Here is a 56,392-nt window from a genome sequence, read left to right on the forward strand (position 1 = left end):
AGCTTCGCGACATCGCCAAGGACCTGCCGATGGACCGGCTGCTGGTGGAAACCGACGCGCCTTATCTTGCGCCGAAGCGCTGGCGTGGAAAACGCAACGAGCCGTCCTATGTCGTCAATACGGCCGAGGTGCTGGCCGATGTGAAGGGCGTGAGCTACGCCGAGATCGCCAAGACCACCACCGACAATGCGCTGCGCCTGTTTTCAAAAATGCCGAGACTGTAAGCGGCAAAGGTTGGAGTGAGAGATGACCTATCGCCGTCGCTTCACCATTCTTGGCTGCTCGTCCTCACCGGGCGTGCCGCGGATTGATGGTGACTGGGGCGCTTGCGATCCGACCAATCCGAAAAACCGCCGCAGCCGCGCTTCGTTCCTGATCGAACAGATCGCCCCTGATGGTAATAAGACCGTAGTCCTCGTCGATACCGGCCCTGATTTTCGTGAGCAGATGATCCGGGCCAAGGTCGAGAGGCTCGATGCCGTCGTCTATAGCCATGCCCATGCCGACCACCTGCACGGTATCGACGATCTCAGGGGCTATTTCCTCACCCAGCGCCACCGCATTCCCATCTATGCGGATGCCGAGACCATGGCCCGCATCGAGGCCGGTTTTGGCTATTGCCTTAAATCGCCCGAGGGCAGCAACTATCCGCCGATTGCGCGGCCCGTGATCATTGAGGACGTGACCAAGCCGATCGTGATCGACGGCCCCGGCGGGCAGATCGAGCTTTTGCCGCTGCTTCAGCATCACGGCGATATCATGTCGCTTGGCTTTCGCATCGGCAATGTCGCCTATTGCAGCGATGTCAGCGACTTTCCGTCCGACACTGTGCCCCGCATGGCAGGTCTTGATATCCTCATCATCGATGCCTTGCAGTATCGAGAACATCCGAGCCATTTGTCACTGGCGCAATCTTTGGCCTGGATCGAGAAATTCGCCGCAAAGCGAGCGATTTTAACCCATATGCATATTCCGCTGGATTATGACATGGTCATGCGGGAAACGCCTGATCACGTCGAACCGGCCTATGACCAGATGCAGTTCGAGGTCGCCTATCCCGGCTGATTTCCGATCTAAACCGTTGGCGCGAGCCGGAAACCCATGTTGAATAAGCCCTTCCAATCCCCGAGCACGGCCAGCTTCTTCAATAATCTGACGGTTTCACGCCTGCAGGGCCTGCTGCGGCGCGGCGAACTCGGGCTGGTGGCGCTGGCTGTGATGATCGGCATTGCCGCCGGCTTGCTGGTGTCGCTCGTCAGCTTTCTGAGCGAGGCACTGCATTATCTGGTCTTCGGCGTGGAAGGGACATTGAGCGGCAGCGGCATAACCGGACCTATCGTGCTGGCCGGGCCGATCATCGGTGGCATTGCCCTTGGCATCATCGTCTTCATTCTGTCGCGCACCCGCAAGAAACCGATGGTCGACCCCATCGAGGCCAACGCTCTGCACGGCGGTCGGCTATCCCTGACAGACAGTATCATCGTCTGCGTGCAGAATATTGTCTCCAACGGTTTTGGCGCCTCGGTGGGGCTGGAAGCCGGCTATACGCAGATCGCTTCCGGTTTCGCTTCCAAGCTCGGCGTCAAGCTGAAGATGCGGCGCGGCGACCTGCGCCTGCTGGTCGGCTGCGGCGCCTCGGGCGCCATTGCTGCCGCCTTCGATGCACCCCTGACCGGCGCCTTTTATGCCGTCGAGTTGATTATTGGCTCCTATACGGTGGTGACGCTCGCCCCGGTGATCGTCTCGGCCTTGGTCGCTAAGATCGTCACCAGCCAGATCGGCGGCCATGGTCTCTCCATCGATATCGGCGCGGTCGGCGATATCACGCCGGTCGACTACCTGCCGGCGATCATGCTGGGGGTGCTCTGCGCCGGCGTCGGCATCGTCCTCATGCAGGCCGTGTCCTTCGTGGAGGAAACCGCCCGCAAAAGCGCTGTATCGCAGCCGATCCGTCCAATGATTGGCGGCATCGTCATCGGTCTCCTGGCGCTGGTATCGCCGCAGATCCTGGCGGGCGGTCACGGCGCGCTGCATATCAACCTCAACAGCGAGACGACGATTTACAGCCTCGTCCTGTTGTTCGTGCTGAAATCGGCGGCAAGCGCCGTATCGATCGGGTCCGGCTTTCGTGGCGGCTTGTTTTTCGCCTCGCTGTTCATGGGTGCGCTGCTTGGCAAAATCTTCGCTTTTGCCGCCATGCTGGTGCCGGGGCTGACGCTGACGCCTGTGATCTACGCCGTGGTCGGCATGAGCGCCTTCGCGGCCGCCGTCATCGGCGGGCCGCTGACCATGACCTTTCTGGCGCTGGAGCTCACCGGCGACTTTCCGATCACCGCCCTCGTCCTGGCATCCGTCATCACCACCTCGCTCGTCGTGCGCGTGTTCTTCGGCTACTCCTTCGCCACCTGGCGCTTCCATCTGCGCGGCGAAACCATCCGCAGTGCGCAGGATGTCGGCTGGATCCGCGATTTGACGGTGGCCAAGATGATGCGCGCCGATGTGCGCACTGCCAAACTGTCGATGGGGCTCGAGGAATTCTGCAAGCAGTTTCCGCTCGGATCTACCCAGCGGGTCATCATGGTCAATGATGACGGTCGCTATGCTGGTATCGTGCTGCTTGCGGAAATCTACGCCGACCCGATGGATCGCAACAGCGAAGGTCGCAACCTCGAAAGCTACCTGCACTATACCAAGGACGTGCTGCTCCCGACCATGAACGTCAAGCAGGCCGCAGCCCTGTTCGACGCTACCCAGAGTGAAGCGCTGGCGGTGATGAACGACCGCATCCAGAACCGTCCGATTGGCCTCCTCACCGAAAGTCACACCCTGCGCCGCTACAGCGAAGAGCTCGATCTCAGACGCCGCGAGGCTTCGGGAGAGTTTTAGGACGAGGCGGGCGGCAGCTTCTTGAAGAGGAAAGGGCGGTATTCACCGTCTATTCGTCTTCCGATGTGGCAATGGATATGTCGAGCGGTTCGACATGCTCGATGACAACAGCAAAAAAATGTCTCGGGATGAACTTCAGAAAGTGGTGAGCGCGCAGGGATTCGAACCCTGGACCTACTGATTAAAAGTCAGTTGCTCTACCGGCTGAGCTACGCGCTCCCGAAGCGGAGCAGATGCCCCTTTGGAAGTGCGCGGACCATATTCAGGGCGCTGTTTTCGGTCAACCCAAAAAACAGCGGTTTTCGTATTTTCCGCTGCTTTCCGTTGGATGATGCCGTACACGGGCGCCGTTCCCACGCGCCTGCGGCAAAAAGGTGATTGGCACGTGAGGCCTATCGGGGCTACCACACCGCCAGACAGGACTGCGCTGGAGGAGCGACTCGTGAGCATTGCCGAAATCCCGTTTCTGACCGCGATGGTAGCGGGAACGCTGTCTTTCCTGTCTCCCTGTGTGCTGCCGCTGGTGCCACCTTATCTCTGCTACATGGCAGGCGTCAGCGTCGAACAGTTCCGTGGCGATGCCGTGGCCGTCGACCAGCGGGCGCGTACGGCGGTTATTCTGTCGGCACTTTGCTTCACGCTCGGCTTTGCCACCGTCTTCGTGGCACTTGGAGCCGGGGCGTCATCCATCGGCATGGCGCTGCGCCAGCATCTCGATCTCCTCTCGAAGCTCGGCGGCCTTGTCATCATCGTCATGGGCTTGAATTTTCTCGGCCTGTTTCGCATAGGGCTGTTGGCGCGCGAGATGCGGTTTTCAGGTGGTGGCAAGCCCGCGACCCTGACGGGCGCCTATGTCATGGGCCTTGCCTTTGCCTTCGGCTGGACGCCCTGCATCGGGCCTGTGCTTGGCGCCATTCTGGCCGTCGCGGCAGCGCGCGACACTGTCGGGCAGGGCGCAATCTTGCTAGCGATCTATTCGTTAGGCCTTGCCATTCCGTTCTGGATCGCCGCCGGGTTTTCCGGAGCCTTCATGCGGTTTCTCACCCGCTTCCGCCGCCACCTCGGTCTGGTGGAAAAGCTGATGGGCCTGCTGCTGGTCGCCACCGGCCTCGCCTTCATGTTCGGCGTCGTCTCGGATCTGGCGATCTGGTTTCAGCAGACATTTCCGATCCTGTCACGGATCGGCTAAATCCCGCTGGGGCTATCAGAAACGCGACTTGATCTTGTCGCGGATCATCTGCGGGAAGGCGCCAAAGCCACGGCCGGGCGCCACGCCCTCGCGCATCGCGAAATGGCGCAGCGGCGTCAACGTCGACAGAAGATGAATGCCAGCAGCACGCAGCATCTGCACCGGCAGGAAGGATGAGAGAAGCGAGCGGTTGAGCAGGTCGACGCTCGCCGTGCGGCTCAACACATCGAGCTTGCGGCGCCGATCGAAGCGGTCGCCCAGCGTTGGGCCTAGCGGCTTCTGCGGCTCGAAACCGACGAGATCTTCCAGGGACATGATGTCGCGCAGGCTGAGATTGAGCCCCTGTGCACCGATTGGCGGAAAGGCATGGGCGGCCTCGCCGATGAACACGGCACGGCCTTTGCCGTAGCGGTGGGCGGTCATGCCGGACAGCGGCCACGCCTGCGCTGGTTCCTCGATCGTTACGCGTCCCAGCAGCGATTGCAGCCGCGCCTCGACCAGGACAGCCAGCTCTTCGAGCGGCAGCGCCACAAGTCTTTCCGCTTCCTGCGGCTCGACCACCCAGACAAGGCTGGAGCGATTGCCCTTCAATGGCACCTGGGTAAACGGACCGGTTTCGGTATGGAATTCCGTTGAGACATTGTTATGGGGCAGGGCGTGGCCGAAATTCAGCACCACGGCACTTTGAGGGTAGGACCAGGTTTTCACCGAGACGTTCGCGGCGGCGCGCGTCATCGATTGGCGGCCATCCGCGCCGACCACGAGATCAGACGTAACGGTCTCACCACTGGACAGCGTCACCAGCGCAAGATCGCCGGAAAGATCGACGGCGGTTGCCTGCTCTCGGCAAACCGTGACATTTGGCTCGCGGGCAAGAGCTGCATCGAATACGCCGAGAAGATCGATATTCTGGAAATTGTAGCCAAAAGCAGCAAGACCGACTTCCGAGCTTCGGAAGGCCACCGGCGGGGCGCGCAGCAGCCGCGTGGTGCCGTCGATGATCTGCATGGTCGCCAAAGGTTCTGCGGAGGGCTTCAGATCTTCCCAGAGCCCGAGCCGGTCGAGAAATCGTATCGACTGATCCATTAGCGCGGTGGTGCGCCGGTCGTGCGGGCGGCTGTCGCCTGAGATCAGCATGACCTTGCGCCCCTGCCGCGCCAGAGAGAGCGCCGCAACCGATCCTGCCAGACCCGCGCCAATGACTGTGATGTCGACCGATTCCATCGCGTGCTCCTGTGTCTATAATAGGGAAAATAGTGTGCGATGCTGCGGAAATCCATGGGGCAATGCGATCTCCGCCTATGCTATTCTGTCGCGGTAGCCTTTGTCGTTTTCCGGTAAAACCGGTCTGGGCGGTTGCATTTGAAGCGGATTTAGCGATTATCCCCCCACCGATCAAAGGGGCTTTGACCAGCGCATTATGAAGATTTTTAACTACAAGCGCGTGCCTTACGCAGAGATGCGCGCCTTCTCCGTGCATATTCTGACGGCGTCAGGCTCTTTCCTGGCATTTCTAGGGGTCGTCGCGGCGGCCGAGCATCGCTTTGTCGATATGTTCTGGTGGCTGGGCCTGGCGCTTGCTGTCGATGGCATCGACGGGCCGATTGCCCGTAAGGTCAAGGTCAAGGAAGTGCTGCCCAACTGGTCGGGCGACACGCTCGACAATATCATTGATTACGTGACCTATGTGCTGCTGCCGGCCTTTGCGCTTTACCAAAGCGGCATGATCGGCCAACCCTGGTCCTTCGTCGCAGCGGGCATGATCGTGGTGTCCAGCGCGATTTACTATGCCGATATGGGCATGAAGACCGACGAATATTTCTTCTCCGGCTTCCCCGTTGTCTGGAACATGATCGTCTTCACTCTTTTCGTGATCCATGCGTCTGCCACGACGGCGATGATCGTGGTTGGCGTCTCTGTTTTGCTCACCTTCCTGCCGATCAATTTTCTGCATCCCGTGCGGGTCAAGAGACTGCGGCCGCTCAATCTGGCGATATTCTTTCTCTGGTGCGGCCTTGGCGGCGCGGCGCTGCTGATGCACTTTTCCACACCTGCCTTCGTCACCATTCCCTTCATCGTGACCGGCATCTACCTCTATGGTATCGGTGCAATTCTTCAGGTATTTCCATCACTTGGACGACAGTAACGGGTAGGGTGTGCCTGAAAAACGGGCAAGACCCAAAAAATAATCGTTACGACGGTTGTATGCGGCAATAAAACCGGTATCAATACCATCAGCATGTGGCATTGCGACCGATATGGGACGTGAAGCCGTTGAAATGGTTTGAATATCCGCTTCGTCTTGTGCTGCCGGTTTCGGATCGGGTCGAAGCAAGGGGGTCTGTTGTCGCATAGCATAGAAACAGCGCCATCGCCGCTGCTTTCCGTCCGCAGCCTGACGAAGCGATTCGGCACATTCACCGCCTGCGATGGCATCGACCTCGACATCCTCCCCGGTGAAATTCATGCGCTGCTCGGCGAAAACGGCGCCGGCAAGTCCACGCTCGTAAAAATGCTGTTCGGCGTTCTCGCCCCGAGCGCCGGCGAGATCCGCTGGGATGGGCAGGGCGCCGTCGAGATTGCGACTCCTGCCGCAGCCCGTCGGCTTGGCATCGGCATGGTGTTCCAGCATTTCTCCCTGTTCGAATCTTTGACTGTTGCCGAAAATATCGCGCTCTCGCTGGATGAAGCGGTATCGATCGGTGAGATCGCAGAACGGGCGCGCGCGCTATCGCAGTCCTACGGCCTGCCGCTTGATCCCTCCGCCCATGTGGCCGATCTCTCCGTTGGCGAGCGCCAGCGCATTGAGATCGTTCGGGCGCTGCTGCAAAATCCGAAGCTGATCATCCTTGACGAGCCGACCTCGGTGCTAACGCCGCAGGAAGCCGACAAGCTGTTCGAGACCCTGGAAAAGCTGCGCGCTGAGGGCCGGTCGGTGCTTTACATCAGCCATCGGCTGGAAGAGGTGCAGCGCATCTGCGACCGCGCTACCGTGCTGCGCCACGGCAAGGTTACCGGCGCTTGCGACCCGCGCCAGGAAACCCCGGCTTCACTGGCCCGCATGATGGTTGGCGCCGAGGTCAACAGCGTCGCACCCGATGTGGCCGCCGCGCCTGGAGCTGAACTGCTTGTTGTGCGCAATTTGAGCGTTGCTGCCCGCACGCCATTTTCTATGGCGCTGAAGGACATTTCGCTAACGGTGCGCGCTGGTGAGATTCTCGGGCTTGCCGGGGTCGCCGGCAATGGCCAGAGTGAATTGTTCGATAGTCTCTCCGGCGAATATGCGGTGCGCGATCACGACGCCGTCCTGCTTGCCGGCCGGCCGGTTGGCCGCTTCGGCATCAATCGTCGTCGGTTGATGGGAGCCGGTTTCGTGCCAGAGGAACGCCATGGCCATGCTGCCGTCACCGGCCTGTCGCTTTCGGATAATTTGTTGCTGGCGCGCCATCGTTCGGACCGTGGTCGTTTCGTCTCCGGCCTGTTCGGGCTTGTCAAACATCGCGCAGTGAAGGTTGCTGCGGCCGAGATCTGTACGGCCATGGATGTGCGCAAGAGCGGCGACGATCCGGTCGCCGGCGCTCTGTCTGGCGGCAATCTGCAGAAATTCATCGTTGGCCGCGAGCTCGATCGCAAGCCCGCGGTGCTGATCGTCAATCAACCGACCTGGGGCGTCGACGCGGGCGCCGCAAGCCGGATCCGTCAGGCCATGATCGATCTGGCTGCGCAAGGTTCTGCGGTCGTCATCATCAGCCAGGATCTGGACGAAATCTTTGAAGTGTCCACAGCGATTGCGGCGATTTCCGAGGGCCGGCTGTCGAAAATCTATCCGAGCGCTGTGATGAACCGCGAGAAAATCGGCCTGCTGATGGGCGGGTTGCATGGCCTGGAGAGCGCCGATGCGCATTGAACTGGAAAAGCGCGCTCAGGCTTCCGGGCTGTTTACCCTGGTGTCGCCGATTTTGGCGCTGGTGCTGACGCTGGTGTTCGGCGGGCTGATGTTCTGGGCGCTCGGCAAGGATCCGCTGTTTGCGCTCTACTGCTTTTTCATCGCGCCGCTGACGGAGGTCTGGTCGCTGCATGAACTGGCGATCAAGGCCGCGCCGCTGATCCTGATCGCGGTCGGCCTGTCCGTTTGTTATCGCTCGAACAACTGGAATATCGGCGCTGAAGGCCAGTTCACGGTCGGCGCGATTTGCGGCTCGATCATTCCTGTTACCTTTTACGAATGGCAATCGCCGCTGTTGTTGCCGCTGATGATGATCACCGGCATGATCGGCGGCGCGCTCTATGCGGCTATCCCGGCCCTGCTGAAAACCCGGTTCAACACCAATGAGATCCTGACCAGTCTGATGTTGGTCTATATCGCCCAGTTCACCTTGGATTACTTGGTGCGCGGTCCCTGGCGCGATCCGCAGGGCTTCAACTTTCCCCAGACCCGCGAATTCGTGACCGAGGGCATCCTGCCGGCAATATGGGAAGACTCCGGCCGAGCCCATTGGGGCTTTGTCTTCGCCCTTGTCGCGGCCGTCGGTGTCTGGTTCATGATGCGTTTTACGCTCAAGGGCTTTGAAGTGACTGTGCTTGGCCAGTCGGAACGGGCAGGGCGGTTTGCCGGCTTTTCCTCGCGCGGCATGGTCTGGTTTTCCATGTTGTTTTCAGGTGCGCTGGCAGGGCTTGCCGGTATTGCCGAAGTGTCCGGTTCGATCAACCATCTGCAGCCGTCGATTTCGCCGGGTTATGGCTTTACCGCGATTATCGTCGCCTTCCTTGGTCGGCTCAATCCGCTCGGCATCATCGTCGCCGGTCTGGTTCTGGCGCTGACCTATCTCGGCGGGGAAGGCGCGCAATTGGCCATCGGCGTATCGGATAAAGTGGCACGGGTGTTTCAGGGACTGTTGCTGTTCTTCGTGCTCTCTTGCGACACGCTGATCTATTACAAGGTGCGGATCGTGCTGGCGAAAGCGCGCGGTTCGGCTGCCGGAGGCGTCCAATGATTGTCGAAGCCATTCTGCTGACGGTCATCACCGCCTCGACACCTCTGGTAATCTCTGCCCTGGGTGAGCTCGTCACCGAGCGTGCCGGCGTGCTCAATCTCGGCGTCGAGGGCATGATGATCATGGGCGCGGTCGCCGCTTTTGCCGCAGCCCAAATGACAGGCTCGCCGCTCATGGGTATGATCGCCGGCATTGCCGCAGGTGCTATCTTTTCTCTGCTCTTTGCCTTCCTGACGCTGACATTGGTTACCAATCAAGTGGCAACGGGTCTGGCGCTGACCATTCTCGGCCTCGGACTGTCGGGCCAGATCGGCGAGAGCTTCGTCGGTCAGCCTGGCGTCCGCCTGCCGGCGCTGAACATTCCCGGTCTCTCCGACCTTCCCTTCGTCGGGCCGGTCCTGTTTCACCAGGATATTTTGTTCTACCTGTCGATCGTGCTTGTCATCGGCGTCCACTGGTTCCTGTTCAAGAGCCGCACCGGCCTGATGCTGCGCGCCATCGGCGATAGCCCGTCCTCGGCCCATACGCTCGGCCTCAAGGTTATTCGCGCGCGCTATCTCGCGGTTATGTTCGGCGGCGCCTGTTCGGGTCTGGCGGGCGCGCAACTGTCGCTGGTCTATACGCCGCAATGGGTGGAAAACATGTCCTCCGGGCGTGGCTGGATCGCGCTCGCGCTCGTCGTGTTCGGGTCCTGGCGTCCCTGGCGGGTGCTGGCGGGCGGTTACCTGTTCGGCGCCGTCACAGTTGGACAATTGCATGCGCAGGCTTTCGGCATCGGCTTGCCGGCCCAGTTTTTATCAGCGCTTCCTTATGCTGCAACCATTGTCGTTTTGATCGCGATTTCGCATAATCGGCGCACGACGCTGATCAACACGCCCGCTTCGCTTGGAAAGCCGTTCGTCCCGGACCGCTGACCAACGTTTACGTTTATCCGCACTCTCATACAAACAGGGGAAATCATGAAAAAACTAGCACTCGCCTTTGCGGCTTCCGTCGCTACGATGCTTTCAGTATCGGGCGCTGCCAATGCGGCCGACAAGACCAAGATCTGCTTCGTCTATGTCGGCAGCAAGACCGATGGCGGTTACAGCCAGGCCCACGATCTCGGACGCCAGGAACTGCAGAAGCATTTCGGCGACAAGATCGAAACGCCGTTCCTTGAAAATGTGCCTGAGGGCCCGGATGCCGAACGCGCCATCGAGCGTCTTGCCCGCGAAGACTGCAAGCTGATCTTCACCACCTCTTTCGGCTTCATGGACGCCACGATCAAGGTCGCCAAGAAGTTCCCGAAGGTGAAGTTCGAGCACGCCACCGGCTTCAAGACCGCTGACAACGTCGGCACTTACAACTCACGCTTTTACGAAGGTCGTTACATCGCTGGCGTCATCGCCGCCAAGATGTCAAAGACCGGCACAGCCGGCTACATCGCATCCTTCCCGATTCCGGAAGTGGTCATGGGCATCAACGCCTTTGAGCAGGGCGCGAAGTCGGTCAACCCGAACTTCAAGATGAAGGTCATCTGGGTCAACACCTGGTTCGACCCCGGCAAGGAAGCCGATGCCGCCAAGGCGCTGCTCGACCAGGGCGTCGACATCCTGACCCAGCACACTGACACCACTGCGCCAATGCAGATCGCCGAACAGCGAGGCATCAAGGCCTTCGGCCAGGCGTCCGACATGATCGCCGCTGGCCCGCATGCGCAGCTGACCTCGATCACCGACACCTGGGGCGTCTATTACATCAAGCGCACCCAGGCGCTTTTCGACGGCACGTGGAAGTCCGAGCAGAGCTGGGACGGCCTGAAGGACGGCATCCTCACCATGGCGCCCTACACCAACATGCCTGACGACGTAAAGAAGCTGGCTGAGGAAACGGAAGCCAAGATCAAGTCCGGCGAAATTCATCCCTTCACGGGCCCACTCAACAAGCAGGACGGCACGCCTTGGCTGAAGGCTGGTGAAAAGGCCGACGACAAGACGTTGCTCGGCATGAATTTCTACGTCGAAGGCGTGGACGACAAGCTGCCGAAGTGATCTTGGCTTGGAAACCCGATAAAGATAGATTGAGCCGCCCGGTGAACGCCGGGCGGCTTTTTGCAAGCAGGAGCAACGCGACATGCAGCTTCATGGTGCTATGAAACAATTGGACGTGAGAGGTTCCAATCTGTCGGGATCGGAATTTGTCGACAGCAATCTTTCCGGTTGCGAATTTCAGCAGGTCAATCTGTCGGGCGCCAGCTTTAACGACGGCAATCTGTCTGGCTGCGATTTCGAAAATGACAATCTGTCCGGCGCGACGTTCAAGGATGTGAACTTGTCCGGTGCGCAGATAGAAAATGCTGATCTTTCCGGCTTGGCTATTGCCGGCTGCCGCATGACCGGCGCGACGATCGACGGGATTTCCGTCGAAGAATTGTTGGCTGCCTATCGCTCTTCCCGCCGTTCTGGCCGAAGCGGGCTGGGCTGATATTTCTCGGTTTGTAGTTTTCATTCCAGCTGGTAAACAGCGCCCAGCGGCAGTGTTGCCGTGCTTGCTGGACCCTTTACTGGCTGGAGATGACCCATGAGCCGCACCTGTCTTGCCGTTATCCTTGCCGCGGGCGACAGCACGAGGATGAAATCCTCGATGTCGAAAGTGCTGCATCCGGTCGCCGGCCTGCCGATGATCGCTCATGTGATGAAGGCAGTGGCGGCGAGCGGCATTGGCGATGTGGCGCTGGTCGTTGGTCGTGATGCTGAAAAAGTTTCTGCGGCAGCCAGTATCGACGGTCTTTCAGTAGGCTCTTTCGTCCAGACAGAGCGGCTTGGCACTGGCCACGCGGTGCTGACGGCTCGCGAGGCGATTGCGCGAGGCTATGACGATATTTTGGTCGCCTATGGCGATGCGCCACTGATCACGCCAGGCCCGCTGATGGCGGCGCGCCAGGCGCTGGCGGATGGTAACGACATCGCGGTCATCGGTTTTCACACAGAGCGTCCGACTGGCTATGGCCGACTTCTGGTCGAGAATGGCGAGTTGGTTGCGATCCGCGAGGAAAAGGACGCAAGCGAGGCCGAGCGCGCCATCACCTGGTGCAATAGCGGTTTGATGGCGATCAGTGGCGCCAAGGCCCTGGACCTGCTGGCGCGGATCGGCAATGCGAACGCTAAGGGTGAATATTACCTGACGGACCTCGTGGAGATCGTTCGTTCACTCGGTGGTCGGGCGGTGGCCGTCGATGCACCCGAGGCCGAGCTTGCCGGCTGCAACAATCGCGCCGAATTGGCCGTCATCGAAAAGCTCTGGCAGGAGCGGCGTCGCCATGAGGTGATGCTGTCGGGCGTATCGATGATTGCACCGGAAACGGTGTTTCTGGCCCATGATACCGTGCTGCACCAGGATGTGCTGATCGAGCCGAATGTGGTGTTCGGTCCCGGCGTGGTGGTGGAAAGCGGCGCCGTGATCCATGCTTTCTCGCATCTCGAAGGCGCCCATGTCGCGTCAGGCGCCACTGTTGGGCCGTTTGCGCGGCTGCGGCCGGGTGCCAATCTCGGCGAGGGTGCCAAGGTCGGCAACTTCTGCGAGGTCAAGAAGGCCGAAATCGGACCCGGCGCCAAGATCAATCATCTCACCTATATCGGCGACGCCTTCATTGGCGCCGAGACCAATATCGGGGCAGGGACGATCACCTGCAATTACGATGGGGTAAACAAGCACGAGACGCATATCGGTGCCCATGCTTTCATCGGCTCCAACAGTGCGCTGGTGGCACCCGTCACGATTGGCGATGGCGCGCTGGTCGCCTCCGGCAGCGTGATTACCGAGGATGTGCCGGCCCACGCGCTGGCGCTTGGTCGCGCGCGTCAAGAAGTGAAGCCGGAGCGGGCAAAAGCAATCCGTGAACGGAATCTCGCAATTAAGGCCATGAAAAAATCCGGTTCCTGATCACGGATATTTTCGTAACGTCACGTTATCCAAATTGACCGAGGCCGGAATTGAGAAATCCTCTGGAATCGGTAGGAGTTTCCTCGCGCGAGGCGCGAGAAGGAGAATTGCATGTGCGGTATTGTCGGAATTGTCGGTGATCATCCGGTTGCTGAGCGGCTGGTGGATGCCCTGAAGCGGCTGGAATATCGGGGCTATGATTCGGCTGGCGTTGCGACCCTTGATGACGGCGTGATGGGCCGTCGGCGCGCCGAGGGCAAGCTGTTCAATCTGGAGACACGGCTGGCCAAGCAGCCGTTGCCAGGCACGATCGGCATTGCCCATACGCGCTGGGCAACCCATGGCGTGCCGAACGAAGCCAATGCGCATCCGCATTTCGTCGACGGCGTGGCTGTTGTCCACAACGGCATCATCGAGAATTTTTCTGAGTTGCGCGATGAGCTTGTCGCCGACGGCGCCACGTTCAGCAGCCAGACCGATACCGAAGTCGTTGCCCAGCTTCTTGCCCGCTATCGCCGCCAGGGACTTGGCCCCAAGGAGGCCATGCTGGAAATGTTGAGCCGGATCACCGGCGCCTATGCGTTGCTGGTGATGTTTGCTGACGATCCTACCGAGCTGTTTGCCGCTCGCTTCGGGCCGCCGCTCGCCATCGGTCACGGCAAGGGCGAGATGTTTCTAGGGTCCGACGCCATTGCGCTGTCGCCTTTCACCAATCAGATCACCTATCTGGTCGACGGTGATTTCGCCATTCTTGGCCAGAAGACCGTCGCAATCATGGATTTTACCGGCAAGCCGGTGAAGCGTCCGCGACAGATTTCGCAGGGCAGTGCTTATCTGGTCGATAAGGGCAATCATCGACATTTCATGGAAAAAGAAATCTATGAACAGCCTGAGGTCATGTCGCACGCGCTTTCCCATTATGTCGATCTCGCCGATCACGTGGTGAAGGCGGAGGCCATGGCCATCGACTTCAAGCCGCTGCGCGGTCTGGCGATTTCCGCTTGCGGCACCGCCTTCCTGGCGGGACTGATCGGCAAATACTGGTTCGAGCGCTATGCCCGCCTGCCAGTCGAGATCGATGTCGCCTCGGAGTTCCGCTACCGCGAAATGCCGCTGTCGCCCGATCAGGCCGCGCTGTTCATTTCCCAATCGGGCGAAACCGCCGATACGCTGGCCTCTTTGCGCTATTGCAAGGATGCTGGCCTGAAAATCGGCGCCATCGTCAACGCGCGCGAATCGACGATTGCCCGTGAGGCCGATGCGGTTTTCCCGATCCTCGCTGGTCCGGAAATCGGCGTTGCCTCTACCAAGGCCTTTACTTGCCAGCTTGCCGTTCTCGCATCGCTCGCCATTGCCGCCGGCAAGGCGCGCGGCGTGATCAATGACGAGGAGGAAAAGGAACTGGTGCGGCATCTGGCCGAGCTGCCGCGCATCATGAGCCACGTAGTCAATCTGATCCAGCCGCAGATGGAAAGCCTGTCGCGCGATCTGTCGAAATTCAAGGACGTGCTCTATCTCGGGCGCGGCACCAGCTATCCGCTGGCGCTGGAAGGCGCGCTGAAGCTCAAGGAAATTTCTTATATCCACGCCGAGGGTTACGCCGCCGGCGAGTTGAAGCATGGGCCGATTGCACTCATCGACGAAAACATGCCCGTCATCGTCATTGCTCCTTATGACCGGTTCTTCGAAAAGACGGTGTCGAACATGCAGGAAGTAGCTGCGCGCGGCGGCCGCATCATTTTCGTCACGGATGCAAAGGGTGCTGCGGCGTCCAAGCTCGAGACCATGGCAACCATCGTGCTACCCGATGTCGCCGAGATCATTGCGCCCATGGTATTTTCGCTGCCGATCCAGCTGCTTGCCTATCACACGGCAGTGTTCATGGGCACCGATGTCGACCAACCACGCAATCTCGCTAAATCCGTCACGGTTGAGTGATCGATTAGGTGAATACCAACCTTGTCTTCGCGTACAAGGTGCCCCACACTTCTGCTATGCTGCTTCGCGGCGCCAGTTAATGGCGTCCGAAGCAATTTGGGCGGCTTGAAACAATCGGATCTTATGTCGGATAAACCTGAACGCATTTCTCTTGCCGGCCGGCTAAGGACCAATTTCCTGACCGGCATGATCATTTGCGCCCCACTGGCAATCACCGTCTGGTTGACCTTTACCTTCATCGATTGGGCCGATAGCTGGGTAACGCCTTATATTCCGCAGCGTTACAATCCCGCCTATTATTTCAACATCGCCATTCCCGGCACCGGCCTGCTGATCGCAGTGGTCGGCATTACACTGATTGGTTTCCTCGGGCGCAATCTGGTCGGTCGCTCCATCGTCAACTTTGGCGAATCGATCCTCAATCGCATGCCGCTTGTGCGGACGCTCTACAAGAGCCTCAAGCAGATCTTCGAGACGGTGCTGAAGGAGCAGTCGAGCTCTTTCAAGAAGGTCGGGCTGATCGAATTTCCCGCCCCCGGCACCTGGGCCATGGTGTTTGTCGCAACTGAGGTAACCGGCGAAATTGCCGCGCGGCTGAACGAAGAAGGCGAGGAAATGATCGCCGTCTTCATGCCGCCGACCCCGGTTCCGACGGCGGGCTTCCTGATGTTCGTGCCGCGCAGCCGTCTGAAACTCCTGGATATGACGCCGGAAGAGGGCGCCAAGCTGCTAATCTCGGGCGGTCTGGTCATGCCGGATTGGAAGCCGGCTGCCGGCAATATCGCCGTCGCCCCTGTTCCGGTGGTGACCAGCGTTAAATAGCATCTGCGTTTAAGTCGTTGCTCTGCAATCCTAACCTGTCACGATCCTGTCACGGGAAGCTTTTATTGGCCGTGATGGGGGGAGCGATAGCGGGTCATATGGTGAGCCGGCGCGCGAATATGCGTCTGCGACATCACGCTTGAGCGCTGCCCCGATTTTGGCGAAGGATCGGGATGATGATGATTTCACGCAAGGCACTGTTACTCGCAGCGACATTCGTCGCGTCTTCGGCCGTTTCGGCGCTGGCCGAAGGCGCGGTTACGGCCAATGGCGTGACCATTGCCAACAAGGGCCTGGTTGCGATCGGCCGCATCCCGGCCAACCAGCGCGACAAGTTCAAGGAAACCTTCGGCTCCGGCTCCGGCATGGCCGTCGATCTGACGCGCTGGAAGAGGGATGGCGACACCTATTCCGGTTCGCTCTGGCTGCTGCCAGACCGTGGCTACAATGTCGAAGGCACGACCGATTACAACACCCGGATCAACCGGATCGACTTCACGCTCGCCCCGACCGCAGTAGGTGCGACACCGCAGGCCGACAAGCAACAGGCCGGGATGGATGCGAAGCTCGCCGATACCGTTCTGTTCACCGATGAGGAGGGCAAGAGCTTTACCGGTCTCGACCCCGAATCCGGCATCCGCGCTGCCACCAAGACCATGCCTGCTTTGCCGCAGGCACGCACAGGCAAGATCTCGCTCGATCCGGAAGCCGTCGTGCTGTTGAAGGACGGCTCTATGATGGTGAGCGACGAATACGGCCCCTACATCTATCACTTCTCCGCCGAGGGGAAGCTGATCTCCGCCACCCAGCCGCCGAAAGCCTTTCTGCCGATGCGCAAGGGTGAGCTTAACTTCTCTTCCAACAATGTCGGCGAGGGCGGCACCAAGCCGGAGCCGAAAGATCCTGACACCGGTCGCCAGAACAATCAGGGCTTCGAGGGCCTGTCGCTGACGCCTGATGGCAAGTTCCTGATTGCGCTCTTGCAGTCGGCGACCCGCCAGGACGGCGGCGATAGCAGCTCGACCCGGATGAACACCCGCGCGCTGGTCTATGACGCATCCGACGTTGATCACCTGAAACTGGTGCATGAATATGTCGTGCCGCTGCCCACCTTTGACAGTAAGGGCAAGGTGGTAGTCGCCGCCCAGAGCGAAATCCTCGCGCTGTCGGACAAGAGCTTCCTGATGATCGCCCGCGACAGCAACAATGGCCAGGGCGTGAAGGGCGATACCTCCGTCTATCGCAAGATCGATCTGGTTGATCTGTCCGCCGCAACCGACATTGCCAATAGCGAATTCGATGGTGTCAAACCGGTGGCGCCGAAGGGGGTGGTCGACGTGTCCGTCAAGGCGGCGGCCGTGACGTCGTTCATCGACATCAACGACAGCAAGGATCTAGCCCGCTTCGGCCTGCATAACGGCGCGCCAAACGACAAGAACAATCTCTCGGAAAAATGGGAAGCCATGTCGGTCGCTCCGGTTCTCGATCCGGCCACGCCTGACGACTATTTCCTGTTCGTCGCCAACGACAACGACTTCCTGACCCAGGACGGCTATCAGGTCGGCGCGGCCTATAAGGCCGAGGGCGCCGCCGATGTGGATACGATGTTCCAGGTGTTCCGCGTGACCCTGCCTGGTTTTGCCAAAAAGTAAGTAATCGCTGACATATCATTTATGGCATATACCGCCGCGCCCTAGGTATTTATCCTGTGGCGCGGCGTTTTCTTTCAAGGTTACAGCATCACATCCGGCCGTTTAACCACGCCTTGAACGCCTCGACTTCGTCGGTCTGGATCGCCCCGACACCGACTTCGGCCAGCATGGTCCAGACGCCGTGCGGGTCAGTGAGGGCGCGCGTGTCGTTGAAATCGAGGCAATGGGAGCAGTCGAGCGTGTTGATCCAGACGCGGATATTCTGACGCTCCAGTTCTGCGCGGCCAGCGGCGATATCGGCAATATCCTTGAATTTCACCTCGATCATCGGGGCTTTCAAACTTTCGATCCGCTTGAGGTCTTCTGCAAACCGACCGGGCCGTACCGGAAACATCGGCATATGCGGGATCTTACCGAACCAGTCGGCATCGAGAACGCCAAAATGGTCGGCATCGAGATCGATATCGGTCTTGACCACGACCTGATCGGCGATGCCGAGCCGCAGCACGGTCTCCATCACCTGCGGCAGATCGCGGGTGAATTTCGTGTCGATATTGATGGCGATCCGGCCGCGGGCTTCCTCGAGAATTTCTTCGAGGGTCGGCACGCATTCCTCAGTGACATCGGCATCGCTCCCACCGGCACCGGCGCGCAGCCGCGCCTGCCGGATGGTGGCGAGAGGCAATTCGCTGACGGTTCCGGAGCCCGTCGTGGTGCGGTCGAGGGTTTTGTCATGGATGACGACGAGCGTGCCATCACTGCTCGACTGGGTGTCGATCTCCACGATGTCGACGCCTTGTTCGACGGCTGCGCGGATCGAGGCGAGCGAGTTTTCGGATGTGGTCTTCCACAGGCCACGATGGGCGATGGTGAGAATGGCCGGATTGGAGCGCGTCGTCATATCAAGGATCGAGCAGGGACGCATTTGCGGGGTAGCATACGGCTGGGAAGAGATCTGTACGGGCATGTCTTGGCTTTCGGTTGCGGTTTGAAAAATGGCTTCAAATCTTGCCCATGCCTGAGGCCATCAGATCGTCGCGCATGATGCGGCCGGCGATGATGAAGACCACAAGGGCGGGCAGGAGCAGGATGAAGGAGACGATGGCGGCGAGCGGCAGCTGCATCGAATAGGGGTCGAGATACATATAGAGCTTAATCGGCAGGGTCTGGACGACAGGGGCGCCGACGATGAAGGACTTGTCGAATTCCTCGAAGCTGCCAATGAAGGACATCAACCCGCCGGCAAGCAGACCTGGAATCGACAACGGCAGGATGATGTGCAGCACGATATTGACCGTGCCGGCGCCGAGCGAGCGGGCTGCGTGGATCAACTCGTCAGGAATCGTCTCGAAGGTCGCCGACATCAGCCGGATCATTAGCGGCAGCGTGCCGACGATCTGAACGACGATCACGCCCACTGTGGAATAGGCAAGGCCGAGCACGAGGAAGAGTTTGCCGATTCCAACCGCAACCACCAAGCCGGGAATGATGACCGGCGCCAGGATGAAGACCTCCACCAGCCGCTTCAACCGGAAGGGAAATCGCGCCATGGCCCAGGCGGTTGGTAGCGCGATGAGTGCCGTCGCCGCTGTCACGGTGAACGCAATCAACAGGCTGGTGGTAAGCGCCGTGGCAAGGCCGGGATCAGAGAGTAAGCCCGCCCAGCGGCTTAAGGTGAAGCTCTGCGGCAGGATGTTGGGCGGTTGCCAGCCATCGGCAACGCTCCAGAGGAACATCAGAAACAGTGGCAGTGCGATCGCCAGCGCGAGTGACGTGTAAAGGCCTGCCGAGACCAGTAGCCGATCTTCCGGATTGAACCGGCGGCGGCGCGGCGGCATCGTGGGAGCGAGCGCTATACTGGCCATCATGCGGCTCCTTTCAGGCTGCCATTGCCGATGCGGCTGGTCAATCCGTAGTAGACGAGCAGGACTGCGACCGCGAAAAGGCTGAGCACCATGCCCATCGCATAGACTTGCTCGAACCGGCCCTGTTTGAATTCCTGCACCATCAGCACCGACAGCGGTCTCGCCGTCGCCGGGCCGACAATGTCGGGGATGGCATAGGAGCCCATCGAGCCGATGAAGGTTAGCAGGATGGCGGCGGTGATGCCGGGCATGGCGAGCGGAATGTCGACGGACAGAAAAGTCGATAGCCTGGAGGCGCCAAGCGTGCGGGCAGCGTGGCGGATGTCCTCGGGGATTGCCGCAAAAGCGCTGGTGATGATCAGCGTCATGAAGGGCACCTGTTTCCAGGCGCCGGCCATGATGACGCCAAGGCCCCACTCGTCGCGCACCAGTTTCGGCAAGGTGAAGCCGAGCGGCGCGAGCAGCCGGTCGAAAAAGCCGCCGCGCTCGAACACCACAATTACCATCAGTCCAACGATGATGCTCGGAACCGCCATGGGCAGCTTGTAGAGCCCGCTAAACAGTTTGCGGCCGAAGAAGCTTCTGCGCAGCAGCAGCGATAGCGGCACCGACAGCGTGAGCGACAACAGCACTGGGATGATGCCGTAATAGATAGAGGTCGAAAGCCCCCGTAGCATGGAGGGCCGGGTGAAGATCCGCTGATACCAGTTCAGGGTGAAACTGCCGTCCTCCATGCGGAAGCTTCCGACAAGGGCGGAGAGCAGTGGCGCGCCGAAGAAGAACAGCAGATAGCCGATGCCGGGTGCGAGCAGCAACAGCAGTTGCAGGGTGCGGCGATGAGGCAGAATACGCATCACGCAGCCTCCTCGGCCAGCCGGTTCTCGAGCAAATGCACCGGCCCCTGAAAGCGCAGAGACGCGCGCGCTCCTGTCGGCAGCGGCTCGGCGCCGCCCGACTGGCTGATCTTGACCGAGATCGAGCCGATCTCGGCAGTATAGAAGATCGTCGGACCCATAAAGGCGACGGACGTGACGATTGCGGCCCCGGCAGGATCGCTGTCGATGAAGATATTTTCCGGACGTACGGAAACCTGCACGGCACCGGCGGCCAGCCTATCGAGAGCCACCACCTGGCCCCAGGGCAGGCGCGCCTCCTTGCCAGAGGCTGTGACGGCAAGAAGATTGGTCTGGCCGAGGAAATTGGCTGTGAACACCTGCTTCGGCGCCCGGTAAAGCTCAAGTGGCGTGCCGATCTCGACGATCCGTCCGGCATTCATGACAACGATCCGGTCGGACATCGCCATGGCCTCGGCTTGATCGTGGGTCACGTAAAGGCTGGTGGCACCAATCCGGCGATGCAGAGCGACGAGATCGTGTCGCAGGCTGTCACGCAGCTTGGCATCGAGATTGGATAGCGGCTCGTCGAACAACAGCAGGCTCGGCTGCATCACGACGGCACGGGCGAGCGCCACGCGCTGCTGCTGCCCGCCGGACAGCTGTCGCGGCAAGCGATCCATCAGACCGCGTAGATTGCAGATATCGAGAACATGGTCGATGCGTCTGGCCCGCTCGTCCTTTGGCACCTTCTTCATCTTCAGGCCGAAGCCAAGATTCTTGGCAACCGACATATGCGGAAACAGCGCGTAGGACTGGAACACCATGGCGATGTCGCGCGCCTCGGGCGGAAGGTGATCGATCCGCTTGCCGGCCAGATGGATCTCGCCGCCAGAGGCTTCGCCAATACCCATGAGAATGCGCAGCAGCGTCGATTTTCCGCAGCCGGATGGGCCTAGGATCGTCACGAATTCCCCCCGTTCGACGCTGAGCGAAACCGGATGCAGGACGCGGGCTTGGCCGTAGTCCTTGGTGATGTCGATGATCTCGAGTTCGTTCATGGGAGCAATACCTGTCTGCAGCGAATTGACCGGTGAAAACGGAGTTGGACGGGCAGGAGGCCACGGTGGGGCGGCCTCTCTTTGTTCCCTCGACCGTCGGCGCCGGCGTTACTGGTTGATGACTTTTTCATCCAGCGCTTCGGCGAGCGCTTTCGACATGTCCCAGAAGGCCGGCACCGACAGGCGCGGATAGACACTGGCGGGCAGCACATGCATCTGTTTGTCGGCCGGGATCAGGCCGTTGTTGACATCGGCGCGTGGTGAGCGCGAAGCGATGGCTTCAAGCTTATAGGTTTGAAATTCCTTGCTCATGGCCATATCGATCAGCAGCAGGCCGGCAGCGACATGTTTGGCATTGGCTGGCAAGAACATCGCGTCACCAGACCCAACCTGGCCCTTTTCCAACAGTGTCAGGCGGAAGGTTTCTGGCAACTGCTTGCTGCCGAGAAAGGTCATCACCTGATCTTCCCAGACTGTGCCCATATAGAGCTCGCGGTTGTTGATCAGGTTCAGCGTGTCGGCATTGCCATTGGTCAACTCGGCGGCTTTCAGCAAGCGCCGGTAATAATCCCATACCGGGGTCAGGCATTCCGATGTCATCGCCCAGTCTTCGGCATGTTGCAGGGTTTGGCCGTAATCGGTCAGTACCTTCTTGCAGTCACCTGTTAGGTAGTTCAGCGCTACGGAATAGATAAAGCCGCCGCCGGAACCGCCTTTGGCCGGCAGGGTGACACCAAGCCGCTTTGGATGGCTTTCGGCCCAGGCCAGCAACTCATCGAAGGATTTCGGAACCTCTGACGGTTTCACCATGGCGCTGTCATAGCCAATGGCAGTCTGGTTGAGATGCACCAGTGGATAGGTGCCGCCATGCGCATGGCCGAACACGGTTTCGGCAAGAACGGGATCGTAGGTCGCCATATTGGGAAGAATTTTGGTGAGCGGGATATTGCCGATCACGCCCTTGGACGACAGCAGCGGATAGTCGCCACCACCGGAGAAATAGGCATCGACTGGCGCATCCTGACCGGCAGATTGGACCGCGATCAATTGCTGATCGGCCTGATCGCCATTCACGTCGCTATAGGCGACCTTGATGCCGTATTTGGCCTCGAACATTTCGATCAGCTTCTTCCAAGTGGGCGCGAAACTGCCAGCGAAATTATACATGGTCACCGTGCCCTCGGCTTTTGCTGCGGGAACGATGATGTCGTAGAAATTCTCCCTGGTGACTTTGAAGAGATCGAAGTCCAGGTTCTTAATATTGGTATCGGCGGCGTGGCTTGGCGCGGCCAGCGTGGCGACGGAGGCGGCAAGCGCTAGCGCTGCTGCGGCAAGGAATTTCATCGGCATCTGGCTCTCCTGGAAGGGATATTACTCTTGATGTGTATTTTCAATAATACACCTTTGGTGTAATATTTATGACAGTCCCAGAATTCGCGGCAGGCATCCGCGGGCGGCAATTGCGCGGGCGCGCTGCGGCGGCTAAAGATTTCGGCCATGACGCAGCTTTCCCGCCAAACCTCTCGTTTCGACCGTCAACCGCTTGCGAGCGAAAACGAGCGCCTGATCCTCGACATCGTCCGCCGTCTCGGCCCAATCGCGCGCGCGGCGGTCACTGGCCACACCAACCTGACGCAGCAATCCGTGCATCGGCTGGTGGAGGGCCTGATCGAGCGGGGGCTGCTGCGCCTTGGTGCGCCGCTCAAAGGCACTCGTGGCCAGCCTAGTCCGACAATCGAACTGGCGGCTGAAGAAGTCCTGTCATTGGGGATTTCGATCAACACCGACACGGCGATCATTTGCCTGGCTGATTTTCGCGGGGAGATCATCGCCCAGACCAAGCTCGGCTTTGCGCCACAGGATCGAACGGCAACGCTTGAAGCCTTGGTTGCTGCCCGCGACGATATGTTGAAGGCGCAAGATCTGCCGGGCGAACGGCTGCTCGGCCTCGGTTTTTCCATGTCCGGCGTTTTTGTCCATGGCGAGCGGATTTTCAATGCTCCAGAGCCGTTGGTTGACTGGTCGCTGATCGACTTGAGGCCGATTCTGGAAGACATGTTTCAATTGCCGGCCTGGCTTGAAAACAATGCGACGACAGGCGCCATTGGCGAAAGCCTTGTAGGCGTCGGGCGCTGGTGCGACACCTTCGTCTATCTGTCGTTCAATTACGGCTTTGGCGGTGGTCTGATCCTGAATGGCCAGCCCTTCCATGGCTTTCATGGCAATGCCGGCGAGATTTCCGGGATCTATGATCCATCCGAGGCCGACCGGCGTCCAGCCTTGCAATATCTGTTGCAGGTCCTGCAGGAGCGCGGCATCGATATTCACTCGGTGGAAACGCTTTATGAACAGTTCGACCCGGCATGGCCTGGGGTGGAAGACTGGCTCCAAGCCACCATGCCGCAGGTCGAGCGAATGGTGGCCACCCTGATTGCAGTGATCGACCCCCAGGCTATTGTCTTCGGGGGTCAGATCCCGCCGATCCTTGGGCAAGCGATGATCGATCGATGTGCACTGCCGTCCCAACGACAGCATCGCTACGGCGTAGCGCCGAAGGAGGCGCGGCTGGTGCTGGCGGAGGCCAAGGGTGATGCAGGCGCTATTGGTGCCGCTCTGCTACCGCTGAAAATGCGCTATTTTGTTTAAGTTCTGTCTGCCGCCGATCGTATTGATGGCAGCGAAATCTCGACGACGGCTCCGGTCTCATCATTGCCATTCTCCGCATTTTTGATGGAGATCGTACCGCCATGAGCGGTAACGATCGACCTGCACATTGCAAGGCCCAGTCCCATGCCACCCGGCTTGGTGGTGACGAAGGCCTTGAACAGGGTATCCTGGTGTTTGTCGCCCAGACCCGGGCCTGTATCGGCCAGAATGATCTTCACCATATCCTGCGTGACCGACGTTGAGATCGTCAGCAGGCGCTGGCCAACCGGCACTCCGTCCATGGCCTGCACGGCATTGCCGATAATGTTGAGAAAGGCCTGCTGCAGCAGAATCAAATCGCCCTGGACAATGCGTTCTGGTGCTGAAAACCGTAGCGCCAATTGCACCGCATGGGCAGCAAGTTCCGTCTGCTTCTGGCGCAGAGCATCTCTGATCGCAGTCTCGATCACCACTTCACCGCTATCGGATTTCGCTTTGCCGAGCAGCATCTGCACACGCTTGACGACGTTGGCGGCGTGTTCCGTGGAGAGCACGGTCTCTTGCAGCGCTCGCTTCGCTTCCTGCAGATCCGGTTCGTTGCGGTCGAGCCAGCGTAAAGCGGCCTGGGCAAAGGTCATCGCGCTTGATAGCGGCTGATTGACTTCATGGGCAATGGAGGCTGAGATCTCTCCGATCATCGCAGCGCGGGCGGCATGATCGAGCTCCTGGCGCGAACGGTCGAGCGCGTCCTGAAATTCCAGTCGCTCCGTAATATCGATGACGCTTCCATGGACCCGTTGCAAATCTCTGCCGTTCGCCGGGAAATTCAGGGCGACAATGACTGAAATCAGCCGACCTCGCCGGTCTCGGACCTTGGTTTCGGCCTGGAAGCTGCTCTGGCCTTCGTAAAGCGCGACAAGGCACTCAGCAAAGCTCTCATCATTTTCGGCCAGTAAATCGTCGAGATGCAGGAAAAATTCGGCTTTGCTGGCGACGCTCAACAGCCGTAGCGCGGTTTGGTTCACATCAGTAATTCTGACCTTACGCCGAGCCTTGCTCACAAAGTCGGGATGGTCGGCGAGATAGCGCCTGAGGTTCCTGACGCCACGGGCGCGCAGAATGTCGAGGTCGGCTTTCACGGCGCGGAAATCGTGTTCCCAAATGGCGACGGCGAGCGTTTCGAAAATCGTGCGGTAGCGATGTTCGCTGGCTCGCAAAGCCTCTTCGGACACCCGCTGCAGTGCAAGGTCCTGCACACGACGCAACAGCAGCACTGATGTGACGCCGTTGGCGGCCAGGCTGAACACCAGCCTCAGCACTTCCTGATAGCCAGCATTAAAGCCATGCATGCAGATGAAAGCCATGACCGTCAGAGCGGCGCAGACGGCAGAACTGAAGATGACGGCGCGCCGCGAGCCAAGTTCGCCGCAGAGCATGATCACAAGGACATAGAGAACCGCGATGGCGCTTGCGAGGGACGTAAAGGCATCGATCAGGAAAATCGTCAGGCCGAGCAGTATTGCACCGACGAGGCAGGATTGCGCTGCTATGCCACCGCGCCCTATGATCGGGCGGATCGTCTGGCGCCAATGGGCGCGTTCGTCATGCATCGCCCCTTCCGTCATCAGTCTTTCCATAGCCCCCAATTTCGCGCTGTGAACTGCCTGCGCCATCTGCTGGTGACAGTGGATCATTTCATGCCGTTGTTCTTGTCGGATGGTCTCGCTTTTTGCACGATCACGACGGCAGCTGTTCAAAAACGACAGGTGAGGGTGCCACATCTGTCGATTGAAATGTCCAAACGACCCGACGGGCCGACAAGACGATCATCGGGTCCTTCGCCATGGTTCATGCCACGCGTTTCACTTCGCTCTATTGACGGTCCACGTCAGCACGTTCGTCATGTCTGCTGGCCAGTCCGTCCCAGGTGCACGCCGCATGCCCCACGCCTCATACCCATGACAGAAGGTATAGACCTGTGATTTCGAAGCCCTTTGCTACTTTGAGCCTGCTTGCAGCCCTCAGCACTCTTTCGCTGTTGCCAGCGGTTGCCCGCGAGAGCCAGCCGTTGGTTGGCGTCGCCGCCCAATATGACACGACCCACGTCTATGTCGCGCCTGATAATGTCGGCAAATTTGCCGACAGCTTTCTCGCCACCTTCGGCGGGCAAAGCACCAAGCAGGTGACGGTCACGGTCACGCCGACGCCGAGCACCACAACGTCTCAGCTGCTGCAGACCCCGGTCGGAACAGTATCTCTGTTCGGCTTCACGACGCCGGTGCCTTATCCCTTTGGCCAGGAGCGGACCGGCTATCTCGTGCGCGATCTGGACAAGGCGCTTGCCGCCGCCCGCGCAGCCGGCGCCATCGTTCTTGTCGATGCGTTTCCGGATCCAATTGGCCGTGATGCGGTGATCCAGTGGCCGGGTGGCGTCAACATGCAGCTCTACTGGCACACGACTGCGCCGGACTATAAGGCATTTGCCACTGTTCCGGAAAATCGCGTCTATGTATCGCCCGATGCCGCACCCAGCTTCGTCAAAGATTTCCTGCGCTTCTCCAAGGGCAAGATCGAAGAAGATAGCGCCAAGGCACCCGGCATCGAAATCGGTCGCCCTGACGATCATTTTCACCGCATCCGCATCAGCTCGATCTTTGGCCGCATGACCGTCCTCGTCACGGATGGCCATCTTCCCTATCCCTACGGCCATGAAACCACGGGCTACGAAGTGACGGATCTGGATGCCACACTTGAAAAAGCGAAAGCCCATGGTGTCACGGTTCTTGTTGCTCCCTATTCGTCGGACAAGCGTCGTCAGGCCCTCGTCGAATTTCCAGGCGGTTACGTAGCCGAAATCCATGCGGCGGCCGCACCTTGAGGCAATCGACCGTCGGAACATCCAAAATTCAGGGGAATTAACAGGAACCTTCGTCTAGCCGAGGCTAAAGCGAACACTGGAACAGAGCCGACGACAGGCCGTTCCGGAACAGGGGCACCGATGCCGAACGACTTCGAACTTAATATCTCGCGCCGCGCGGCGCTCCTTGCTGGAGCGTCTCTCTCGGCGGCCGTAGCGATACCGTCGCTTGCGCTGTCGAAAACCAAACCCGCCCAGAAGGGCAAGCCAGAAGGAAAATCCGACATGACCGAGAGTTTCGTCACTACTAAGGACGGTGTGCAGATCTTCTTCAAGGATTGGGGTCCAAAGGATGCTCAGCCGATCGTCTTCCACCATGGCTGGCCCCTGTCGTCTGATGACTGGGATGCGCAGATGCTGTTCTTCCTTCACAACGGCTACCGCGTCGTCGCCCATGATCGGCGCGGCCATGGCCGTTCGCAGCAGGTCAGCGAAGGTCATGATATGGACCATTACGCCGCCGATGCTTCGGCCGTCTTCGAACATCTGAACCTCAAGAACGCTGTTCACATCGGTCATTCCACCGGCGGCGGCGAAGTCGCCCGTTATGTCGCGAAGTTTGGCCAGCCGCAGGGCCGGGTAGCCAAGGCTGTGCTGGTCAGTGCCGTTCCGCCGATCATGCTGAAGACGCCGGCTTATCCGGGCGGTCTGCCGATGGAAGTGTTCGACGGCTTCCGCAAGGGGGTTGCCGACAACCGCGCCCAGTTCTTCCTGGATGTCCCGACGGGTCCCTTCTACGGTTTCAACCGCGACGGCGCTAAGGTCTATCAGGGCGTGATCCAGAATTGGTGGCGCCAGGGCATGATGGGAAGCGCCAAGGCCCATTACGACGGCATCAAGGCTTTCTCCGAAACGGATCAGACCGAGGACCTGAAGGCGATCACCGTACCGACGCTGGTCATGCACGGTGATGACGATCAGGTCGTGCCGATTGCCGCGTCCGCGGAACAGTCGGTCAAGCTGCTGAAGAACGGCACGCTGAAAGTCTACAAGGGGTATCCGCACGGCATGCTGACGACGCATGCCGACGTGATCAATCCGGATCTTCTGGCCTTCGTCAAGGCCTGATCGGGCTTACAACCGGCCGCCGTGTCGTCAAGACGCGGCGGCTTTTTTATAGGCGCATGACAGCGCTGCACATTTTACACCATGCCCAGCGGGCAAAGTGACAGTTTAAATCTGCTGCCGAATTATGCAGTAGAGCGACCGAGGATTTCCGCATGCGTTCAGTTCCGCTCCCGCTCCCGCTCCCGCTCCTTCTCAGCTTGAATGGCGGCTATGTCGACACCGTCGGCTTTCTGGCGCTCGGCGGCTTGTTTACCGCTCACGTGACGGGCAATTTCGTGACGCTTGGCGCCTCGCTCGCGCTCGGCACCGGCGGCAGCCTGGCCAAGGTGCTCGCGTTGCCGATGTTTTGCCTTTTCGTCTTTCTTTCGCGCCTCGCCGGCCTTTTCCTCAAAAACAGGGGAAGGCCCGTCATGCGGGTACTTCTCGCGGCAGAACTGCTTTTGCTGATCCTGGCTTTTGCTCTCGCGCTTGCCTACGGACCGTTTAAGAATCCAAACAGTGGTGAGGTGCTCGCCATCGGCATGGTGCTCGTGGCCGCCATGGCGATCCAGAACGGCCTGCACCGTATCCATCTGGCAAAATCGCCGCCGACTACGCTGATGACGGGCACCACGACTCAGATCATGCTCGATCTCGCCGACCTTGCTGTGGGCGAGGGCGACACAACGGCGGCGGCAAAGGACCGGCTGAAGCGTATGAGCCTCAGCGTGGTTGCCTTCGCGCTGGGATGCGCTGCCGCTGCCGCAATTTTTTGTGTAGCGCCCGTCTGGTGTTTCGCCGTGCCGGCGGTTCTTGCAACGCTCGCCTTCGTCGCCAAGGTGGCGACGCCAGAAGGGGATTGAGAGAGACGCGGGGGCTGCTTGAGCCCCCGCCTATCTGCAGTTCGCTACTTCCAAAGGTTTTCGCGGGCGAGATCCAGGATCTCGTTGCCGCGGCCGTTGAACACGGCCTTGACCATGTAAAGGGTGAAGCCCTTGGCCATGTCGACATTGATGGATGGCGGTATGGGTAGTTCGGTACGCGCCACGACTGCATCGACCAGAACCGGTCCGTCATGGGCAAGCGCCTCTCTCAAGCCCGCCTCGACGTCGCCAGGTCGTTCCAGCCTGATGCCCTTGATGCCGATTGCCTCGGCCATGGCGGCGAAGTTGGGGTTCTGCAGGCTGGTGCCGGTCGGCAGTACGCCGGTCGATTTCTGCTCGACTTCCACGAAGCCGAGCGTGGAATTGTTGAAGACGACGATCTTGGCCGGCAGGCCCAATTGCGCAAGGCTCAGGAAGTCACCCATCAGCATGGCAAAGCCACCGTCGCCCGACAGGGAAATTACCTGCCGGTCGGGAAAACTTACCTGCGCGCCAATGGCCTGGGCCATGGCATTGGCCATTGAGCCATGCCAGAACGAGCCGACCAGCCGCCGTCTGCCGTTCATGGCCAGATAGCGCGCCGCCCAGACGGTCGGCAGGCCGACATCGCAGGTGAAGATCGCATCCTCGTCGGCGAGATCGCTCAGCGCCTTGGCGACCTGTTGGGGATGAATGATCTTGCCATCCGGCTTTGCCCGTGCTTCGTCATCCAGATCCTTGCGGGTCTTCTGGTAGTGGTTGAGCGCGCGGCCCAGATGCCGATCATCCTGGCTTCCATCCAGCAATGGCAGCAGCGCCGCTGCCGTCGACTTGACGTCACCGACCAACGCGAGGTCGACAGGCGCGCGGCGCCCGAGATGACCGGGCCGGATATCGATCTGGGCGATCTTCACCGACTTGCCCTGCGGATAGAATTGCCGGTAGGGGAAATCCGTACCCAGCATCAACAGCGTATCGCAATCGCTCATGGCGTAGTAACCAGACGCAAAGCCGATCAGCCCTGTCATGCCGACATCGAAGGGGTTGTCATATTCCACGTGTTCCTTGCCCTTCAAGGCATGGACGATCGGCGCCTTCAGCCGCTCGGCAAGCGCCAGCATTTCCTCATGGGCACCCGCGCAACCGGACCCGCAGAGCAGAGTGACTTTCCGTCCGCCATTCAGCAGGGCCGCCAGCGCCGCCAGATCCTCTTGCGCGGGGGTGATGGTTGGCTGGCGCGGCAACAGAGCCTGCGGCTTCGGGTTGATGGGTGTGGGTGCCTTTTGCAGCGCCACGTCGCCGGGAATAACCACGACAGAAACGCCGCGATCGCCGACGGCATGGCGTATGGCGATTTCCAGCGTGCGCGGCATCTGCTCCGGGCCGGAAATCAGCTCGCAATAGGTGCTGCATTCCCGAAACAGATCCTGCGGATGAGTTTCCTGGAAATAGCCGGTTCCGATTTCCTGCGACGGAATATGGGCGGCGATTGCCAGCACCGGCACTTTCGAGCGATGCGCGTCGAAAAGACCATTGATGAGATGGAGATTGCCAGGACCACAGCTGCCGGCGCAGACGGCGATCGTCCCGGTCAGATGCGCTTCTGCGCTGGCGGCAAAGGCGGCTGTTTCTTCGTGGCGGACATGGATCCACTCAATCACGCCCTGCCTGCGGATCGCATCGGTAATGCCGTTCAGGCTATCGCCGACAACGCCGTAAATGCGGCGCACGCCGGCTGCAGCAAGCGTTGCGGCAAATTGGTCTGCAATCGTTTCGGCCATTCGTGGGTCTCCTTTTTGAAACTATGCGTAGGGTCTCTCCATCTGGAGCTAGGCCCATGATCCGGGTTGGCAACCGTGGCAGCCGGTCATTTGCGCAATTGTGATGCGGCAGCACTTTCAATGCAGGCCATGAGCCGGTCGGCATGGAAGGGCTTTTGCAACACGCAAATCTGATCGCCGAGTCGTGCACGCACCATTTGGTCCGGCTGGGCGGTGATGAAGACGAAAGGAATAAAAACCTGCCGCGAGCGGAGAAGTTCCAGGAGCTCTATGCCGCTCATGCCGGGCATGTGGATGTCGGAGACGACGCAGGTACAGCTGAGGTGAGTTTCATCCCCGAGAAAAGCCTCGGCGCTGGCAAATAGCAGGACATCGTAGCCGACAGAGCGCAGCAGGCTGCCTATGGCCCGGCGCACCGGCTCTTCATCGTCTATGATGGAAATGACCCCAGCAATGGCCACGGAAGGAACCAATCTCCGGGAGGCCCGGTCTCTGCTGCAGGTCCTAAACTTCGGCACGGCATGTGCTCAACGCCAACCCTGTCTTGCCGGACCATTATGCACGCTGGTGAAGCCGGCGACATTATACGCTGGTTTATCAGCGGAATCTTCGGGTTCTGGCGCGTTCAGAGCTTTGCTGGCAGGCCGAGAGATTCGGCCATGCGCACCAGATCGGCAAAGGTCTTTGCCATCATCTTGCGGCTGATCTTGCCCCGGTGGATCTTGACGGTGATTTCGCTGAGCCCGAGTTCGCCGGCGATCTGCTTGTTCATCAGCCCGGCGGTTGCCATTGCCATGACCTCCTGCTCTCGGGATGTCAGAGTCTCGAAGCGGGAGCGCAGCAGTTCCTGGTTCTTGTCCTGCCCGCGAACCTGCCTGTTCTTTTCCACTGCAGCGGCAACGGCATCGAGAAGATCCTGGTCGCGGAAGGGTTTTGACAGAAAGTCGGCGGCACCGGCCTTCATTGCCCGCACCGACATCGGAATATCTCCGTGTCCTGTGACAAAGACGATTGGAACATGCACGCCCCGCTCGGTCAGCTTCTGCTGAAAATCGAGCCCGCTGGTAAAAGGCAAGCGAACGTCGAGGATGAGGCAGCTCGCCAACGGCAAGGCCTCATCCTCGCAAAGCTCTTGTGCCGACGCAAATGTGCGGACGTCATAGCCGACCGATCGCAAGAGGCTATCGAGCGACTGGCGCACCAGCGGCTCGTCATCGAGAACCAGAATGATGGGTTTGTCCGACATAGGCCCTTTTCATTGCAAGAGATTGGTTGGCGACACAGGTAGGGCAGGCGGTAGCGGTGCCTTACCGCTTCGGCAATCATACCTGAGTATGGTCTTCTAAAACCTATCGGTCGTCAAATTCAATGGCAGTTCAATTTCGCCAATAGATTGCTTGGACCAGTATGCGACACGCAAAGCCGCGTCACGCCTGGCAAAGGAGAGCAATCATGTCCGCTACAGCAGCCGTCATGGACCACCATCATGGCAAGATGTATCTTGACGATGCAGAACCCTCGATGTCCCCAGATGTATCGCAGCTCCTGCTGCGGGCGATGAACTGCATCCACAAGGACGAGGCTGTGGCGCTTGACCTAGTGAAGGAAGCATCTCGCCTGCTGCGACCGTTCCGCTCGCTTGCTCCGGCCCAGATGCGTGCCCGCAACAATACCGGCGGTCTGGCGCCTTGGCAGGTGGGCCGCGTCGACGCCTATATCGAGGAAAACATCTCTCGCTCGATCGCGCTCGACGAACTTGCCGGTCTGGTCCGGCTTAGCACGAGCTACTTTTCAACGGCCTTCAAGGTAAGCTACGGGGTTTCGCCCCATAGTCACATTCTGGCGCGGCGGGTAGAGCATGCCAAGCACCGCATGCTCTACACCGACGCGCCGCTGTGTGAGATCGCTCTCGACTGTGGCCTCTCCGACCAGGCGCATCTGTCGCGGGTCTTTCGTCGCGCGACCGGCATGACGCCGAGCGCCTGGCGCCGGTTCTGCGTCAAGCCAGATATGCCGAGATTGTCCGCATAAACTCAGGCCTCATGCTTCTTCCATCTGGCCTGCGGTCCAGCTTGGAAACGGGTCGCGCAGATTGCGCCAGGCGCCGGGCGTGAAGCGGCTTGCAGGTACGAGGCAAGCGTCCAGCCGGGCGGTGATTTCGGCCTGATCCATAGGGTCGGCACCGATGAAGACGAGTTCCTGGCGGCGGTCGCCCCAGACTGGATCGAGATAGGGTTCCATAGCCTTGAGAAAGCCCTCGTGCTGCGGCCATTGCTGTTTCGGCACGGAGGACCACCAGAGGCCCATCCGCCCGGTGCGGACCAGAGGTCCGGCCTGGCTCATCTCTCCGACATGATGGGGTCGCGTCGCCAGCCAGAAGAAGCCCTTGGCGCGGATCACACCCGGCCAGTCGCTATCGATGAAGGCCTGGAATTTCTCAGGCGCAAAGGGCCGGCGGGCGCGGTAGACGAAGCTGCGAATGCCATACTCCTCGGTTTCGGGGATATGATCCTTGAAGCCGTGCAATTCCTTGAACCATAGCGGGTGGGTTTCCGTCCGGGCGAGATCAAACCGGCCGGTGCCGAGAATATCTTCAGGTTCGATCATGCCGAAATCGGTCTCGATAATCCGCGCATCGGGATTGAGCCCGATGACGATCTTGCGCGCCGCGTCCAGCCGTTCCGGGCCTGCCGTTCCCGCCTTGTTGAGGACCACGACATCGGCAAACTCGATCTGTTCGACCAGAAGATCGACCAACGTGCGGTCATCGCCTTCGCCGGCGGTTTCGCCACGGTCAGACAGGAAATCGCTGGAACTGTAATCGGCGAGCAGATTGGCGGCATCGACCACCGTCACCATCGTATCCAGTCGGGCAATATCCGAAAGGCTCTGGCCGTCTTCGTCGCGGAACTCGAATGTGGTGGCGATCGGCAGTGGTTCGGCAACGCCTGTGGCTTCGATCAGCAGATAATCGAAGCGGCCGGAGTGGGCGAGTTGCCGCACTTCCGTCAGCAGATCTTCCCTGAGCGTGCAGCAGATGCAGCCATTGCTCATTTCCACCAGTTGTTCGTCCATGCGCGACAGATTGGCGCCGCCGTCACGCACCAGAGCAGCATCGATATTCACTTCGCTCATGTCGTTGACGATGACCGCGACTTTCAGCCCGGCACGGTTGGCGAGAATATGGTTGAGAACCGTGGTCTTGCCGGCGCCAAGAAAGCCGGACAACACGGTCACGGGAAGCTTGTTATCCATTTCAGTCTCCTTAATGTAATAACATTACATAACAGTTTCTAAAAAAGGCGAGCAGAGGCGCTCGCCTGATTGTCTTGCGGTGTCAGCGGCGATTATTTCGTCAGGCAGTCGCTCATTGCGCTTGCGAGATTCTGCATCAACTGCGGATAGAGATCGGGTCCGTCGGCAAGAGCAGCACCAAGCGGATCCAGCGTGCCGGTTCGGGCTTTGCTACCCTCGGCGACGACGGAAATCAGCTTCGGCGTAAACTGTGGTTCGGCGAAGATGCAGGTCGCACCGAGCGACTTGATCTTGGCCCTGATCGCGGCGACCCGTTCGGCCCCTGGGGCACGGTCCGGGCTGACGGTGACGGAACCGGCCACCGCCACGTGGTAGCGGTGCTCGAAATACTGATAGGCGTCGTGGAATACGATGAATGGCTTGTCCTTGATGGGAGCGAGCTTGGCATCGATCTCTTTATCCATCGCATCGATCCTGGCGTCGAAGGCTGCGAGATTGGTTGCGTAGGTCGCGGCATTGACCTTGTCGGCCTCGCTCAAAGTCTTGGCGATTGTCGATGCCATGGCCTTTGCATTGGCGGGGTCCAGCCAGATATGCATGTCATGTGCTTCGTGGTCATCGTGATGAGCGCCGTCGTGGTCATGCCCGTGATCGTCATCGCCATCGTCGTGAGCCTCGAAGGCACCGCCTTCGCGCACTGGCAATAGAGTCACACCCTCGGCTTGGCTCAACGCGACAACCTTGGCCTTGCCAGCCAGCGCATCGAGCGGTTTGTCGAGGAAGATTTCCAGGTTCGGTCCGACCCAGAAGATCACGTCTGCCTGCTGCAGCGCCTTGGCCTTCGACGGTTTCAGGCTGTAATCATGCGGCGATCCCGCGCCTTCAACGAGAAGAGTAGGCGTGCCAACCCCCATCATGATCGCAGCCGCGATGGAATTGACCGGCTTGACCGAAGCGACGACCTTAGGTGCTGCAGCCGCCAGTCCGGGAAGGGCAAGACCTGATAGAGCGAGGCCAGATAAGGCAAGGCGAGCAATCAGGCTGAGCAGGGGACGTCTCTTGAAATACAAGGCGGAACTCCGATTTAAGCTTCGTATGTAAGGCAGCATCTGCTGCTTGTATGATTGATGTAATGTTATTACATTGATTGCGTAACGCTATAACGTGTGTCATAGCCGGTTGCAATACTCAATCTCTGGAGTCGCGAGAGCCGTGTTGAAGGTGCTGGGTGAAAAGCCTCTGGTAACGCTGCGCAATGTCGGACTTCGGCGCAGCGGTCGCTGGCTGGTGCGCGGCGTTGAGCTTTCGATCCGCAAGGGCGAACTCGTGACCCTGATCGGCCCGAACGGGTCCGGCAAATCCACGACGGCGAAGCTGGCGCTTGGTGTGTTGAAGCCAGACGAGGGCGTGGTGGTGCGTGAGCGCGACTTCAAGGTCGGCTACGTCCCGCAGAAGCTCAGCATCGACTGGACCATGCCGCTCACCGTCGACCGATTGATGACGCTGACGGCGAAGCTCACGAAAGCCGAGATCGAGGCCGCTCTAGAGGCAGTCGGCATCGGCCATCTTGTCCGCGCCGAAGTTCAGCATCTCTCTGGCGGCGAATTCCAGCGGGCGTTGCTCGCCCGCGCCATAGCCCGCAAGCCAGACCTTTTGGTGCTGGATGAGCCGGTACAGGGTGTGGACTTTGCCGGCGAAATTGCGCTTTACGACCTGATCGGTGATATCAGGCGCAAGACCGGCTGCGGCGTGCTCTTGATTTCCCACGACCTGCATATGGTGATGGCCGAGACCGACACTGTCATCTGCCTGAACGGTCATGTCTGCTGCCGTGGCACGCCTGACGTGGTCAGCCAGAGCCCGGAATATCAAAAGCTGTTTGGGGCGGCTGCGGCCCGCACGCTTGCTCTCTACAGCCATCGCCACGACCACACCCATCTGCCCGATGGCCGGGTTCAGCATCTTGACGGCACGGTGACGGAGCACTGCCATCCCGATGACGGCCATCATCCTGGCCATGGCCAAGAAGGCCATCACCATGGGCAAGAAAGTCACCACCATGACCATGGCGACCACCATCACCACGATCATTCGGCCGATGTTGACATCGACAGTCATGAACATCACCAGCATGGCGAAAGCCCGTCCGTAACCTCTGGAAGGGGCGATCGCTATGATGGATGATTTCTTTGTCCGCGCTTTGCTTGCTGGCGTCGGATTGGCGCTGACGGTCGGGCCGCTCGGCTGTTTCGTAATCTGGCGGCGCATGGCCTATTTCGGCGATACGATGGCGCATTCCTCGCTTTTGGGCGTCGCGCTGTCGCTGCTGTTTTCTGTTAATCTGACGCTCAGCGTGTTCCTGGTCGCAGCGCTCGTGTCTCTGCTTCTTCTGCTGTTGCAGAACCGGCGCGGCCTGTCAGCCGATGCGCTGCTTGGCATTCTCAGCCATGCAACCTTGGCCATCGGGCTTGTTCTCGTCGCCTTCATGACTTGGGTGCGGATCGATCTGATGGCCTATCTGTTCGGCGACATTCTAGCCGTCACGCCAGAGGATATCGTAACCGTCTGGATCGGCGGCTTTGCCGTGATTGTCTGCCTGTGCCTGCTGTGGCGCCCGCTGTTGGCGGCGACGGTCAATGAGGATGTCGCGGAGGCTGAAGGTTTGAACCCGGCGCGTGCCAGGCTGATCTTCATGCTGCTGATGGCTGTTGTCATCGCCATTGCCATGAAGGTGGTCGGCATACTCCTGATAACAGCGTTGCTGATCATCCCTGCGGCCACCGCCCGCCGGTTTTCCGCAACGCCGGAGCGGATGGCGGTGCTGGCGTCGGTGATCGGCGCGATTGCGGTGGTCGGTGGCCTGTTCGGTTCGCTGACCTATGATACGCCGTCCGGCCCGTCGATCGTCGTTGCCGCCCTGGTCTTGTTTGTCTTCAGCCTGCTGCCGCTGCGCCGGAACGGTGCGGCAACCGTGAAAGGATGATCGCCCGATGTCCACACCACAATTGACCCGCAACCAGTCCCTGGTGTTTCAGGCGCTGGAAAAGGCCGAAGGGCCGCTTTCGGCCTATACGATCCTAGACAAGCTGCGTGACAGCGGCTTTCGCGCGCCGTTGCAGGTCTACCGCGCTCTCGAAAAGCTACTGGAATTTGGTCTCGTTCACAGGCTTGAGAGCCTCAATGCCTTCGTGGTCTGCTCCCATCTCCAGCATGACTGCTGCCATCACGGCACGGTTGCCTTCGCGATCTGCAACCGCTGTGGTCAGGTGCAGGAATTCCACGATCATTCCATCGATCACCGCCTGCAGGACTGGAGCAAGGCACGCGGCTTCAAGGCCGAGAAAACCACGATCGAAATCCGCGGCGTCTGCGAAAACTGCCTGGCTTGATCGATACCTTGTTATCGTAACCGCGTAGCCGACTCAGACCGGCTTGAGATCCCGGGCAAAGCGCTGCCAATTGGCGATGTAGTTGCGGGCCGATGCTTTCAGCCCTTCCACGGCCTTGTCGTCAAGCGTGCGGATGGCGCGGGCAGGGGCGCCGACAATCAATGAATTGTCTGGAAATTCCTTGCCTTCGGTCACCAGAGCATTGGCGCCGACGAGGCAGTTCTTGCCGATCTTCGCTCCATTCAGCACCGTCGCACCCATGCCGATCAGGCTGTTGTCGCCGATGGTGCAGCCGTGCAGAATCGCACGGTGGCCAATGGTGCAGCCCTCACCGACCGTGGTAGGAAAGCCCATATCGGTATGAATGATGGTGCCTTCCTGCACATTGGTGCCAGCGCCAAGCGTGATCGGCTCGTTATCGCCGCGTAATACTGCCCCAAACCAGATGCCGACATCCTCGCCAATGATGACCGCGCCGATCACCGAGGCGTCAGGCGCCACCCAGTAGCGGTCGGAGTTCGGCAGATGCGGTTTCAGATCCCCGAGGGCGTAAAGTGGCATGGCGGCAGTTCCTGTTATCGCTCTGCCTGCGATCTTTCGGGATAAGCCACACAAATGCAAGGTCTCTGAACCCGATCGCGTTTGCGGATATGATGTTTAGGCAGATGGATACAGGGCCGGGCATGCTGGCCTCGGCCAGGTCATTGCCATCAGACCAAGGCTCTGACACGCCGACGCATCCTTGCCTTGAAATAATTTCGAATATCTCAAATGCATCGATGCCTTGAGATATTCGAAATGGGAATAGGAAGAGCCGTTTGCGACGGCTCTTCCTACCAGATCACCGGACCCAAATCACAAAGCTGCCGTCGGAAGCTTCATCGGCATAGATCACGTTCTTCAGTTCGACGTTGCGCGATAGCAATTGCCGGCGCAGGGCGGGATTTTCACGAATAGCCGTCTGCACCTCGCGGGCTTCCGGGCTACTCGGTGTCAGTGACCCCAGAAAATCCTGAAACTGATCATGCTTCTGGATTTCATCCGGCGTATTGATCATAAAGCGCGGATTATGGTCCGTCGCCAGTGCTTTGTCCGCAGCCGACATGGCTGCATGACTGATGCCGGTCATTGCCGTGATAGACAGAATGGTGACAAGGGAGATTTTGATAATACGAGACATGGCTTTGCTCCTCCTCGAACAAAACCGGCATCAAACACAATAAGACTCTATATCTTCTGCCAAACGGAAAGAAGATATCTTATAAATTTGATTTCCTGCTCGACGCAATTGTGTTTGCGATCTCAATTTACGCCGATATGCAGTAGCCGGTGAAGAAGATACTCGCGCTTAATCTGTTCAAATGAAAATCACCAGCGAGTGAAATCTGATTAAATATCGTCCATGTTTCATCGTTCGGCGCGCCGAATCTGCGCAGGCGCGCTGATGCTGGCCTTCCGCTTTTCAGCGCAGCCGCAGTTTCACTGGCAGACGTCGATATTGCGGGTTCACATGCAGGTGAATGTTGGCCTCAGGCTGAGAATAGCGCCAAGCGCGCGCACCATGGCAGAGCAACAGATTCATCAGGTCACGCGTCTTGGCGCGCGGCTTGTTGATGCCGTCTGCCAGCCTGATCGCCGCCTCGTGCAGCGGGTTGAGACCACTGCGAGGATTGAAGCGCAGGCCAGAATCTCTGCCGACTGCATGGTTGTCCGCTTGATCAATGCCAAGACCGGTGTCGCGATGATTTTCATTGCTTGCCATGGTTAGATCCTCGTACCGATTACATTTCGAGGCGCTTGCAGAGCTTGCATCGAACACATGCAGATCGCTCCCCAAGCCTTCACATCAGTTCATTGCCGCCCAGCAGCTGACGCCGGCCTTTTTCAGGCCGTTGCAGGCGTTCACTGCCGTCTTCTGGTCCTTGAAGCCGACGAAACGGGCGCGGTAAACTTTCGAGTCGCCCTCGCCATAGGCCATGGCCAGGGGACGCGCGCCCTTCAGCGACGCGCCGCTCTTGACCTTGGCGTTCTTCAAGAGCGCCATCGCCGCATCTTGATCAGCGGATACGCCGATCTGCACAGTCCAGCCCGTCGGCGCAGCATCTTCCTTCGGCGTGGAGAAGGTCACCGTATGGTCGATATTGGCCGGTGGCTTGGGTTGGCGAGCAGCGCTTTTGCGCGAATGCGGCATCGGAGCCGGCTCCTCGGCAAGCGTGCGGCCTGATGGTGGACGCAGGACACCAGCCGGGCTTGCAGGTTCGGCCTGATTGGAGAGGGCCTGCACGGCGTCGTCAGCCGGAGCACCACCCGCATAGGCAGTCTCTTCGAGGCCGCCATTGTCATAGCGACCGCCGGGAACCGGGACGCCGGAGCGCGGCAATTGCGGCGCGGCTGCCGTTTCCCGGGCAACAGGGGCAACTGGCTCAGGCACGCTGCTCTGGCGAGCGATCAAGGCGCTGGATCCGCCACGGCGCGACGCTTCCGGCAGATAAGTCGCCATCAGCTTGCGCATCTGATTGTCGCGTGCAGCACCGCTGACGCCACCGAGGACAACGCCGACCATCGACTTGCCCTCGAGCTGCAGCGAAGTAACGAGATTGAAGCCGGAGGCGTTGGTAAAGCCGGTTTTGATGCCGTCGACGCCGCGCACCGATCCAACCAAACGGTTGTGATTGCCGATCACCTGACGGCCATAAGTAAAGCTGCGTGTGGAGAAATAAGCGTAGTATTGCGGAAAGTGCTGGCGAAGCGCCATCCCGAGCCTTGCCTGGTCGCGGGCCGTAGTCATCTGGCCCGGGTTTGGCAGACCGTTGGCGTTGCGATAAGTGGTGCGCGACATGCCGAGTGCTCTGGCCTTAGACGTCATCATCTGGGCAAAGCGAGCCTCTGACCCACCAAGGAATTCGCCGAAAGCGGTGGCGGCATCGTTGGCAGAGCGTGTAACGAGAGCCTGGATGCCCTGCTCGACGGTAAAACTTTCGCCCGGCTTCAACCCAAGCTTGGACGGCGGCTCGGAGGAGGCGTGGCGGGAAACGGGCACGGGTGAGTTCAGCCGGATACGACCTTTCTCGAGCGCTTCGAACACGAGATAGAGGGTCATCATCTTGGTGAGCGAGGCAGGGTAACGCAGGCCATCCGGATCGGTGGAATGCATCACCTTGCCGGTGTTTACGTCAACGACGATGTCGGAATAACGCCCACCGGCCTCGGCACTGCGGCCCGGAAGCGCAAGCGTGGCGCAGACGAGGGCAAGAGTGAGGGACGCAGATGTGATACACCGGACGATCATGCTCCGGCCAAGGAGGCTAGCAACTCGCATATTTACCACTGCACTCGTTTCCTGAATTCCCGTCTGCAGATCCGCCTTTTGCGAGGCCTGCTCTGCGGGTTTTGCATTATGCTCTGGCCGCCCCCCAGCGACATGGAACCCGATGCTAGCGCGACAGCGTTACCAACTGGTTTATGATGAACAACTCGTTGCCATAAGGGGCGATATTTTTCTAAAATTGCATCAAACCGCTACTGCGGATCACCCACCAGCCGGCTATTGACGAAAGCGGCGACGGCATCGTCTATCCGGCGCCAGTCGGCAAGCTTCTGACGTGAAAAGCGGTAGAGTACGCTGAGATCGTGCCCGACATGGATGTCTCGCTGGCAGGCGTCCAGGGCAGGCCCATCGTCTTGCCCCTTGGTGCCGCCATTCACGAGGCAACGGATGGCAAAGTCAGGCATGCCGGGGCGCGTGGCGGTATAGAGGATCTCGCCATCATAGCCGCTTCCGGCGCGAAAACGGTGGGCGGTCAGGCCATAAGGGCCGGGCTCCGGATCGCCTTCGAACAATTGCTTGTAGATCGGCTCCAGCCGACCCGACATGTCACGAGACATGGTGCTCTGGGAAATCTGCAGAAAGATCAAGCCGCTGGATTGCCTGATGTCGTCGAAGCGGAGGCGGTCGACTTCGCTGAAACCGCGCATTTCCGGCCACAGCAACGCGAGATCCACCCGTGAAAGCACGCCGTCATGCCGCTGGCGCTCGAAGCGCACGGCGTTTTCCTCGATCCGCAATCGGTCGAGGCCAATGGTTGTCATATGGGAAGTTAGGCTTTCGCTGCGCCGATCGGCGAGGAGTGCATGGCCAATCCATCCAGAACTGAACGATAGCGCCAGGGTAAACAGCGCCAGGGCGACAAGCAGGGTGACGCCAACGGCTAACATCCCTGCGGAAATTAATGGCCGGTCTTCGCTTGATGAAGCAGTGTCTACCGTTATGTCCATGCCGCCCGCCGCATTTCCTGGGTTCGCGCGCGGTCCCGGAGTCGCCCGGCGAGTCGCTCGCTCTATTCCCTGAAATTGGTCGACTATGGTTAATGGAGGCTTAATTCACTTTCGCCAAGAAGGTCACAAAGGTGAGCCGGCTCCGTGGCAGCAGAGCCGGCTCTTGGCCGAGGTCGGACGGAGATGCAGGGGACGACCAGGCCAAACCGAAAGCAAGTCTGGCGGTAACGAGATCTTCAGTTTTTCGGTACGGCGGCGACGATAGGGGCCCGGCCGTCCTGGATCTTCATCCATTGGCCTGGATCATCCGAAGATTGCCGCTTCAAATAGGTATATTCCGTGTCCGACCAGAGCATGACCTTGTCGCGCATGTTATCGAGAACGAAATCACCGCGATCGGTGCGGACAGTCAGAACGGCATGGCCTTCGCCGTTGGGTTGCAGCACCACAGTCATCAGCAGGTCGCCGACTGGCACACCCTTCTGAATCAACTGCCGGCGCTTCAGCAGGGCATAATCCTCGCAGTCGCCGGCAACAGTCGGATATTCCCACCATTCCTCAACACCGTAGATTTCCATGTCCGTAGCCGGTTTGATCGTAGTGTTGACGGTGTAGTTGACGTCAAGAATGTCCTGCCAAAGAGCAGGGGTCAAGCGTACGGGGCCGGGATCGGCAGCAAGTGGACGGCATTCGCTGGCGTAGCGCTTGCAAAATTCGTAGTGGCCAATGGGCTGGCTGGCTTTGCCGATCACCTTCATAGACGGCTGACCTGCGAACGCGGCCTGTGCGCTGGCGAAAGCAATGAGCGCGGCAATGATGGCGAAACCTATCGTGTTCTTCTTTGTCATTGGGTGTCTCCCCGTTATGGGAGTACAATGACAGCGATATTTTGCAGTCTGGCAAAATTGGAAGTTCGGAATAAGTACAAATACCGAGAAAACAAGTATAAAACTCGAAGAAAATTTAAGATGTATTTTCGTCGATTTTAACTAGAATTGTCTGCATCTGCTGGGAAGGCGGGATATGGATGCTGAGCAGGTGTTGGTTTAACAGATTGAAATAAAAGAAAAAAGCTTCAACTGAATCCTGTACTCGGAGCGCTGAAATCCCAGGCCTTGTGCCGAAACAACGCAGATCCGTTTCAAATTCACGCGGCCGCGCCGGAAAATTCTGCAAGCGCTGACCGGAATTGGCTGTAGAAGTATTGGGATTTAGTTCGAATATGGATTTTTTGGTGAATGGGAGATGAACACCGGCGTCTGCCGCTCACTAATACTACGAGCATTCCCAGCGTCCGGCTGAGAGCAGGTCCCATATGCAGAGAGCAGGGAGTTTCCGTTTCCGGACGACAACGCTTCTGTTCAGAAAGAGAGGGATGTGAGGTACTGACCGATATCGTCAGAGGAATTCGGTCAAGGCTTCGCGTGACTGAAGCGTCGTGAACTCAATCGCGACGCCTTCCATGAAATGGCGCACCACCCGACCACGCATGCTTCCCAGCCGCACCAGCGTGCCGATTTCAGGACGGATGCCGACGTCGACGGCAGCGCCCGATAGCGATAGGTCGATAATCCGGCAGCTGTATTTGCGGCCGTCGTCGAAGGTCAGTTCGTTGCGAGCCTGACGCGGCGTGAGACGATCGTGACGACGGTCTTCCGGGAGGCCTAGTTCATGCTTATTGGCTATCCAGGTGAGTTGTGCTGCGAGTTTTTCACGCTTGCGCTCGGTCGCTACGATGCTGATCACAAAGCCATCGTCGGTGGTTTTGATGACGGTGCCTTCGATGCGGCCGATATGATCGATATAAGCAATGATCCGGTCGGACGGCAGGGGGCGGGCTGCGCAGATGAAGCGGACGTCCCCCGGAGACATGTCCACCGTCAGGCAGACGTATTCATCTTCGCTCGGCACCATCAACCGGCCTTCAAGGCTTACCGAGACGCGCTGAAACGCCCGTTGAACAGGGGGCCTTGTCAAACCGCTATTGGTTGTGGAGTTGTAGGAATACATGCCGACATTCTCGAACGCTTCGATTGCATAAAATATTAGGCGCGATGCGTTAATAGAGTCTTGTGGCGTGGCGGCCCGTATTTACTGCAATGGTCATGAAAGCATTTGAAAAGCGAGTTTCAGCCTTGAAATTGGCTTGTCCGGCAGGTTTGGGTCTGCTGGACAAGCCTGATTCCTTTAGCCGTCAACGCGTAGCGATATCCCGGTTTTACCATAGATTGGCGTGATCTTCAGGCTGCCTGCGTCGATCGTGCCGAACTTGCCCTCAATCTTCTTCGCGCTCAACAGTTTCACGGTCTGTCCTGGCTTCCACCCTGCTGCATCCTTGGGGTTGATCGCGAGTTTAGCTCCATCGATGAATAGCGCATTGGCGACCGCAAGGCTTGGCACATTTGAAGACGTCTTTGTGGCAACCGATAGCGTGGCGTCTTTGCCCAACGTCATTGTATCACCGACCTTTAGTTGCTGGGCATCGATCGTCAGGGTTCCATTGGTGAGATAGACGTCACCCTTGCCGAGCGCTGTCGCCGATTTCGCCACCAACGCGCCGCCCTCGATGACCGTGCCGCCGGTCCAGCTGTTCTCACCTGTCAGCGTCAGGCTGCCGCTGCCCTGCTTGGTGAGCTTGCCCTTACCGAAAATGGAATTCTTCCAGGTGTCCGCAGTGTTGAAGCCGCCCTTGTCCGCGTCCATTTGCACTGCCACGTCGCCGTCGAACGCGCCATAGCCATCGGCGGCGCGAAATAGGTCGAGCCGGCCCCAGCCTTCGGGATCACTGATGATGGGATAGCCAGAGGCGATTTCGGTGCTCTTGAGCACCACACGGCGCTGATCGGGGCTGAGATAGGGCAGGCGGGTCTCCAGCAGGACCTCGGCTCCTTTGGGGACGCTCGGCGCCTTCATGCTGTCGCCGATCGGCTTGTAGCCGTAGGTCAAACGAGGCTCGAAGAAGGCTTTGTTCCAGGCGTAATCGGCATAAGCATCGGCGGATTGCGCCTTAGCATGAGCAGCCTGCAGCAATCCTTGTCCATCCGTCGACGCCGTCTGGCTCATCAGCCACGACTGGCTCTGCTGATAGGCTTCGCTGCGCAGCGGCGCATATTGTGCCCGGTTGAGGTTGTAAGCGACGGTCGCTGTTGCCAGAACCCGGCCACCCAGCACGTCAAAAGTCTGGTGCATGCCGGCGCGGATGCGGTTTTCGCCGAGCATGGCGGCGCGGGTCAGCATTTCCTGATAACGCTGGGGTACGAGATAGGCCATGACCAGTGCGTCGCGCCATCCTTCAGACGTATGGCCACTTGGAAAGCCTCCGTCGGCAGCCGGTTTGTCGCTCTTTGCCTTTTCCAGTTGCGGCACGACGCGTACCTTGTCGCTGGCGCGGTAGGGACGGGCGTATTTGTAGTAGCGCTTGGCCGGCTCAGTCGAACCATCAGCGCTGCCGGCCTCGATCAAGTCCACAGCTTTGCCGAGATCAGGATTATCATTGGAGCCCACGCCGCGGTTGTTGCCTTTGTCGTCATATTTGACGGTTGTCGCGTCGGCCGGCATGTCTGTAATGGTCGTGGTCTGGCGCGTTCCCTTGCGCCAGGCATCGGTCAGGGGACCGAGCCCATCCACGATGCTCGCATTCTTGTTGCGACGGTCGTCGAGATAGGCGGCAAGATCTCGCTCGGGCGTATGTTCGCCGGTGACTTTGATCGAGTAGGCTATGTTCTGCTCATGCAGCTTTGCCAGCTTCTTGACGCCGTCCGTCGGGCTGCCGGGAATGCCGCTCCAGTCCGACTTGGAAACCGCCGGGCAACCGCCCTTGGCTGGTGCGTCCTGATCCGCATCGACAAAAGGCGTGCGTGGTGTCCACAATTGCAAGAAGCCGGACAGCACCCGCACGCCGGCATTGGTGTCGACAGTCGCATGGCAGGCATCGCCGCGCTGATTGGTGGCGCCGTCATCTACATAGGCGATGACACCGGCCGGCGGCGGTGCGCTGTCCGTATGGCCCAAGCCTTGCGGAAGTGGCGGTAGCGTCAGCGTATCGGCAAAGGCCGGCGTCAGTGCCGTTGCGAAAGATAGCGTCGCTGTAAAGCAGGCGATGGGGGAAAAACGGGGCATGGCGGGCCTTTCAAAGCAATGCAGGAACCGGGCGGTTACAGAGATGTCATTGGCTTCACCGCCTGAAAGCGGGCGGAGCCGTGGCCGACAAAAGCGTGGTTCGGCGGCATTTGTCAGGGAAGTAGATTAAAGGCGGCAAATTTTCTGTGTCAATTGTAGGTTTGGCAGGATGAAGGGTTCTGGCGGGAATTGTTTAAGGGCGGCCTGCAACAGTTTTCTGACGGTGGCTTTACTTGCGCATTCCCTTTTTCGCACCACTCGCTATATGCTGTGGAAGATCGACGAGCGGGGATGAATGCATGGAAGATAGGCCGAAGGGGCCATGGGACGGCGAGCCTCAACAGAGGCTGGACGAACCATTGAACGGCGAAATCCTGGGGGATGACTTCAGACGGGATGGTCGTGAACCGGTCTTCAATATGCCAGGCGGCGTGCTCCTGGCGCTTGGCCTGCTGGTGCTGATCTACGCCCTGACCGGATGGATCCTCTCCGATGAGATTTCCAACTGGATCATAGTCGAGTTCGGCTACTCTCCGGTGCGTTACGTTTATGACTTCGCCAATCAGGATCTCGCTTGGATCTGGACGCCGTTCACCTATTCGCTGCTGCACGGCAGCGTGCAGCATCTCGGCTTCAATGGTCTGTGGTTGGCGGCATTCGGAACGCCGGTCTGGCGCCGAATCGGTGCCTTGCGCTTCTGGCTGTTCTGGCTGGTGACATCAGCTGTGGGAGCGCTGGCGCACACCATCCTCAACTGGGGCGACGCCAGCCTGCTGATCGGCGCTTCGGGCGTGATTTCCGGGCTGATGGGAGCCGCTTGCCGCTTTGCCTTTGGCTCAGGGCGGGCCGGATTGCGCCTGCGCGAAGATGCGCCGCCGCTGCCGCGCCTCAGCGTGCTCGCCAGCCTTAGGGAACGTACCGTGCTCGTCTTCGTCGTCATGTTCCTGTTCGGCAATGTGATTATCGCCCTTGGCATCCCGCTGATGGGCGATCCGGGTGGGGCAATCGCATGGGACGCGCATATCGGCGGCTTCATCGTCGGATTTCTCAGCTTTGCTCTTTTCGACAGGCGTCAACAGGCGGTTGTGGCCGATGGGAATATGCCGCCGGAAGATCTGTAGCCCTAGCCCCCGGGAATTCCCCCAATAAAAAAGTCTGTACCCTTGCGTCCTCAAGGTTGCGTTCTTGCGCGAATGCGGGCAGCATTCCCTTTCTGGGCGCGTCGACCCTTGGAGGAGGAGGAACGCACCTAGTCCTGCATGCCCGGAGATTTGCCAAGAGGAGGCGCATATGTCTGTGACAGTGAGGAATATTCTCAGTGAAAAAGGCCGTGAGGTCGTAACGGTCGGCCCGACCGTCAGCCTGGCGGAGGCCGCCAAGGTTCTACATCACAAGAAAATTGGTGCGGTTGTAGTCGTCGGTATGGAGAACCGTATCGTCGGGATCTTCACCGAGCGCGATCTGGCATCTGCCGTGGGCAAGGGCGGTGCGGAGGCCTTGTCCATGCCCGTCTCGAAGGCCATGACCGCCAACGTCTTTCGCTGCACCGAGGAGACGACGGTCAACCAGCTGATGGAAATGATGAGCAGCAAACGCTTCCGTCACGTGCCCGTCGAAGATGGCGGCAAACTCATCGGCATCGTTTCGATCGGTGACGTGGTCAAGCAGCGTATCCGCGAAGTGGAGCTGGAAGCCGAGCATATCAAGGCTTACATCGCCGGCTGATTATGCTTGAAACGCATGTCAGTAAACGGTGGGGATCGTTTTGCAACCGACGTGCTCCGACCCAGACAGCACCGGCCGCGCTAACGGCGACGGCCGGTTCACCCTTGGAATAACATCATCTTTCGCTTCGTACTGATCAGAGGTCAGACCACGCGCCCGGAGACCTCAGCTTATCTGACGGCCTCTAAGGCTTTGCGCTTAGCCGCCTATCGAAGCGAAAAGCCCGTGCAGGATCTGGAAATCAATCCTGCCAATAGAAATTACCGTGCCACGGCTTCCTGCATCCGGCGGATTTCGGCAATGCGAGCTACGGTTTCCTCATAGCCGCGGGCGATGGATTCTCCTGCGCGGTGGAATTCCGACAGGCCGATATCGTTGACGCGCGGATGCAGCGCAAGATCCGGCGGATCGCCGGCGAGGCGTGCGCGGGAAATCCGGTCCTGAATGATGTTGAAAGACTGCACCATCACACCGGTCAGCCCGAGCCGATTGGTCTGTTTTGGCTGAGGCTGGGTCTCAGCTCCGAGCGGCCCTACCTTGTGCTTGACAACGGCGGAACGGCCGTAGAGATCGTAGTGAAGATTGACGGCAACGACGAGCGGTTGCTCGTAAGCGCGGCAGACCGAAACCGGTACGGGATTGACCAGCGCGCCATCGACCAGCGTCCTGCCATTGCAGCGGACCGGCTCGAAAATGCCGGGCAGGGCATAGGAAGCGCGCAAGGCGGTGACAAGATTGCCGCCATCGATCCACACCTCGTGCCCGCTCGACAATTCCGATGCAATTGCCACGAAGGGCTTCGGCAGGTCCTCGATGGTGAGGCCCTCCAGATGCTCCTGCATACGCTTGGTCAGGCGAAGGCCGCCAAGCAGACCGCTTCCTCCAATGGTGAGATCAAGAAAGGCAGCAATGCGCCGGACGGTAAGGGAGCGGGCGAATTGTTCGAGCTCATCGAGCTTTCCGGCAAGGTAGCAGCCACCGACTAGTGCACCTATGGAGGTCCCAGCCACCATGCCGACTTCGATTCCGGCCTCGTCGAGCGCCCGCAAGACGCCGATATGTGACCATCCACGCGCCGCGCCCCCGCCGAGAGCCAGCGCAATTTTTTGCTTCATCTGAGGTGGCGGCAGCTCCCGCACAGGCGCATCTGCACCCGGCGTTCCCGATTTTGCTACTCGGCCGGCACCCGGCCCCCTCAAATTCCAATTCAGCATTCCCGACCCCTTTCGGACCAAGATGTCCTGCACGGCGCCGCCGTCTTTGAAATGGCCGAGGGTCGCCGCCGACACACGACCGGCTCTGGAACGCCACGCCTCACTTACCATTTTCATCTTGTCCTCTCGAATTCGCCGAAAGGAACGATGATGCAACAGGTCTAGTCTGTCTTCAAATGCGGTATTTCCGGGGTAGTTTGCGCCCGCTTGTTTACCAAAGCGTTGCTGTCAACGGATTTTGACCAGGAAAAGACCAGTTGCCTATTTTGTATCCTGCCCGCCATAGACTTCGGCAGGATCGAAATGCTTGTGATGATCGGTGACTGTGACTGTCGCCTGACCATCGACAAGCTGCGCCGTTCTGTAAAAGCAGGATCGGCGGCCGGTATGGCAGGTGGCATCGTGTCCGGTAACATCGACCTTTAGCCAGATCGCGTCCTGGTCGCAATCGACCCTGATTTCCTTGACGCGCTGCATGTTGCCGGAGCTTTCCCCCTTCTTCCACAGGCTCTTGCGCGAGCGGCTGTAGTAGTGGGCAAGCCCTGTTTCCAAGGTCAGAGATAGGGCTTCGGCATTCATATACGCCACCATCAGCAGCTCGCCGTCGCCGTGGTCGGTGACAACAGCCGTAAGCAAGCCATGCGCGTCGAATTTCGGCGTCAGCGGCCCGTCAGATTCCAGAATGGCCTTGTCGCCCGAGGGGGCTAAAAAATCGATCATTGCATATATCCACTGATCCAAAACAAACAGCGCCGAGCGTCTCAGAACGCACGGCGCTGTTTCTCTATCGCATCAAAGCAGAGGTGTCGCAATCGTCGCCGATCAGCGGTTTTGCACCATGGTCATGAAGCGGACCTGTTCGGCCGCATTGTCCTTGAACTCGCCGGTAAACGTCGTGGTCAGCGTGGTGGAGCCAGACTTCTGGATACCGCGCATCGCCATGCACATATGCTCGGCGTCAACCATGACAGCCACGCCGCGCGGCTGCAGATATTTGACGATGGACTCGGCAATCTGTGCCGTCATTGTTTCCTGCGTCTGCAGGCGACGGGCGTAGAGATCAACAACGCGGGCGATCTTCGAGAGGCCCAGAACCCGGCCATTCGGCAGGTATGCCACATGTGCCTTGCCGATTACGGGCAGCATGTGATGCTCGCAATGGGAGAAGAACGGAATGTCGCGAACCAGCACGATATCATTATAGCCGCCAACCTCTTCGAAGGTCGTGCCCAGCACGTCTTCGACGTTGACGCTGTACCCGCCGAACAACTCGGCATAGGCCTTGGCCACGCGCTTGGGCGTGTCGAGAAGACCTTCACGTGCCGGATCGTCGCCGGCCCAGCGCAGCAGGGTCCGAACGGCGTTTTCAGCTTCTTCGCGGCTGGGGCGTGCCGCATCGGGCGACAGTTTTTTCACGCTAGCATCCATGCCGTTACTCTCCGGGTTACTCTGGCTGGTACTCGTATTGGGGGTCGCCTGTTTCGGCGATTCAGGCTTTAATTGCGTAATTCGAGCCATGATGGCAAGTCCAAACCTTCTGGGGCCTAATCAACTTTTCGACTTGATGTTTTCGCATCCGAACCGATTTCATATATAGGTTGATGGCGAAATCCCGACAGACGCCGAAACGCGACACAGTGTTGCGAAAAAATTGATAATCCAACAGGTCTGGTTTTGCGTAAGGGCGAGCTTCTGGAGTACAGTTTGGCGATGGATGACATTTACAACAGCAAAATATTGGAATTTGCCGGCAACATCGTTGGTGTTGGGGTGCTTGATAATGCCGATGCCGCCGCTGAAAAGCATTCCCGCCTCTGCGGATCACGTCTGAAGGCCTTTGTAACCGCAGACGGCGAGAAAGTCACCGGCTTTTCGCAGGAGTTGCGCGCCTGCGCCCTCGGCCAAGCCTCCGCCTCCATCGTCGCGCGCCACGTCGTCGGCGCAAGTTTTGCCGATATCCGGCAGGCGCGAGCCGATATGCTGGCGATGCTGAAAGAAGACGGCGAGGGGCCGCAGGGCCGGTTCGAGGACCTTCGCTACCTGAAGCCGGTCAAGGATTATAAGGCGCGCCACGCATCGACCATGCTGATTCTTGAAGCGCTTTGCGACTGTCTCGACCAGATCGAAGCGAAGCAATCGGCGCTTGCAGGGTAGGGCCGCCTTTCAATGAAGGGGAGCCCTAAATCTCCCTCGGTGATTAACCGAAAACTGCAATTACGCTGAATAAAATCTTAAGGGCTAAAGGCAGCAATGTGCCAGTTCTGCGAAGATGTCGACGACGATAGCGAATTGCCGCCGCGCAGACGTGGGCGCAATTATTCTGGCCCCTTCGTCAAAACACCCGGACGGCTGCTGGGCATGGGGCTGATCCGGCTCTACCAGCTTACGCTTTCCAGCCTTGTCGGCAGCCACTGCCGCCATATACCGACCTGTTCGGAATATGGCTATGAGGCTATTGCCCGCCATGGGCTCTGGGCGGGCGGCTGGCTCGCGCTGTTTCGCGTCAGCCGCTGCGGGCCGGGGGGCACCTGGGGCGTTGACGATGTGCCGGTGAGCTTTGCCGGAAGCGTCAGGCCCTGGCAGCTCTGGAGGCTATGGCAGGCGGGGCGCAATCGTGGCCATGGGGCAGCATCTTCATGACGGTGCCCGAAGAATACCGGCAGGCCTGGCGTAATTTCAAAGCTATTCGTGTCGATCTGCGCGACAAGGCCATACGGTCCACCACCACATCTATCGGCCCTAGATGCGATCGATGATGTCGCTGCCGGTTGAATGGGCATTTTGACGAGTAGCGGCTCAGGACCTTTCTCAGCACCATCTCGCCAGATACGCTTCTGTTCTGGGTTATTCCGAGAATGCCGATTAAGCTTTACTGATCGGGCGAATTTCAGTATCCAGCCGCTTCAATCTCGGCGCTTGCGCGCCTGAACATATCACCACCCGCATTGGTTGGCGGGACTGGAGTGGAGCTCTTATGTCTGAAGCCGTTTCCCTTACATTTCCCGATGGTTCCGTTCGCAGCTTTCCGGCTGGCACGACAGGTCGCGATGTGGCCGAATCGATCTCCAAATCGCTGGTCAAAAAGGCCGTGGCGATTGCGCTCGACGGCACCGTGCGCGACTTGGCCGATCCCGTCACCGACGGCAAGATCGAAATCGTCACCCGTACTGACCCTCGCGCGCTGGAACTGATCCGTCACGACACGGCCCACGTTCTGGCCGAGGCCGTGCAGGAACTCTGGCCCGGTACGCAGGTGACCATCGGTCCTGTCATTGAAAACGGCTTCTACTACGACTTCGCCAAGAACGAGCCTTTCACGCCGGAAGATCTGCCGAAGATCGAAAAGAAGATGCGCGAAATCATCCAGCGCAATCAGGCGTTCCGCAAGGAAATCTGGTCGCGGGAAAAAGCGCGCGAAGTCTTTGCCGCCAAGGGTGAGCGCTACAAGGTGGAATTGATCGACGCCATTCCCGAAGATCAGGACATTAAGATCTACTATCAGGGCGATTGGTTCGACCCATGCCGTGGCCCGCACATGGCCTCCACCGGCCAGATCGGCAATGCCTTCAAGCTGATGAAGGTTGCCGGCGCCTATTGGCGTGGTGACAGCAACAATCCTATGCTGAGCCGCATCTACGGCACGGCCTTTGCCGAGCAGGAGCAGCTCGACAATTACCTGCATATTCTGGCTGAAGCCGAAAAGCGCGATCACCGCAAGCTCGGCCGCGAGATGGACCTGTTCCATTTCCAGGAAGAAGGCCCAGGCGTGGTCTTCTGGCACGGCAAGGGCTGGAAGATGTTCCAGGCGTTGACGTCCTATATGCGCCGGCGCCTCGCTGGCACCTATCAGGAAGTCAACGCGCCGCAGGTGCTCGACAAATCGTTGTGGGAAACATCCGGTCACTGGGGCTGGTATCAGGAAAACATGTTCGCGGTGAAATCCGCTCATGCCTTTACCAATCCCGACGACAAGGAAGCGGATCAGAAGGTTTTCGCGCTGAAGCCGATGAACTGCCCCGGCCACGTCCAGATCTTCAAGCATGGCTTGAAGTCTTACCGGGAACTCCCTGTTCGTCTTGCTGAATTTGGCCTTGTTCACCGCTACGAAGCATCGGGCGCCCTGCACGGGCTAATGCGTGTGCGCGGCTTTACCCAGGACGACGCGCATGTGTTCTGCACCGAAGAACAGATGGCGGCGGAATGCCTGCGGATCAACGATCTGATCCTGTCGGTCTACGAGGATTTCGGCTTCCAGGAAGTTGTGGTCAAGCTGTCGACGCGTCCCGAAAAGCGGGTCGGTTCCGACACGCTTTGGGACCGCGCCGAAAGCGTGATGACCGAGGTCTTGAAGACCATCGAGGAACAGTCGGGCGGGCGCATCAAGACCGGCATCCTGCCGGGCGAGGGAGCGTTCTATGGTCCGAAGTTCGAATACACGCTGAGGGACGCCATCGGCCGCGAATGGCAGTGCGGCACGACGCAGGTCGACTTCAACCTGCCGGAACGGTTCGGCGCCTTCTACATCGACCAGAACTCGGAAAAGACACAGCCGGTCATGATTCATCGCGCCATCTGCGGCTCGATGGAACGCTTCCTTGGCATCCTGATCGAAAACTTTGCCGGTCATATGCCGCTGTGGTTCGCACCTCTGCAGGTGGTCGTAGCAACGATTACCTCTGACGCCGACGACTACGGCCGCGAAGTGGCCGAGCAGTTGCGCGATGCCGGCCTTGAGGTTGAAACCGACTTCCGTAACGAGAAGATCAACTACAAGGTCCGCGAACATTCCGTTACGAAGGTTCCAGTCATCATAGTCTGCGGCAAGCGCGAAGCCGAAGAGCGGACCGTCAACATGCGCCGTCTCGGAAGCCAGGATCAGGTGTCGATGACCCTGGACGACGCCATCGCCAAGCTGGTGGACGAGGCGACACCGCCGGATGTGAAGCGCAAGAAGGCGGCGCGGGCTGCCCGTTAAGGCGGCCTCAGCACGCCCGAATGCACTGAAAGAGAATGAAAAGGGATGGGTGACCATCCCTTTTCCGTCATAGTGATTGCAGCTAGAACTAAGAAAGCAGCAATTACGTCGCGCCCAATCCAGCTCCGAGGGACGGTTTCTTGCAAAGTGCCACAGCCCATGCCGAATTGATCGCGGTTCTGACGGCAGTGACCGGCGACGAGCCGCGTGTAATGACGGTGCGGGGCGGCGAGGCGCTGCCATCAGGCCCTTTCGAGGTTAGCCATCGCAGCCTGCAAAGCGGCCTGCGCGAATGGATCGAAGATCAGACCGGCCATCCGGTCGGCTATCTCGAGCAACTCTATACGTTCGCCGACAAGGACCGCGCATCCGACGGAGCCGATGCCGGCGGGCGTACCATTTCCATCAGTTATCTCGGCTTGGTGCGCGAGCAAGCGGCGCCCGGCCCCGGCCATCCGGCTTGGCATGGCTGGTATGGCTACTTCCCCTGGGAGGACCACCGCGCCGGTCGCCCGGCCTGCCTGGAGCCGCTGGTTGACGCCGTGACCAAATGGGCCGAGCGCGAGCCGAGCCGCCGGGAGCACCGGCAGCGGCGGATTGACTTCTCTTTTGGCATCAATGGCATGGGCTGGAACGAGGATCTGGTCCTGCAACGCTATGAACTGCTCTATGAGGCGGGGCTGGTGGTAGAGGCTGGAGGCGGGGCCGAATGGGGCGCGGAACGGTCTGGCCGACCGATGTTTTCAGACCATCGACGCATCCTGGCGACTGGGATTGCCCGCCTGCGTGCCAAGATCAAATACCGGCCGGTCGTGTTCGAACTGATGCCGGAGAGTTTTACGCTGTCGCAGCTGCAGCGCTGCGTCGAGGCGCTAGCCGGCCTCACCCTGCACAAGCCGAATTTCCGCCGTCAGATCGACCAGCAGGAGCTGATTGAAGAGACCGGAGCCATGGCCAGTGAGACCGGCGGACGGCCGGCGAAGCTGTTCCGCTACCGCCACGCTGTGCTTGAAGAACGGGCGCTGTCGGGATCGAAGCTGCCCTTGGTGCGTTCATAACCATCTGAAATATTGAGACTTATGGTTTAGTCGCTGCCTCCGGCGTCGCGACTGAAAAAAATCTTTGCCGCTTGATTGACATAAACTCCAGATGAGAATAACTCTGCTTCCCGAGGATATACTCAAGATGAGTAGAAAAGGGAGATCCGATGAATACCGTTCCTTCGCTGTCTGCGCTCTACGACCGGGTGTCTCGGGTGATCCCCAAGGCCGAGTGGATGTCCTTCGAGGATGACATCGCGGCGATCCAGGATTTGAAGAGGCGACGCAACGCGGTAATCCTGGCGCATAACTACCAGACGCCGGAGATCTTTCATGGTGTGGCCGATATCGTCGGCGATAGTCTGGCGCTGGCGCGCAAGGCAATGGAGGTCGAGGCTGATGTGATCGTACTCGCCGGCGTGCATTTTATGGCCGAGACCGCAAAGCTGCTCAATCCCAAGAAAACGGTCCTCATTCCCGACATGGGGGCAGGGTGTTCGCTGGCCGATTCGATCACGCCTGAGGATATCGCGCTGCTGCGCGCCGCTCATCCCGGCTTACCCGTCGTCACCTATGTCAACACTTCGGCGGCGGTGAAGGCTGCTTCCGACATCTGCTGCACATCGGGCAATGCGGTTCAGGTTGTGGAAAGCCTCGGCGTGCCGAAAGTGCTGATGCTGCCGGACGAATTTCTGGCTCGTAATGTCGCGCGCCAAACCAAGGTCGAGATCATCGCCTGGCACGGCCATTGCGAGGTGCATGAGCTGTTCACGCCTGCCGATATTGCCGAGCTGCGCGAGGCCCATCCCGGTGTCGTCGTGCTGGCCCATCCGGAATGCCCGCCCGAAGTGGTGGCAGCGGCCGACTTTGCCGGCTCAACCGCCGTCATGTCGGACTATGTTGCCAACCGCAAACCGGCCCGCGTCGTGCTGCTGACGGAATGTTCGATGAGCGACAATGTCGCCGTGCATCATCCTGATGTCGATTTCGTGCGCCCCTGCAATCTGTGCCCGCATATGAAACGGATCACACTTGGCAATATCCGCCAGGCGCTCGAAGAAAACCGCCAGGAAGTCACGATCGACCCCGCCATTGCCGGTGCAGCACGCCGCGCCGTCGAACGGATGCTGGCGGTATGACTGTCCTCGCGTCCATGTCCAACTCCAGGGCTGATCGGGTGGTGGTGATCGGCAGCGGCCTTGCCGGCCTTGTGACGGCCCTCAGCCTTGCACCCCATCCCGTCACGATCCTCACCCGCGCCGGGCTTGGTGGAGAGACCTCCAGCGCCTGGGCGCAAGGCGGCATCGCCGCCGCCGTTGGTGGCGACGATAGCGTTTCTCTACATGCGCAGGACACGCTTGCCGCAGGTGACGGCCTTTGCGATCCGGTGGCGGTGGAGATGATTACGGGGGCAGCCCCAGACGCTATTGCTCTCCTCGAACGGTTTGGCGTCCGCTTCGACCGCAAGGCCGATGGCGCACTGGCGCTGGGTCTGGAAGCCGCCCACAGCCGTAATCGCATCGTCCATGCCGGTGGCGACGGCTCAGGCGCAGAGATTGTCCGGACGCTTTCGGCAGCGGTCATGGCAACGCCGTCCATCTCTGTGGTCGAGGGGTTTGAAGTCCGGCGCCTGCTCACGGAAGACGGCGCGATTGCCGGCCTGCTCTGTGCCTCGGCCTCCGGCCCTGTGCGCATCGCCGCCTCAAGAGTCGTGCTTGCCACTGGCGGACTGGGCGGGCTGTTCGAGGCCAGTACCAATCCGCCAGACAATTACGGTCAAGGCGTGATGCTCGCCGCCCGTGCCGGCGCTGTGCTGGCAGACATGGAATTCGTGCAGTTCCACCCGACGGCACTCGACACCGCAGTCTATCCGCAGCCGCTGATCAGCGAGGCGGTGCGCGGCGAGGGCGCTATCCTGGTCAATGAGCGGGGTGAGCGCTTTATGGCGTCGATACCGGGCGCCGAGCTTGCCCCGCGCGATG

General features: G+C 59.4%; 53 protein-coding genes and 1 tRNA gene (2 of these 54 running past the window's edge). 30 read left to right on the top strand and 24 right to left on the bottom strand.

Annotation, left to right across the window (positions count from 1 at the left end):
* The 3 genes in view from BJF91_RS20280 to BJF91_RS20290 are tightly spaced (at most 36 nt apart) and all read left to right on the top strand, a layout consistent with a single transcriptional unit that may run on beyond the window.
* On the top strand, positions 1-224 hold the end of the coding sequence (locus tag BJF91_RS20280) for a TatD family hydrolase (protein WP_075616341.1). 559 nt of this gene lie to the left of the window's left edge; the window shows 224 of its 783 coding nt (coding positions 560-783); its start codon lies beyond the left edge, outside the window; it ends in the stop codon at positions 222-224.
* 22 nt (positions 225-246) lie between these two features.
* Positions 247-1,065 carry an MBL fold metallo-hydrolase gene (locus tag BJF91_RS20285; protein WP_075616342.1) on the top strand — a complete coding sequence of 273 codons (819 nt, stop codon included), beginning with the start codon at positions 247-249 and terminating at the stop codon, positions 1,063-1,065.
* A 36-nt stretch (positions 1,066-1,101) separates the two neighbouring features.
* Entirely contained in the window at positions 1,102-2,886 is a 1,785-nt protein-coding gene (locus tag BJF91_RS20290; RefSeq protein WP_075616343.1) for a chloride channel protein, read from the top strand.
* 143 nt (positions 2,887-3,029) lie between these two features.
* Here the strand turns inward: BJF91_RS20290 and BJF91_RS20295 are convergent.
* Positions 3,030-3,105: transfer RNA gene (locus BJF91_RS20295), tRNA-Lys, on the bottom strand.
* A gap of 223 nt (positions 3,106-3,328) precedes the next feature.
* Here BJF91_RS20295 and BJF91_RS20300 point away from each other — a divergent pair.
* Entirely contained in the window at positions 3,329-4,075 is a 747-nt protein-coding gene (locus BJF91_RS20300; RefSeq protein WP_075616344.1) for a cytochrome c biogenesis CcdA family protein, read from the top strand.
* A gap of 15 nt (positions 4,076-4,090) precedes the next feature.
* Here the strand turns inward: BJF91_RS20300 and BJF91_RS20305 are convergent, their stop codons facing one another.
* Positions 4,091-5,299, bottom strand: a complete 1,209-nt coding sequence (locus tag BJF91_RS20305) for a UbiH/UbiF family hydroxylase (RefSeq protein ID WP_075616345.1) — start codon at positions 5,297-5,299, stop codon at positions 4,091-4,093.
* 196 nt (positions 5,300-5,495) lie between these two features.
* Between BJF91_RS20305 and pcsA the strand changes: the two genes are divergently transcribed.
* From pcsA to BJF91_RS20355, 10 genes are all read left to right on the top strand, one after another.
* Entirely contained in the window at positions 5,496-6,221 is a 726-nt protein-coding gene (pcsA, locus tag BJF91_RS20310) for a phosphatidylcholine synthase (protein WP_075616346.1), read from the top strand.
* 198 nt (positions 6,222-6,419) lie between these two features.
* Positions 6,420-7,982: an ABC transporter ATP-binding protein gene (locus BJF91_RS20315; RefSeq protein WP_075616442.1), complete on the top strand. Its 1,563-nt coding sequence runs from the start codon at positions 6,420-6,422 to the stop codon at positions 7,980-7,982.
* Positions 7,972-9,069, top strand: a complete 1,098-nt coding sequence (locus tag BJF91_RS20320; RefSeq protein ID WP_075616347.1) for an ABC transporter permease — start codon at positions 7,972-7,974, stop codon at positions 9,067-9,069. Before BJF91_RS20315 ends, BJF91_RS20320 begins: the two co-directional genes overlap by 11 nt.
* Positions 9,066-9,983: an ABC transporter permease gene (locus BJF91_RS20325; RefSeq protein ID WP_075616348.1), complete on the top strand. Its 918-nt coding sequence runs from the start codon at positions 9,066-9,068 to the stop codon at positions 9,981-9,983. Before BJF91_RS20320 ends, BJF91_RS20325 begins: the two co-directional genes overlap by 4 nt.
* 45 nt (positions 9,984-10,028) lie before the next feature.
* A complete protein-coding gene (locus tag BJF91_RS20330) occupies positions 10,029-11,102 on the top strand; it encodes a BMP family ABC transporter substrate-binding protein (protein WP_075616349.1) in 1,074 nt (357 codons plus the stop codon).
* Between the two features lie 82 nt (positions 11,103-11,184).
* Positions 11,185-11,535, top strand: coding sequence for a pentapeptide repeat-containing protein (locus BJF91_RS20335; RefSeq protein WP_075616350.1), 351 nt, complete (start codon positions 11,185-11,187; stop codon positions 11,533-11,535).
* Positions 11,536-11,631: 96 nt separating this feature from the next.
* Complete coding sequence (glmU, locus tag BJF91_RS20340) at positions 11,632-12,993, top strand: bifunctional UDP-N-acetylglucosamine diphosphorylase/glucosamine-1-phosphate N-acetyltransferase GlmU (RefSeq protein WP_075616351.1); 1,362 nt, start codon at positions 11,632-11,634, stop codon at positions 12,991-12,993.
* Between the two features lie 111 nt (positions 12,994-13,104).
* A complete protein-coding gene (glmS, locus tag BJF91_RS20345) occupies positions 13,105-14,931 on the top strand; it encodes a glutamine--fructose-6-phosphate transaminase (isomerizing) (protein WP_075616352.1) in 1,827 nt (608 codons plus the stop codon).
* 123 nt (positions 14,932-15,054) lie between these two features.
* Complete coding sequence (locus BJF91_RS20350) at positions 15,055-15,753, top strand: DUF502 domain-containing protein (protein ID WP_075616353.1); 699 nt, start codon at positions 15,055-15,057, stop codon at positions 15,751-15,753.
* A 176-nt stretch (positions 15,754-15,929) separates the two neighbouring features.
* Complete coding sequence (locus BJF91_RS20355) at positions 15,930-17,405, top strand: esterase-like activity of phytase family protein (protein ID WP_139310802.1); 1,476 nt, start codon at positions 15,930-15,932, stop codon at positions 17,403-17,405.
* An 88-nt stretch (positions 17,406-17,493) separates the two neighbouring features.
* On the opposite strand, the gene BJF91_RS20360 is transcribed toward BJF91_RS20355, so the two are convergent.
* From BJF91_RS20360 to BJF91_RS20380, 5 genes are all read right to left on the bottom strand, one after another.
* Positions 17,494-18,306, bottom strand: coding sequence for a glycerophosphodiester phosphodiesterase family protein (locus BJF91_RS20360; RefSeq protein WP_407639900.1), 813 nt, complete (start codon positions 18,304-18,306; stop codon positions 17,494-17,496).
* A 100-nt stretch (positions 18,307-18,406) separates the two neighbouring features.
* Positions 18,407-19,270, bottom strand: coding sequence for an ABC transporter permease (locus tag BJF91_RS20365; protein WP_139310803.1), 864 nt, complete (start codon positions 19,268-19,270; stop codon positions 18,407-18,409).
* Positions 19,270-20,124 carry an ABC transporter permease gene (locus BJF91_RS20370; protein WP_075616357.1) on the bottom strand — a complete coding sequence of 285 codons (855 nt, stop codon included), beginning with the start codon at positions 20,122-20,124 and terminating at the stop codon, positions 19,270-19,272. Before BJF91_RS20370 ends, BJF91_RS20365 begins: the two co-directional genes overlap by 1 nt.
* Positions 20,124-21,164 carry an ABC transporter ATP-binding protein gene (locus BJF91_RS20375; RefSeq protein ID WP_075616358.1) on the bottom strand — a complete coding sequence of 347 codons (1,041 nt, stop codon included), beginning with the start codon at positions 21,162-21,164 and terminating at the stop codon, positions 20,124-20,126. Before BJF91_RS20375 ends, BJF91_RS20370 begins: the two co-directional genes overlap by 1 nt.
* A gap of 108 nt (positions 21,165-21,272) precedes the next feature.
* Positions 21,273-22,514, bottom strand: coding sequence for an extracellular solute-binding protein (locus BJF91_RS20380; protein ID WP_075616359.1), 1,242 nt, complete (start codon positions 22,512-22,514; stop codon positions 21,273-21,275).
* Positions 22,515-22,661: 147 nt separating this feature from the next.
* Here BJF91_RS20380 and BJF91_RS20385 point away from each other — a divergent pair, with 147 nt between their 5' ends.
* Positions 22,662-23,810: an ROK family protein gene (locus BJF91_RS20385; protein ID WP_075616360.1), complete on the top strand. Its 1,149-nt coding sequence runs from the start codon at positions 22,662-22,664 to the stop codon at positions 23,808-23,810.
* Here BJF91_RS20385 and BJF91_RS20390 read toward each other — a convergent pair.
* Positions 23,807-25,435: a sensor histidine kinase gene (locus BJF91_RS20390; RefSeq protein WP_075616361.1), complete on the bottom strand. Its 1,629-nt coding sequence runs from the start codon at positions 25,433-25,435 to the stop codon at positions 23,807-23,809. The two genes, BJF91_RS20385 and BJF91_RS20390, sit on opposite strands and share 4 nt — an antisense overlap.
* Positions 25,436-25,788: 353 nt before the next feature.
* On the opposite strand from BJF91_RS20390, the gene BJF91_RS20395 reads away from it, so the two are divergent.
* The 3 genes from BJF91_RS20395 (at position 25,789) to BJF91_RS20405 (ending at position 28,637) form a co-directional block, all read left to right on the top strand.
* A complete protein-coding gene (locus BJF91_RS20395; protein WP_075616362.1) occupies positions 25,789-26,688 on the top strand; it encodes a VOC family protein in 900 nt (299 codons plus the stop codon).
* A 120-nt stretch (positions 26,689-26,808) separates the two neighbouring features.
* Positions 26,809-27,795 carry an alpha/beta fold hydrolase gene (locus BJF91_RS20400; RefSeq protein ID WP_075616363.1) on the top strand — a complete coding sequence of 329 codons (987 nt, stop codon included), beginning with the start codon at positions 26,809-26,811 and terminating at the stop codon, positions 27,793-27,795.
* Between the two features lie 152 nt (positions 27,796-27,947).
* Positions 27,948-28,637 carry a DUF1275 family protein gene (locus BJF91_RS20405; protein WP_075616364.1) on the top strand — a complete coding sequence of 230 codons (690 nt, stop codon included), beginning with the start codon at positions 27,948-27,950 and terminating at the stop codon, positions 28,635-28,637.
* Between the two features lie 44 nt (positions 28,638-28,681).
* On the opposite strand, the gene poxB is transcribed toward BJF91_RS20405, so the two are convergent.
* The 3 genes from poxB to BJF91_RS20420 form a co-directional block, all read right to left on the bottom strand.
* Entirely contained in the window at positions 28,682-30,418 is a 1,737-nt protein-coding gene (gene poxB / locus BJF91_RS20410; RefSeq protein ID WP_075616365.1) for a ubiquinone-dependent pyruvate dehydrogenase, read from the bottom strand.
* Between the two features lie 86 nt (positions 30,419-30,504).
* On the bottom strand, positions 30,505-30,879 hold the full coding sequence (locus BJF91_RS20415) for a response regulator transcription factor (RefSeq protein WP_075616366.1): 375 nt from the start codon (positions 30,877-30,879) through the stop codon (positions 30,505-30,507).
* Between the two features lie 164 nt (positions 30,880-31,043).
* Complete coding sequence (locus tag BJF91_RS20420; RefSeq protein ID WP_075616367.1) at positions 31,044-31,664, bottom strand: response regulator transcription factor; 621 nt, start codon at positions 31,662-31,664, stop codon at positions 31,044-31,046.
* A gap of 206 nt (positions 31,665-31,870) precedes the next feature.
* Between BJF91_RS20420 and BJF91_RS20425 the strand changes: the two genes are divergently transcribed.
* The gene (locus BJF91_RS20425; RefSeq protein WP_075616368.1) at positions 31,871-32,449 is read left to right on the top strand and encodes a helix-turn-helix domain-containing protein; all 579 of its coding nucleotides are present in this window, start codon (positions 31,871-31,873) and stop codon (positions 32,447-32,449) included.
* Positions 32,450-32,458: 9 nt separating this feature from the next.
* Here BJF91_RS20425 and BJF91_RS20430 read toward each other — a convergent pair whose 3' ends face one another.
* Together BJF91_RS20430 and znuA are read right to left on the bottom strand one after the other, a co-directional pair.
* Positions 32,459-33,673 (bottom strand): GTP-binding protein, encoded by a 1,215-nt coding sequence (locus BJF91_RS20430; protein ID WP_075616369.1) that lies wholly within the window; start codon positions 33,671-33,673, stop codon positions 32,459-32,461.
* Between the two features lie 92 nt (positions 33,674-33,765).
* Complete coding sequence (znuA, locus tag BJF91_RS20435; protein WP_083943407.1) at positions 33,766-34,782, bottom strand: zinc ABC transporter substrate-binding protein ZnuA; 1,017 nt, start codon at positions 34,780-34,782, stop codon at positions 33,766-33,768.
* Between the two features lie 112 nt (positions 34,783-34,894).
* On the opposite strand from znuA, the gene BJF91_RS20440 reads away from it, so the two are divergent.
* From BJF91_RS20440 to BJF91_RS20450, 3 genes are read left to right on the top strand one after another with little or no spacing between them, the layout of a single operon-like run.
* Positions 34,895-35,857, top strand: coding sequence for an ATP-binding cassette domain-containing protein (locus BJF91_RS20440; protein WP_075616444.1), 963 nt, complete (start codon positions 34,895-34,897; stop codon positions 35,855-35,857).
* Positions 35,847-36,656, top strand: a complete 810-nt coding sequence (gene znuB / locus BJF91_RS20445; RefSeq protein ID WP_075616370.1) for a zinc ABC transporter permease subunit ZnuB — start codon at positions 35,847-35,849, stop codon at positions 36,654-36,656. The genes BJF91_RS20440 and znuB overlap by 11 nt, the downstream gene beginning before the upstream one ends.
* Before the next feature lie 7 nt (positions 36,657-36,663).
* The gene (locus BJF91_RS20450) at positions 36,664-37,062 is read left to right on the top strand and encodes a Fur family transcriptional regulator (RefSeq protein WP_075616371.1); all 399 of its coding nucleotides are present in this window, start codon (positions 36,664-36,666) and stop codon (positions 37,060-37,062) included.
* A 33-nt stretch (positions 37,063-37,095) separates the two neighbouring features.
* Here BJF91_RS20450 and BJF91_RS20455 read toward each other — a convergent pair whose 3' ends face one another.
* The 8 genes from BJF91_RS20455 to BJF91_RS25515 form a co-directional block, all read right to left on the bottom strand.
* Entirely contained in the window at positions 37,096-37,623 is a 528-nt protein-coding gene (locus tag BJF91_RS20455; protein WP_075616372.1) for a gamma carbonic anhydrase family protein, read from the bottom strand.
* Positions 37,624-37,903: 280 nt separating this feature from the next.
* A complete protein-coding gene (locus tag BJF91_RS20460) occupies positions 37,904-38,242 on the bottom strand; it encodes a hypothetical protein (protein ID WP_075616373.1) in 339 nt (112 codons plus the stop codon).
* 282 nt (positions 38,243-38,524) lie between these two features.
* Complete coding sequence (locus tag BJF91_RS20465) at positions 38,525-38,824, bottom strand: hypothetical protein (RefSeq protein WP_075616374.1); 300 nt, start codon at positions 38,822-38,824, stop codon at positions 38,525-38,527.
* An 84-nt stretch (positions 38,825-38,908) separates the two neighbouring features.
* Positions 38,909-40,351, bottom strand: a complete 1,443-nt coding sequence (locus tag BJF91_RS20470; protein WP_234801681.1) for a D-alanyl-D-alanine carboxypeptidase — start codon at positions 40,349-40,351, stop codon at positions 38,909-38,911.
* Between the two features lie 230 nt (positions 40,352-40,581).
* Complete coding sequence (locus tag BJF91_RS20475) at positions 40,582-41,337, bottom strand: hypothetical protein (RefSeq protein ID WP_075616376.1); 756 nt, start codon at positions 41,335-41,337, stop codon at positions 40,582-40,584.
* Positions 41,338-41,573: 236 nt separating this feature from the next.
* Positions 41,574-42,185 (bottom strand): transglutaminase-like cysteine peptidase, encoded by a 612-nt coding sequence (locus BJF91_RS20480; RefSeq protein ID WP_075616377.1) that lies wholly within the window; start codon positions 42,183-42,185, stop codon positions 41,574-41,576.
* Positions 42,186-42,735: 550 nt separating this feature from the next.
* Positions 42,736-43,347: a PilZ domain-containing protein gene (locus BJF91_RS20485; protein ID WP_075616378.1), complete on the bottom strand. Its 612-nt coding sequence runs from the start codon at positions 43,345-43,347 to the stop codon at positions 42,736-42,738.
* 177 nt (positions 43,348-43,524) lie between these two features.
* Positions 43,525-45,456 carry an acid phosphatase gene (locus BJF91_RS25515; RefSeq protein ID WP_075616379.1) on the bottom strand — a complete coding sequence of 644 codons (1,932 nt, stop codon included), beginning with the start codon at positions 45,454-45,456 and terminating at the stop codon, positions 43,525-43,527.
* 299 nt (positions 45,457-45,755) lie between these two features.
* On the opposite strand from BJF91_RS25515, the gene BJF91_RS20495 reads away from it, so the two are divergent.
* Both BJF91_RS20495 and BJF91_RS20500 read left to right on the top strand, forming a co-directional pair.
* The gene (locus BJF91_RS20495) at positions 45,756-46,577 is read left to right on the top strand and encodes a rhomboid family intramembrane serine protease (RefSeq protein WP_075616380.1); all 822 of its coding nucleotides are present in this window, start codon (positions 45,756-45,758) and stop codon (positions 46,575-46,577) included.
* Between the two features lie 169 nt (positions 46,578-46,746).
* Positions 46,747-47,181: a CBS domain-containing protein gene (locus BJF91_RS20500; RefSeq protein WP_075616381.1), complete on the top strand. Its 435-nt coding sequence runs from the start codon at positions 46,747-46,749 to the stop codon at positions 47,179-47,181.
* Between the two features lie 260 nt (positions 47,182-47,441).
* Here BJF91_RS20500 and BJF91_RS20505 read toward each other — a convergent pair whose 3' ends face one another.
* From BJF91_RS20505 to folE, 3 genes are all read right to left on the bottom strand, one after another.
* Positions 47,442-48,395: a patatin-like phospholipase family protein gene (locus BJF91_RS20505; RefSeq protein WP_075616445.1), complete on the bottom strand. Its 954-nt coding sequence runs from the start codon at positions 48,393-48,395 to the stop codon at positions 47,442-47,444.
* A 261-nt stretch (positions 48,396-48,656) separates the two neighbouring features.
* The gene (hisI, locus tag BJF91_RS20510; RefSeq protein WP_075616382.1) at positions 48,657-49,115 is read right to left on the bottom strand and encodes a phosphoribosyl-AMP cyclohydrolase; all 459 of its coding nucleotides are present in this window, start codon (positions 49,113-49,115) and stop codon (positions 48,657-48,659) included.
* A gap of 102 nt (positions 49,116-49,217) precedes the next feature.
* Entirely contained in the window at positions 49,218-49,823 is a 606-nt protein-coding gene (gene folE / locus BJF91_RS20515; protein ID WP_075616383.1) for a GTP cyclohydrolase I FolE, read from the bottom strand.
* A gap of 282 nt (positions 49,824-50,105) precedes the next feature.
* Here folE and BJF91_RS20520 point away from each other — a divergent pair, with 282 nt between their 5' ends.
* From BJF91_RS20520 to BJF91_RS20545, 6 genes are all read left to right on the top strand, one after another.
* Positions 50,106-50,549, top strand: coding sequence for an iron-sulfur cluster assembly scaffold protein (locus BJF91_RS20520; RefSeq protein ID WP_075616384.1), 444 nt, complete (start codon positions 50,106-50,108; stop codon positions 50,547-50,549).
* 96 nt (positions 50,550-50,645) lie between these two features.
* Positions 50,646-51,035 (top strand): membrane protein insertion efficiency factor YidD, encoded by a 390-nt coding sequence (yidD, locus tag BJF91_RS20525; protein ID WP_075616385.1) that lies wholly within the window; start codon positions 50,646-50,648, stop codon positions 51,033-51,035.
* A 334-nt stretch (positions 51,036-51,369) separates the two neighbouring features.
* Positions 51,370-53,370, top strand: a complete 2,001-nt coding sequence (gene thrS, locus BJF91_RS20530; protein WP_075616386.1) for a threonine--tRNA ligase — start codon at positions 51,370-51,372, stop codon at positions 53,368-53,370.
* A 140-nt stretch (positions 53,371-53,510) separates the two neighbouring features.
* Positions 53,511-54,428: an NUDIX hydrolase gene (locus tag BJF91_RS20535; RefSeq protein WP_075616387.1), complete on the top strand. Its 918-nt coding sequence runs from the start codon at positions 53,511-53,513 to the stop codon at positions 54,426-54,428.
* Between the two features lie 149 nt (positions 54,429-54,577).
* Positions 54,578-55,549 (top strand): quinolinate synthase NadA, encoded by a 972-nt coding sequence (nadA, locus tag BJF91_RS20540; protein ID WP_075616388.1) that lies wholly within the window; start codon positions 54,578-54,580, stop codon positions 55,547-55,549.
* A protein-coding gene (locus tag BJF91_RS20545; RefSeq protein WP_139310793.1) for an L-aspartate oxidase crosses the window boundary here: on the top strand, positions 55,546-56,392 show its 5' portion. It continues 740 nt past the right edge of the window; 847 of the gene's 1,587 nt are visible here — the first part of the coding sequence; its start codon is at positions 55,546-55,548; its stop codon lies off the right edge, out of view. The genes nadA and BJF91_RS20545 overlap by 4 nt, the downstream gene beginning before the upstream one ends.

The organism is Gillisella taibaishanensis (genome assembly GCF_001938985.1).
Classification (GTDB): domain Bacteria; phylum Pseudomonadota; class Alphaproteobacteria; order Rhizobiales; family Rhizobiaceae; genus Allorhizobium; species Allorhizobium taibaishanense.

What these genes read in the sequence shown, in the direction of transcription:
- BJF91_RS20485 (WP_075616378.1), bottom strand. Translation starts at nt 43,347, where the DNA reads ATGTATTCCTACAACTCCACAACCAATAGCGGTTTGACAAGGCCCCCT.
- glmS (WP_075616352.1), top strand. Translation starts at nt 13,105, where the DNA reads ATGTGCGGTATTGTCGGAATTGTCGGTGATCATCCGGTTGCTGAGCGG.
- BJF91_RS20375 (WP_075616358.1), bottom strand. Translation starts at nt 21,164, where the DNA reads ATGAACGAACTCGAGATCATCGACATCACCAAGGACTACGGCCAAGCC.
- znuB (WP_075616370.1), top strand. Translation starts at nt 35,847, where the DNA reads ATGATGGATGATTTCTTTGTCCGCGCTTTGCTTGCTGGCGTCGGATTG.
- BJF91_RS20400 (WP_075616363.1), top strand. Translation starts at nt 26,809, where the DNA reads ATGCCGAACGACTTCGAACTTAATATCTCGCGCCGCGCGGCGCTCCTT.
- BJF91_RS20360 (WP_407639900.1), bottom strand. Translation starts at nt 18,306, where the DNA reads ATGACGACGCGCTCCAATCCGGCCATTCTCACCATCGCCCATCGTGGC.
- BJF91_RS20365 (WP_139310803.1), bottom strand. Translation starts at nt 19,270, where the DNA reads ATGGCCAGTATAGCGCTCGCTCCCACGATGCCGCCGCGCCGCCGCCGG.
- BJF91_RS20320 (WP_075616347.1), top strand. Translation starts at nt 7,972, where the DNA reads ATGCGCATTGAACTGGAAAAGCGCGCTCAGGCTTCCGGGCTGTTTACC.
- BJF91_RS20430 (WP_075616369.1), bottom strand. Translation starts at nt 33,673, where the DNA reads ATGGATAACAAGCTTCCCGTGACCGTGTTGTCCGGCTTTCTTGGCGCC.
- pcsA (WP_075616346.1), top strand. Translation starts at nt 5,496, where the DNA reads ATGAAGATTTTTAACTACAAGCGCGTGCCTTACGCAGAGATGCGCGCC.
- BJF91_RS20520 (WP_075616384.1), top strand. Translation starts at nt 50,106, where the DNA reads ATGGATGACATTTACAACAGCAAAATATTGGAATTTGCCGGCAACATC.
- BJF91_RS20505 (WP_075616445.1), bottom strand. Translation starts at nt 48,395, where the DNA reads ATGCTGAATTGGAATTTGAGGGGGCCGGGTGCCGGCCGAGTAGCAAAA.
- BJF91_RS20470 (WP_234801681.1), bottom strand. Translation starts at nt 40,351, where the DNA reads ATGATCGTCCGGTGTATCACATCTGCGTCCCTCACTCTTGCCCTCGTC.
- BJF91_RS20390 (WP_075616361.1), bottom strand. Translation starts at nt 25,435, where the DNA reads ATGACGGAAGGGGCGATGCATGACGAACGCGCCCATTGGCGCCAGACG.
- BJF91_RS20475 (WP_075616376.1), bottom strand. Translation starts at nt 41,337, where the DNA reads ATGGACATAACGGTAGACACTGCTTCATCAAGCGAAGACCGGCCATTA.
- BJF91_RS20420 (WP_075616367.1), bottom strand. Translation starts at nt 31,664, where the DNA reads ATGTCGGACAAACCCATCATTCTGGTTCTCGATGACGAGCCGCTGGTG.
- BJF91_RS20335 (WP_075616350.1), top strand. Translation starts at nt 11,185, where the DNA reads ATGCAGCTTCATGGTGCTATGAAACAATTGGACGTGAGAGGTTCCAAT.
- BJF91_RS20370 (WP_075616357.1), bottom strand. Translation starts at nt 20,124, where the DNA reads ATGCGTATTCTGCCTCATCGCCGCACCCTGCAACTGCTGTTGCTGCTC.
- znuA (WP_083943407.1), bottom strand. Translation starts at nt 34,782, where the DNA reads ATGCTGCCTTACATACGAAGCTTAAATCGGAGTTCCGCCTTGTATTTC.
- BJF91_RS20305 (WP_075616345.1), bottom strand. Translation starts at nt 5,299, where the DNA reads ATGGAATCGGTCGACATCACAGTCATTGGCGCGGGTCTGGCAGGATCG.
- BJF91_RS20330 (WP_075616349.1), top strand. Translation starts at nt 10,029, where the DNA reads ATGAAAAAACTAGCACTCGCCTTTGCGGCTTCCGTCGCTACGATGCTT.
- BJF91_RS20495 (WP_075616380.1), top strand. Translation starts at nt 45,756, where the DNA reads ATGGAAGATAGGCCGAAGGGGCCATGGGACGGCGAGCCTCAACAGAGG.
- BJF91_RS20290 (WP_075616343.1), top strand. Translation starts at nt 1,102, where the DNA reads ATGTTGAATAAGCCCTTCCAATCCCCGAGCACGGCCAGCTTCTTCAAT.
- hisI (WP_075616382.1), bottom strand. Translation starts at nt 49,115, where the DNA reads ATGATCGATTTTTTAGCCCCCTCGGGCGACAAGGCCATTCTGGAATCT.
- BJF91_RS20465 (WP_075616374.1), bottom strand. Translation starts at nt 38,824, where the DNA reads ATGGCAAGCAATGAAAATCATCGCGACACCGGTCTTGGCATTGATCAA.
- BJF91_RS20285 (WP_075616342.1), top strand. Translation starts at nt 247, where the DNA reads ATGACCTATCGCCGTCGCTTCACCATTCTTGGCTGCTCGTCCTCACCG.
- BJF91_RS20380 (WP_075616359.1), bottom strand. Translation starts at nt 22,514, where the DNA reads ATGCCGATGAAATTCCTTGCCGCAGCAGCGCTAGCGCTTGCCGCCTCC.
- BJF91_RS20450 (WP_075616371.1), top strand. Translation starts at nt 36,664, where the DNA reads ATGTCCACACCACAATTGACCCGCAACCAGTCCCTGGTGTTTCAGGCG.
- BJF91_RS20460 (WP_075616373.1), bottom strand. Translation starts at nt 38,242, where the DNA reads ATGTCTCGTATTATCAAAATCTCCCTTGTCACCATTCTGTCTATCACG.
- yidD (WP_075616385.1), top strand. Translation starts at nt 50,646, where the DNA reads ATGTGCCAGTTCTGCGAAGATGTCGACGACGATAGCGAATTGCCGCCG.
- BJF91_RS20480 (WP_075616377.1), bottom strand. Translation starts at nt 42,185, where the DNA reads ATGACAAAGAAGAACACGATAGGTTTCGCCATCATTGCCGCGCTCATT.
- thrS (WP_075616386.1), top strand. Translation starts at nt 51,370, where the DNA reads ATGTCTGAAGCCGTTTCCCTTACATTTCCCGATGGTTCCGTTCGCAGC.
- BJF91_RS20500 (WP_075616381.1), top strand. Translation starts at nt 46,747, where the DNA reads ATGTCTGTGACAGTGAGGAATATTCTCAGTGAAAAAGGCCGTGAGGTC.
- BJF91_RS20350 (WP_075616353.1), top strand. Translation starts at nt 15,055, where the DNA reads ATGTCGGATAAACCTGAACGCATTTCTCTTGCCGGCCGGCTAAGGACC.
- BJF91_RS20405 (WP_075616364.1), top strand. Translation starts at nt 27,948, where the DNA reads ATGCGTTCAGTTCCGCTCCCGCTCCCGCTCCCGCTCCTTCTCAGCTTG.
- BJF91_RS20425 (WP_075616368.1), top strand. Translation starts at nt 31,871, where the DNA reads ATGTCCGCTACAGCAGCCGTCATGGACCACCATCATGGCAAGATGTAT.
- BJF91_RS20325 (WP_075616348.1), top strand. Translation starts at nt 9,066, where the DNA reads ATGATTGTCGAAGCCATTCTGCTGACGGTCATCACCGCCTCGACACCT.
- BJF91_RS25515 (WP_075616379.1), bottom strand. Translation starts at nt 45,456, where the DNA reads ATGCCCCGTTTTTCCCCCATCGCCTGCTTTACAGCGACGCTATCTTTC.
- nadA (WP_075616388.1), top strand. Translation starts at nt 54,578, where the DNA reads ATGAATACCGTTCCTTCGCTGTCTGCGCTCTACGACCGGGTGTCTCGG.
- poxB (WP_075616365.1), bottom strand. Translation starts at nt 30,418, where the DNA reads ATGGCCGAAACGATTGCAGACCAATTTGCCGCAACGCTTGCTGCAGCC.
- BJF91_RS20355 (WP_139310802.1), top strand. Translation starts at nt 15,930, where the DNA reads ATGATGATTTCACGCAAGGCACTGTTACTCGCAGCGACATTCGTCGCG.
- BJF91_RS20455 (WP_075616372.1), bottom strand. Translation starts at nt 37,623, where the DNA reads ATGCCACTTTACGCCCTCGGGGATCTGAAACCGCATCTGCCGAACTCC.
- BJF91_RS20385 (WP_075616360.1), top strand. Translation starts at nt 22,662, where the DNA reads ATGACGCAGCTTTCCCGCCAAACCTCTCGTTTCGACCGTCAACCGCTT.
- glmU (WP_075616351.1), top strand. Translation starts at nt 11,632, where the DNA reads ATGAGCCGCACCTGTCTTGCCGTTATCCTTGCCGCGGGCGACAGCACG.
- folE (WP_075616383.1), bottom strand. Translation starts at nt 49,823, where the DNA reads ATGGATGCTAGCGTGAAAAAACTGTCGCCCGATGCGGCACGCCCCAGC.